The sequence below is a fragment of the Bartonella sp. AU15XJBT genome (genome assembly GCF_028618615.1).
In the GTDB taxonomy this organism is placed as follows: domain Bacteria; phylum Pseudomonadota; class Alphaproteobacteria; order Rhizobiales; family Rhizobiaceae; genus Bartonella.
This window is the reverse complement of sequence record NZ_JAQITG010000003.1, coordinates 1-57,671: the sequence shown is the minus strand read 5'-3', so window position 1 is coordinate 57,671 and position 57,671 is coordinate 1. Positions and strand designations below refer to the sequence as shown.

The following is a 57,671-nucleotide window of genomic DNA, read 5'->3' as shown; positions in this document are numbered from 1 at the left end:
CATAATAAAGAGAAGTTGATTTTTAATAAAAACCTACGCCAATTGATGAAAATAAGAAAAAGCAACAGCTTCTCTCTTTGAACTTCATCATTTTATTTTTGTAAAAACAAAGGAAGCAAGAATGCACGAATTTACCACCCTTCTTGCAAAACATGGCCACACCGTTGAAAGTCGACTGAGCACACTGTTAAGTAATCACATCCAAAATGGTGAAATTTCACGCCCTGAAAACTTAATCAAAGCCATGCGTTATGGGGTGCTGAACGGTGGGAAACGCCTGCGTCCTTTTCTTGTGATTCAAAGTGCTGCACTTTTTGATATCCCTGTAGAGCATTCTCTTGATGTTGCATGTGCCTTAGAATGTGTTCATTGTTATTCGCTCATTCACGATGATCTTCCAGCCATGGATAACGATACACTTCGACGCGGAAAACCCACTGTCCACATAGAATTTGATGAAGCAACAGCAATTCTAGCAGGCAATGCCCTCTTGACATTTGCCTTTGAAATCATTGCCCATAAAGCTGCTGCACTGTCTACAGATATAAGAATAAAATTGATCACCGCTCTTGCACAATCAGCCGGACTTGGTGGTATGCTAGGGGGACAAATGCTGGATCTTGAAGCTGAAAAAAAACCGCAAGAGAGTACTGACATCATCACACTACAACGCATGAAAACAGCAGCCTTAATAAGCTTTGCTTGCCAAGCAGGCGCCATCATTGGCAATGCCTCCCAAGAATTATTGACAAAGTTGACGGCTTTTGGGAGCTATCTTGGTTTAGCCTTTCAATTAACCGATGATCTTCTTGATGTCACCGCCAACACGCAAACCCTAGGTAAAACCGCTGGGAAAGATGAAACGGCACAAAAGGCAACTTTTGTTCGTCTTTATGGCATTGAAGAAACCCAAAAAAAGCGAGACGCGCTCATCACAAAAGCAGAAGCCCTCTTACACCCTTTTGATGATGCCAAAGCACTCCCCCTCCTACAAGTCGCGCGCTTTAGTGCGACACGCAAAAATTAACGTCATCCGCCCTTACATCCCGCCCTATTGTCCATATCGTACACCGTTCTCTTTGTTAAATATCCAAGAGATTTTTCAAAAAACATGACCATTGTATACTGTTGGTCCCATCATAAATGCCCATCATTAAATATGATCTGACAAACCTTAAGAAGGGTTTCATTAAAACAAGCGCATGAATTTATAAAACAAGTGTATTCTAGACATCCTATTTTGCATGAAGCACGCCTAAAGAACAAGAAAAAACGTCAAGAAACACGCATTCAACGCATTGATTTATAATATTAATTTGAAACAGCGCTTAATATCATAAGATTTTCTCATCACATACCCTCTCATATTGAATTCATTAAAATCTTTTGTCTGTCGTCATAAGCGAAAGCAGCGTTTGGGTAAAAGCAAAGCCGTAAAAAAGGGAGCAAAATTCCTCTTATGAACCATCTTAAGGACCAAGGGCTAGAACCCAACCAAGAACCCAACTACTAGGAACACGAATGATAGTACCGGTTTTCTCTTTCGAAAAATAGAACCGCTTTTACAAAAATACGGAATAATTTCAGTTTAATAATCATCACTATCGTCCTTTAATTTGTCAGACTTTTTATCGTATTTATTCAACGCATTGCATAAAAAAATTAAACAGAGCATGATGCTTGCGACAAAAAAATAAATCATTATTCTATAGAATATCTCCTCTCCACATTTAAAAGAGCAAGGATTCCTACCAATGCCAATTTGTAAATAGTCTGGATTCTTAAAGAAGATGCTTACAGCTGTTGTATGGTTCACGGACATAAAGACTCAACAAATAAGACTGAAGGATATCCACCACGCACGTAATACCGAATGTGTAAAATTTTAGATCTCTTCCCATCACCACGCCTCAAATGGCAGTATTTTACGGCATAATAATAAGGAGTTTTTCCAAGCCAAAAATAAATTTCTTCCCTCAAATGAAATTTTCTCATACGTCCCATAAAGATGAAGAGCATCATAATAACCGAACCGATATCCCTTGCCAAAGCTGGAAAATATGGCCATCAAAAGATAACCCGAATGTAAAAATATACAACAAGACCAAGAAAATATTACGATAATCGATTATACCATAGCCCCCAATCGCACCATAATCATTGAATATCTTTGCTCGCTCACTGTCATTTAGAAATTCCTCTTGGGTGCATCATATCCTATATCGTGTGGAGCTCTATGCAAACACGCCATAAAAACACAAATGTAATCATAAGTTACGATTCTCACTGAGCTTTTTTGCGCGTTCCTTCTAAAAAAAATACTGCCAATAAGTAAATCAATAAATAAATAGCAAAAATATAAACGAGAGAGAAAAAGCCAAATATATTGACCATAGATGCACTCATGTAAAAAAGCACCAAAAGGCTAAATCTTCCAACGGTTGACAAGAAAGACTCGTATGTAGCCCTGAAATGATCGCTAATACGATCATGGAGGATAACTTCCACACGAAGATAGGTGTACTTAATGAGATAAAAAACCATACAGACTAAAATGACAGCAATTTCTTTTCTTGGCTCAAAGAAAACCACTGTAAAAATCAGTGACGCTGAAAGAAACAGCAATAAAACAAAATTCACCCTTTCACTTAGTTTTGTAAAGAGAAAACTAGCCAGGAGCTGCGAGAGCAAAATCAGTGAAAATGTCACACCAAGATCAAAATAAGTGACATGAATATGATGATCTTTAAAGATCCACTGCCAATATTGCGAAAATATATTGAAAAAAATCAATGAAAAATAAAAGCATAAAGAGATATAAGGAACTTTAACAAAAATAGAGACCATCTCTTTAGCTTCACAAATGAGAGAATTTTTCTGAAGAGAATTTCCATGACTTGGTTTTCTCTGTCCTTTGAGGTCATCAAGAAAGAACAAACCAAAGAGTGTTGTCATCAACATTAAAAATGCCGCAATATACCATATATATTGGCTCGAATAATCAGCAAAATAGGCGCCAATTAAACTAAATATAAACATGCCAATGTAATTATATTGAGAACTTGATCCCAGCACCTTTTTAGTCGATGTCACTTTTGCTTTTGCATATTGCACAAGTAAAGCATTATAAGCCCCCGCAATCAATGTCAGAGACAAGGCATTAAAAGATTCTGCCAAAAGAAAACCGTAAAAGCTTGTAGAAACGCCCATGAGAAAGAGCCATGTGGCAGCAAAAGCCGCCGCCAAGACGATCGATATTTTATAACTTTTTCGATCAGCAAAATATCCCAGAGGAATATCGGTAACCATCATAATAAAAGCCTGAAATGACTTAATGATCCCGATATCAATAAGCGTTAAGCCTTTCTCCAGCATATAAAAGACAATAAAAGCGCCTGTTAAAATTCTTATACCGTTAAATAAAAAACCAAAGGCTAATATACTTGTCATTCATTCCCCCAATAACGCCAAAAAAGGCACCCGTATACATCATTTTAGAGCAATATAAAAGCTTACATTTTACGACAAATGGGGTAATAACCACCGTACAGATCTCCAGTCCTATCAATTTGATATCCAGAGACATGCCTGAAAATACTGGAAGAATGCCTGAAAATACTGAATGAATGAATGAATCATGTTTTTTCTATAATTGGAAATCCGTCAAATATCTCACTGCTTCAAGAACCGCCAAAGAACCAGCAACAATATTTATGATCTATCAAACTATTCATAGAGTGTTGCTTAATATTCTCAAAAAACTCAAACGCATCGATATCGATCATAGGCTTTTGATTCATAGCATGCATAACGGCGGTTTTTCTTGAGATCATAAGCGGCCCAATAGCTTTCACCGTAGCCAAAGCAGCACATAACAACAATAGATTGATTTATAAAAAATGTTCATTGTTTTGCATATCGAATGGGCAAATATTGTAGGATTCTTTCATTCTAAAGCTGTTTATGTTGCATCAAAATCTTTTACACGTCACATTTTCCACGTCACAAGCGGGGGGCCCGTGTGGAATAAAATAATCCCATAGGGAATAAAAAAAATAGTCAAAGTGTGGAGCAAAAATGCCTCTTATGAGCTCTCTCAAGTATCAAGTATTAAGGACCATATGGGAGCTGAAGTTTACCATAGCGAACGACTTGCCCTTTTATTAAACTTAAAAGATGGGACAGCTTTATAAGTTTATACACTTCACGAGAACTTTACCATTCTAGCATTCATAAACGCTATTGAGAAATGGGGAGCCTTAAGAGACCTTTCTTTAAAACAACGCAAGTTCTTTACCTCAACCTTGTGTCATTGTTTAACCTTGTCCAAAACGTTTATGAATATAATCACTCAAAAGCCCTTCGAATTCTTCTGCAATGTGATCACCACGCAAAGTTTTTACCTTTTGTCCTTCAATAAAAACAGGGGCCGCTGGAGATTCCCCTACGCCAGGCAATGAAATTCCAATATCCGCATGTTTTGATTCCCCGGGTCCATTGACGATACATCCCATCACAGCCACCTTTAAACTTTCAACCCCAGGATATTTTTCACGCCAAATGGGCATATTTTTATGTAAATCCGCTTCAATTTTTTGCGCCAATTGCTGAAAGACCGTTGAAGTTGTACGCCCACATCCAGGGCAAGCTGCAACCACGGGGAGAAATTGCCGAAACCCCATCACTTGTAAAAGTTCCTGGCCCACTTTTACTTCTCGTGTTCGATCACCACCAGGTTCAGGCGTTAATGAAATGCGTATCGTATCGCCAATCCCCTGCTGTAATAAAATGCCCAAAGCCACCGAAGAAGCCACAACCCCCTTTGTCCCCATCCCTGCTTCCGTTAAGCCCAAATGAAGGGCATAATCACAACGTTCTGCCAAGGTGGTATAGACAGCAATAAGATCTTGAACATCACTCACTTTAGCAGAAAGAATAATTTTATCCCGTCCCAACCCCAACTCTTCTGCTAAAGCCGCCGAAAGCAAAGCCGACTGCACAACAGTTTCTCGCATCACTTCAGCCACAGATAAGGGATTTTCTTGTCTCGCATTTTCATTCATAAGCTGTGTCAACAACGCGTTATCAAGCGACCCCCAATTCACGCCAATGCGAATAGGTTTATGATAGCGACAAGCAATCTCAATAATTTCTGCAAATTGACGATCTTTTTTTGCGCCAAAACCTACATTTCCAGGATTGATGCGATATTTTGCAAGTGCCTCAGCACACGCTGGATGCTCTGATAAAAGCTTATGGCCGATATAATGAAAATCCCCAACCAATGGGATAGAAAAACCTAATCTTTCCAATCGCTCCCGTATTTTTGGTACAGCTGCCGCTGCTTCATCACGATCAACAGTAATCCGAACCAATTGTGAACCCGCTTGCCAAAGAGCAGCCACTTGAGAAACGGTTGCATCAACATCAGCGGTATCTGTATTGGTCATTGACTGTACAACAACCGGGCTCTGCCCCCCAACCACCACATTACCAACCGCAACACCAACAGAGCGACGACGCTCAAGAGGTTTCGACAAAGAATAGGTCGTGCTCATCAAGTCCTCAAATTTTTAAAACCTGCACTCTCAACCATCATTTACATTGACTTCCTCCGCACCTCAAAGGACGAAAACGAAAATAACACCACCCACCAATCTTAACAGATTACTTTAAGCTTCATCTGTTACCCCCTGATGGAACTCAGCTCATAAGTGAGATTCATTTCACAAATGCCCCGGATAAGTCCCACCACTCCTGTTCACGTTCACACTTTTACACTTGGTTGCTTCAAAAAGAAACTAAAATCAGACAGAGACAAGACTGTATTTTTAAGGTGCATACCTACATCAACGTCATCAAAGCACAATACTTTACAACACAACAGATAACGCTCATCAAAGCACAATTTTAAAAAATGTTTAAAAATTCACGGGATATACCACCCAATTAAGGCAACATATTCATTTATAATAACTTCTTTTTTATAAATTTGAATGGAAAACCTAAACATCGTAAGCTTCTCTCATTTCAAATCTGTTCATCATCAATCAAAGCCATGTCCCTTACACACCACAAGCAACCATGGAGATAAAAACGAAAAAAAGTAAAAATGCTTGAAGAACTGTCTCCAAACTTTGAAACAAGGATAAGAAAATAAAACGACCAGCTTGATATCTTGATGAAATAAAGATGGGAATGCGCAACGAGCTTGATAGCCTTGACAAAGAAATTATCTTTTGCAGGAGATTGTACCTTATACCCTTACACTCCCCATCATGAAATGGACGCAAGCCATATTTAAGAAATGCCTCATTAAACCCAAACGCTTAACTTTCACCTCACCCCCAAAACACAATCCGCCCCAAGTCGCATAATCAATGCAACCTTTCAATTTTTAAGTCGTTATAGCAAAACCCCAAACACAATTCCAACGATCATGCACACAATTTAACACATGAAGGAGTCAACAAATGTGTCTATTTTCAACCAACGCTAAAAATGCTAAAATTAAAAAACGTATTGCACAATTAAAAAGAGAGCTGGTCCCCGTAAATCATTGGAGTTCTCAAAATGATAGCTTTGAAAACATTTCTGAGCTGTTTAACACATGGAAACAAAAGGGGCGTCACGCACTTTACCACCTCAACGAACATGCAACAGAATTAAAGAAAAAAGCGAAAGAAAATCCTAAAAAAACCCTCGCATTAGCTGCCGGAGTCGTTTTGGCAAGCTTCTTGCTAATCCGCAAAAATTACTAACACCAACAATCTTCCCTTTTAATGCCCGATTCAAAGCGGGCATTTTTTTCATCACTGATAAAGCACACTACTTATACGTTTTCCCCCTAACTTTACGCCCTCCATCCTTCCCAAGGCTAAATTTTCCACCCCACCAGTCTATCATTCAGCTTTTTATCTAGCGGGATAACTGTCCACACATGCGATCCACATCACCACACCTCAAAGAACAGTATTGTGAGAGACGACAGGCAAACTATACCCTAAATATTACTTCAATATTCCTCCCCGCCACTCGTCTGTAAACATCTAATTTTTTATCGAGTAATTTTCACCTACTGCCCACACACACGCCACCCCACACCCCCACGCCTTCAAAGAACGCTGTTGCAAGAAGACTATAAAGCACCTTATCAATCCCCCCCTTCTACTGCGTTATTTCAAAAGAAATAGAAGTGATTAAAGAGGCATGCCTCTTAATGTTCTAAAGAACATTATTTTACATCATGACAAATAAGTGTTTTAAGAGCTTTAAGAGATGGATCATAATAAACCAAACGAAATCTTCTAACGTAAACGCCCACTTGCTATAAGCAAATGGTATAAAAATTAAACTGAAAAAACCCAAAATTTTATCCTCCAGAATCGACCCGCTGCGAAGTATCCACATACGTAACCACAGACATCCCAGGAATAAGCTTTTCAATCCCTTCCTGACCAGGATCTAAAGCAATCCTTACTGAAATACGTTGTGCAATTTTGATAAAATTACCAATTGTCGTATCCGTTTTTAACAATGAAAACTCTGAACCTGTCGCTGGAGCAAAACGAACCACACGCCCTGTTAACTTTTTGTTGTTCAACGCATCAACAGAAAAAACAACCGGTTGTCCCACACGCATCTGAGAAAGCTGCGTTTCTTTATAATTAGCGATAATCCAAATATCATCAGAAATAACAGAGACCAATTGCGTCCCCGGCATAACATATTGCCCTACCCGCGCTCCAACCAATCCAATATAGCCTGTTCGAGGCGATAAAATCTTTGTATGATCGAGATTAAGTTTTGCCAACTCAACACTCACCTTTGCTCCCGCAACTTCTGACTGTAAACTTTGCCGTTCAAGATTTAATTGTTTTTGCAATTGTCGTTTTGTTTCCAGTGCTGCCAAGAGTTGTGAAAGAGGACGAGAAACAGAATTTGCCACATCTCCAAAGCCTAACTTTTTACTATCAGGAACAACATTGGAGAATGCTCGTGAACGCGCTAATTCTGCTTCTGCAGCATTAACTTCTCCTTGTAAAATCTGAGCTTGCAATTCAATACTGGCCAATTTTGCATTTTTTGAATCGAGAACAGCCTGTGCGCGTGCAAGCTGCTGACGAAAAAGAGAATCATCAAGCTCAAAGAGCAGCATTCCCTTTTCAACGCGTTGATAATCTTGTACATAAATCCGTGCGATCACCCCAGAGATCTGTGAACTAACCAGCGTCACATTGCCCTTAATAGAAGCATTATCCGTTATTTGAATGTTACTCACAAAAGGAGGAAGTCTCCAAGCCCACAAAATCAGCAAAACCCCCATAATACCAGAAAGGAATGCAACAATCGTAGCTTTTGACCGTAATGCTTTTATCATTTTTTACACCCCTCTTCTATGACATCACTTTTTTTCTAATGCACGCAAAGAGCATGACTTAACAACCATTGTGACAAGAAAAACAACGAATACAGCCATTGAAATATAAAAATAAAGCCGAAAAACGTCATCATAAGCAAAAATATTTGCTGTTAACTTAAATTTCTCTATCAACAGAGAAGTCGCCTGCTCACTTCCAAAGCCATGGGGAACAGAAACACCATAAGAAGGCGAAAATAAAGTATTTATCTCACCAGAAATAAGCGGATCCGTCACAACAATATTTTGTGTTAAAGACTCAAAGTTCTTATGAGCAAAATAAAACTGTAAGGTGCCAAAAAAAGCCGATCCCATCAATCCCCCTGTGACTTGCGTTAGCAAAAAAACAGCAATAAAACTCAAAACATAACGCGGGCCTCGCTCACCAGCAATCACAAACCCTTTGAAAAGAGCAGGAGGCAAAAAAAGTGCATAACTAAAACTCACCAATCCTTGGCTCAACATCATATCTTGCGGACGCGTTAAATGATTGACACGACTATCTAAATAAGCGCCAAGTGCCAAACAACCCAAAGATAACAAATAAAAATAATCCTCACGCCCCGCCCGTAAAAAAAAGACACAAACAGCCCCCCCTAACAGAGTTCCCAATGTCACCGCAAGATACATGGGCGCCATTTCACGATTGAGCAAACCAAAAAGATTAAAAAAACCGACGGGCAAATTGGACCGTTCCAACAAGAAAACATGAAAAATCAATAAAACAAAAACAGATTGAATCATTTCTTTACTGAAAATCCAACGCAGATCAATCAATGGTTTTTCTCTATTAAGCTCAATCATAATAGCAACAGCCAACGAGAAAATAGCAAGTGCGAGCCCCCAACCAATCCATGGCGCTTCATACCACCAATACAATATGCCAACAGACATAATCACAGCATTGAGCCCCAGCCCCAAAGCAATCAAACCATAGCTTATCCAATCTAACTTTTGAATAACCTTACTACGGACAACTGGTGTAAGGGGCAAAGTATAGATACAGACCAAACTAATGAGGACCAACCCCATTTCCAGAGCAGAAAGACTGGAAAAGCCACCATTTTCCAGCAAATCCGGAGAAATCAAACGGGATAAAGGTGCTGCTAAAGCCGCATTCATATAATTCAAACTCAGAGCAACAGTAAACTTCTTTGCTGGAGCAAAAGCCTCCATCATATAAAGCAGTGCAAGCGAAGCCAAAGGCGCAGCAGCAATCCCAGCAAAAAAGCGAATAATCAACGCAGAACGCAAATCGGTCACAAAGAGCTGCAACACACAAACCAAAACGAAGCCAAGGATTGATAGTTCAGCAAAAGCACGCAATCCAAACTGATAGCGGATTTTGATCAACATAATCGCCACACTTACATTGGGTGCCATATAGGCCGCAACCAACCATGTCGTCTCGGCCAAAGTTGCGTGAAAATCGCCAGTCAGATGGACAATATTAGACTGAACAATATTGGCCCCTAAGCCATAAGCCCATTGCAAAATAAGAGAAGCAAAAATATAAACAAAACATTTCGGCAAAGGTCCCGCAAAAACACGACCCGGACGAGGAAAAGGTTTTCCGACCCTTTTGGCAGACACAACCGTACTCTTTTTTCCGCTCATGTCACCTTTTCCTGTATACCTTGCTACGCCTCTATCAACACAGAACCATCAGCTGATAATTGCTGGAAAAAAGCCTCGATTTTACGATTATCCTCATCACTCGTTCCCCCCTCTAACGTCGCTTGAACCTGTAAAATCTGCTGTTCTAATACATCAAAAGAAAGATGTTCAACAGCCACAACATGCTCTACCAATAAAGAGCAGCCTGAAAAGGTAATATTTGCAACACCTCCGCAAACAGCAAATAACTTTTCTCCCGCAGCAGTGCGAACACGAACACTCCCCAACACAATGCTTGCCACCAATGGTGCATGATGTGCCATAACGGTCAAAGAACCTGAAGCTGAAGGAAGAACAACAGACACAACCCGCTCTGAAAACACAATCTTTTCAGGCGACACAAGCTCAAACAAAAAATGCTCTTCTCTATTGTTTTCCACAAAAGTCTCCACAATACCCGATAGAAGGACTCTCCGTCCTCCCTAACAACTTATCTTTTTCAAAAACTTGCCCTTTTCAATGACAAATATCCATGACAGATTTCTTCTCAATTAAGAAGCCTCTGCCATGAGACGTTTTCCTTTTTCAATGGCTTCATCAATCGAACCAACCATATAAAAAGCAGCTTCTGGCAAATCATCATAATCGCCCGCACAAAGACCTTTAAAGCCTTTGATTGTATCTTCCAAAGGAACAAGTTTTCCCGGCGAACCAGTAAAGGCTTCCGCCACATGGAAAGGTTGCGAAAGGAAACGTTCAATTTTACGCGCCCGTCCCACCAACAATTTATCATCTTCAGAAAGTTCATCCATTCCAAGAATAGCAATAATATCTTGAAGCGCTCTATAACGTTGTAAAATGGTTTGCACCTGACAAGCAACGGTATAATGCTCTTCCCCCACAATCAATGGATCCAACATACGTGAGAAAGAATCAAGCGGATCCACAGCTGGATAAATTCCCTTTTCCGCAATAGAGCGCGAAAGAACGGTCGTTGCATCCAAATGGGCAAAAGACGTTGCCGGCGCCGGATCTGTCAAGTCATCAGCCGGAACATAAATCGCCTGAACAGAAGTAATAGAGCCTGTTTTTGTACTGGTAATACGTTCTTGCAAAGCGCCCATATCCGTTGCCAAAGTAGGCTGGTACCCCACAGCAGAAGGAATACGTCCTAAAAGAGCAGACACCTCAGCCCCTGCTTGTGTGAAACGGAAAATATTATCCACAAAGAAGAGAACATCTTGTCCTTCATCACGGAAGCTTTCTGCAATGGTCAACCCTGAAAGAGCGACACGCGCACGTGCTCCTGGTGGCTCATTCATTTGCCCATAAACAAGCGCACATTTTGACCCTTCTGTTGAACCATTATTGTCTTTTGGATTCACATTCACGCGGCTTTCGATCATTTCGTAATAAAGATCATTTCCCTCACGTGTCCGTTCTCCCACACCAGCAAACACGGAATAGCCACCATGGGCCTTTGCAATATTATTTATAAGCTCCATAATGAGAACGGTTTTTCCAACACCAGCACCACCAAACAAGCCAATTTTACCCCCTTTCGAATAGGGGGCTAACAAATCCACAACCTTAATACCCGTAACAAGAATCTCTGAAACGGTCGATTGTTCAACATATTCAGGCGCTTCTTGGTGAATAGAACGTGTTTTGGTTGAAGGGATTGGTCCCACATTATCCACTGGCTCTCCAATCACATTCATAATACGTCCCAAGGTCGCTTCTCCTACAGGAACACGAATCTGTGCTCCTGTATCCACGACCTTTTGTCCGCGCATCAGACCATCGGTCGTATCCATCGCAATCGTACGCACAGTATTTTCACCCAAATGCTGTGCAACTTCTAACACCAAGCGATTTCCTAAATTCTGTGTTTCCAACGCATTGAGAATATTTGGCAATGCCCCTTCAAATTGCACATCAACAACAGCACCAATAACCTGCTTAATCTCACCAACAGCGCCTTTTGCACGCTCTTCTTTTTTCACCGGTGCATCTTTAGCAACACGACGTGCAGGCGCAGATGAAGTCTTTACATCTACTTGAGATTTCGAAGCGTCTTTTTTCACACCGGAACGAGCAGCTGGTTTCTTTTTTTCACCTTTTTCTGCTCCTTTGCTTGAGGTTACTGCTTTTGCCATCAATCCTTACCTTTTCCATTTAAAGCGCTTCAGCGCCCGCAATAATTTCGATCAATTCTGTGGTAATTTGTGCCTGACGTTGACGATTATAAGCTACCGTCAATTTATTAATCATTTCACCCGCATTGCGCGATGCATTGTCCATAGCTGTCATCTTTGCCCCCATTTCACCAGCAACATTTTCGAGTAAAGCCCGAAAGATTTGCACTGAAAGATTGCGTGGCACAAGCGCCTCTAAAAGAGAAGCGGCATCAGGTTCATACTCATAAACAATTGCCTCAGAAACAATTGATTGTGAATCTTTACTCGTCTCTGTTTGTTCCACAACATCTATTGCCTCAACAGCTGCTTTTGGAGCCCCCATTGGGATCAAGCCAAAAGCTGTTGGGCGTTGATTAATCACGGAAACAAATTCAGAATAAAACAACGTACAGACATCGAAAGCGCCTTCATTGAACAAATCAACAATGCGTTGACTAATCAACATCGCCTCTGCAAAACTAATTCGCTTTACAGCATGTAAATCAATATGATCAATCATCAAACTTTTGTAATCACGCGATAAAATATCTGCACCCTTTTTGCCCACAGTGATAATTTTTACAATTTTACCAGCAGCCAACAACGCTTTAATCTGCTCACGGGCACGACGAGCAATTTGCACATTAAAAGCACCACATAAGCCGCGCTCAGCCGTACAAACCACCAAGAGATGCACATCATCACGCCCCGTACCACGCATAAGAGCCGGTGCATCAACACCATCCACATCAGCCGCAACACTGGTTAAAATATCCGCCATCCTCTTCGCATAAGGGCGAGCTGATTGCGCCGCCTCTTGCGCACGATGCAACCTGGCTGCCGCAACCATCTGCATAGCTTTGGTAATTTTCTGTGTTGCTTTAACCGAAGCGATACGGTCTCTAAGATCCTTTAATGAGGCCATTCAAGCATTCCATCAATTCATCACGAAAAATTTTTCGCATAAGTGTTAAGAACAGTGATCAACTTATCTTTTAGCTCATCTGTTATCTGCTTTTGCTCAGCAATTGCTTGTAAAAGATCTTGATAATCACTCCGCAAAAGCACCAAAAGCCCCTGCTCAAACCGCGCAACATCAGAAACCGCTAGAGAATCAAGATAGCCATTCACACCCGCGAAAATAACCACCACTTGCTCTTCTGTTTTTAGTGGAGAAAATTGTGGCTGCTTCAAAAGCTCTGTCAAGCGTGCTCCCCGATTCAAAAGGCGCTGGGTTGATGCATCCAAATCAGAGCCAAACTGCGCAAAAGCTGCCATTTCACGATATTGTGCCAATTCACCTTTGATCGAGCCGGCAACCTGCTTCATTGCCTTAATTTGTGCTGCAGAACCAACACGCGATACAGAAAGACCAACATTCACAGCAGGACGAATACCCTGATAAAATAAATTGGTCTCCAAGAAAATTTGCCCATCTGTAATCGAAATCACATTTGTAGGAATATAAGCCGAAACATCATTTGCTTGCGTTTCAATGACTGGCAAAGCTGTCAACGACCCCGATCCATTTTCCGCATTCAACTTCGCCGCCCGTTCTAAAAGACGTGAATGCAGATAGAAAACATCTCCCGGATAAGCTTCACGCCCCGGTGGACGACGTAACAAAAGAGACATTTGACGATACGCCACGGCTTGTTTTGACAGGTCATCATAACCGATCAAAGCATGCTGCCCATTATCACGGAAATATTCGCCCATAGCGCATCCAGCAAGAGGCGCTATAAACTGCAAGGGAGCAGGATCAGAAGCGGTCGCCGCAACAATAATAGAATATTCCAGTGCTCCACGTTCTTCTAAAACTTTAACGAATTGTGCCACCGTCGAACGTTTTTGACCGATAGCCACATAAATACAATAAACTTTGTCCTGCTCTCGTCCATCCTCTTTTTCATGAAAAGGTTTCTGGTTTAAAAATGTATCGAGCAAAATCGCTGTTTTTCCAGTTTGGCGATCACCAATCACCAATTCACGCTGTCCCCGTCCAATAGGGATGAGTGCATCAATTGCTTTTAATCCGGTTGACATAGGTTCATGAACAGACTGGCGCGGAATAATCCCTGGCGCCTTCACATCAACACGACGACGCTCTGTTTCCTTAAGAGGTCCCTTACCATCTATAGGATTTCCAAGTGCATCGACCACTCGCCCTAGCAAAGCGGGACCCACGGGGACATCGACAATAGCGCCCAATCGCTTTACACAATCCCCTTCACGAATATCGCGGTCTGAGCCAAAAATAACCACACCGACATTATCAACTTCCAAATTGAGCGCCATCCCGCGCACACCATTTGGAAAAGCCACCATTTCCCCAGCTTGAACATTATCCAAACCATAAACGCGAGCGATACCATCCCCCACAGAGAGGACCCAACCAATTTCTGAAACCTCAGCCTTTTGGTCAAAGTTTTTGATTTGCTCTTTTAGAATTTTTGAAATTTCAGATGGTCTAATATCCATCAGCTGACCTCTTTTTTCAATGCAAGCTTAAGCGAAGACAATTTTGTTAGAAGAGACGTATCAATTTGAGACGTCCCAACACGAATAATTAATCCACCAAGAATTGCTGGATCCACAATGGTGTGTAGCAAAACTTTTCCCCCAACGATACCTTCCAAAGTCTCACATAATTCTTGGTTTTGTTGAGAACTTAAGGGGCGCGCAGAAACAATTTGCGCAGTAACTTGCTTACGAGCACGTGCAACGCAACGCTGAAAGGCATAGAGAATACCAAATACGGCACTAAGCCTACGGTTTGCTGCAATAACGCGTAAAAAATTACCAACAATCTGTCCTGCTTCTTTATCAGCAAATTTGATGTTTTCACAAACAGATTGCATCACCTTAATTTGCTCTTTGACTGAAAAGAATGGACTGAGCACGAAGTATTTTAAATCTTCATTTTGCTCTAAGACAAGCAAGAAATCCTCCACTGCCTTTTCAATCTTTTCAACGTTTCCTGCTTCTTGAACGCAATTAAAAAGCGCTTGCGCATAGCGTTGATCTACCAACGGCAGCGGTATGAGAGAAAATGAATCCGACACGAAATACCGCCTCTTTCCCTTGAGCGACTCTCTGATAGTTATCAGATGATAATGAAACAGACATTCTCAATCTTAAGAATCTTCTTCTTAAAACCTCGAACGAAAACCATTCGGTTTCTAGCATAGACATAGCCGACTCGCAACACCACAAATCGCTGCTTTTTAAAAATTTTAAATAAAATATTCAAAATATTTTTGAAAAGGATTTTTTTTTAGATCCCCAAGATGGCATCACGATTTTTTTATGCCTCTTTTTGACATTCTGTGAAAAAATTTCACGCTCTTTAATTTTGCTTCAAACGCTCTTGCCATCACAAAAAGCGGTTCTTCTTCAAAGATTGCTCCTCTTATCCCCACAAAAGCTTAAGCGAGAGCGAGAAGCGACTGCGACTGCGACTGCGACTGCGACTGCGACTGCGACTGCGACTGCGACTGCGACTGCGACTGCGACTGCGACTGCGACTGCGACTGCGACTGCGACTGCGACTGCGACTGCGACTGCGACTGAAAAAATCTGTTATTTCAAACGGATAATCAAGAAAATAATAATGGATATCCCCTTAAAATTAAGGAAAATGATTCTTTTGCTTGAAATGTCCACTCTTTTTAAAATATTTCACCAAAGCATATTACCCAAACATATTGCCTTGTGAAAACACTTTAAGCATACATGCATTGATTTATAAGGATAATGCATCTTTTTTCCATACCAGATGAGCCCCCAATATCGTAGGATTCTCTCATTTCAAATTCTTTTATCAAAATCATCCCCCTTGCGACCTCACAAGCAAAAGAGGAAACGATTAAAGAAAAACATCTCTGATAAACATTTTCAAGTATCAAGAGCTTCTAGACGCTTAACAATGGTACCAACTTATACCTTTATAAAATAAAGATGGAGAAGCCTTAAAGGCTTTTTCATTTATGAAAGCATTTACATTATTCACGTGCAACATCGTAAAATGAATTCAAGCATTCTGAGAAACATTTGTTAAAACAAGCATATGAAAGTAACCATAATGATAGTCTGTTTTAGGAATATTTTATTTTGAGTGTTCTGCTTTATATGAAAAACATGCCCCCATTAAAGAATGCGAACAACGAAAGCGTAAAAAATGGATCATCTCCTTTTGAGAAAGAAATTCAGCCAATTTGTTGCGTATCAACAAGAAACCACGGGGATATTCATTGGATAATTTTCCAAGCTTTTCTACCGTTGTATCATTGATAGTAAAATGCCGTTTTACAAAACTATCATCATCTCTTTGACGAATAAGAAATGATAAGAAACTAAGGGGGGTGCGAAGTGGTTGCACAATCATATTCGCAACAGTAAAAAATAGTGTTTATTACTCATTGATACAGAGCACGGTATTGTAACAAATAATTTGCTTCAAGGATAATAGAGAAGCATTTTTTACTAAAGCCGCATCACATATACCAAATAAATAAAAATACAGTTGGTTACGGAAATTTTTGCTTTGTATGAAGCACACACAAAATACGCACAACACCATTTGAAATATCATAAATCATGATATAATTTAGATGTACAACAAGCTCACGTGTATTGACAATTCACCCTCAACGACCAAGAGTTAAGAAGTTTGACAAGTTTTTCTGCCTTTTCAAATAAAAGTTGATCAAACTTTAAGGCCGCAGAAGGATTATCTTGCGATATGTATTCACATATCTTTTTGCGGTCAACATGTGCTATTTGTGTCCAAATAAGCTTCATAAAGTTGATCTATCTAGCATTTTGTGTTTCTAAGCGCCATTCTTTTGCCTCTGCTTCGATTTCTTCAGAAGATATTACATCGCCCGCATGAGCAGAATTTATTCCTCATTGAACTTGTTCCCGAAATCATAAATCATGTGCACTTTTTTCTTTTTGTTCTTTTACGATATCGCGCATATAATCCCACAACAATTGTACACCCAATCTATCGCACGCCTTTACTGCTTTGGAAAATTCATTTTTTAATACATCATCAACGCGAAAGGTAAATGTTGTCTCAGCCATTTTACGACCACTCAATGTGTTACAATGTCATTCTCATGCAACACATTTTTACTATTTCTTCAAAAGGTACTGTTAGAGTAAATATTTTATATTTATTTTGCATTTCCGTATCAACAAAATGGTCGTTTTTTGATTCTATTTTACGACTTTCAAAAACGTTCAAAGCCATGCCTTTTAAAGAATAGAGATTAGGAAGTACCTTACGTTTTTGTGACTCTCGTTCTTTGATAAGATCATGCTCCTCACAAAATATAGCTCCCCAACGGAATATACTTGCATTACATATTCACGTGCTTGGTTCATGAGGCATCTCTCAACACTCTCAAGCCCCATTTCGCGACAGCGCCCATGAATGCGAGGTCCCCCCCATGTGCCCACATCTTTACGTTTAATCAAGAGCAAACCAGTACCATCACACACTGCCTCAATGTTGCGACAACCCTTGACGCCGGATTTTTTTCATAAAAGGCATGCCTTTCTTGCACAATTTCACGCCAACAAGCTCCCCACCTGTAACGTGCAAAAAGTGAAAGCTCTTAATAAATCAATATCTTGTACTAATAAGAGAGGCGCTTCTGCAGGTCCCATAACCGAGATATTTTTTCCCCGGAGCGCGACTTAACGCAATACACATGCATAATGTTCTGCGGTTTGGCGCTGCTTAGAAGACACAATAAAAGAGGCAAGATGCCCATAGGGGACAATAATCATGCTGACGTGCTGCAATCTCCCGTATGTAAAAAATCTTCTGGTTGGCATAAAAGTAAAGCTTTTATGACCGGATAACCCAGTTGATAGGTTTGCAATAATCCTAAACTTTCCAATCCCACCCGCCCTGCTCTTCTGGTCACTTGAAAGAAAATTGATTTTTAAAAAAAGCTTTGCGGATCGATATCAATTTGAACTCGAACGGAACTGGGCATTTTGGGACTATTGCTAAGCATTGCACGAATAAACCCTTGGATATCAAAAGAGCGCTGTCCTTGCAGTAAAAGCCGAAAACGATAACGCCCCCGAACCAGAGCCAAAGGCGCTTCTGCGGGTCCCATAACCGAGATATTTTTTTTTCCCCAAAGCGCGGCTTGACGCAGGGCCCGCGCATAATGTTCTGCGACTTGGCGCTGTTGTGCCGATACAATCAAAGAAGCAAGACACCCATAAGGAGACAAATGATAATATTGGCGTGCTCAAAATCTCACGGGTGTAAAATTCTTCTGGTTGGCATGAAAGTAAAGCTTTTATGACCGGATGACCCAGTTGATAGGTTTGTAATAATCCTAAACTTTCCAATCCCACACGCCCTGCTCTTCCAGTTACTTGAGAGAGAAAATTGATTGTTAAAAAAAGCTTTGTGGATCAATATCAATTTGAACCCGGACGGAACTAGGCATTTGGGGACTATTGCTAAGCATTGCACGAATAAACCCTTGGATATCAAAAGAGCGCTGTCCTTGCAGTAAAAGCCGAAAACGATAACGCCCCCGAACCAGAGCCAAAGGCGCTTCTGCAGGTCCCATAACCGAGATATTTTTTTCCCGTGGCGCGGCTTGACGCAGGGCCCGCGCATAATGTTCTGCGGCTTGGCGCTGTTGTGCCGATACAATCAAAGAAGCAAGACGCCCATAGGGGGGTAAATGATAATATTGGCGTGCTGCAATCTCACGGGTGTAAAATTCTTCTGGTTGGCATAAAAGTAAAGCTTTTATGACCGGATGATCGGGTTGATAGGTTTGCAATAATCCTAAACTTTCCAATCCTACCCGCCCTGCTCTTCCAGTCACTTGAGAAAGCAGCTGGAAGGTACGTTCACTCGCGCGTAAATCGCCATTGGCAAGACCAAGATCAGCATCAATAACCCCCACCAGAGAAAGCTTGGGAAAATGATGTCCTTTAGCGACCAACTGTGTCCCAATAATAATGTCTACATCACCATTGGCAATGGCTTGCAATTCGCTTCGCAACTGCCCAATTCCCCCTTTGAGATCTGTTGAAAGAATCAATGATCGCGCCTGCGGAAAAAGCCCTTGTGTTTCTTCTGCAATTCTTTCCACACCCGGTCCACAAGCCACGAGATGGTCTAATGTCCCGCATTCAGGACAGGCTTCTGGAAGTGGTTGATGATAGCCACAATGATGACATTTTAATTGCCCTTGCGCACGATGTTCAACCAACCAACTTGAACAATCGGTACAATGAAAACGATGTCCGCAAACTCGGCATAAAGTTAAAGGCGCATAACCACGGCGATTAAGAAAAAGCAGCGCCTGCTCGCCTTTCTCAAGTGTTTGTTTTAAAGCCTTTTCAAGAGCAAAGGAAATAAAGCGCCCCTTTTGCACCCCTCCTTGACGCATATCAACCACCCGCAACTGTGGAAGTGCAACTTCTTTAAAACGAGAGGGTAAATACACCTTTTGATAACGCCCTTTTAAAACATTGGCTTGACTTTCAATCGACGGAGTGGCTGAGGATAAAATAACAGGAAAATGCTCAAAAGAGCCCCGTGCAACTGCCATATCACGCGCATGATAAAAAATGCGCTCTTCTTGTTTATAAGCGCTATCATGCTCTTCATCAACAACAATCAAGCCAAGCGCGTGGAAGGGAAGAAAAAGTGCCGAACGAGCCCCCGCAACGACACGCACCCGCCCTTCTGCAACTTGCCGCCAGACGCGTTCTCTACGACGCGGTGTCAAATCGGAATGCCATTCTGCTGCCGCAGCGCCAAAGCGTGCATAAAAACGATCTAAAAACTGCTGTGTTAAAGCAATTTCCGGCAATAAAATTAAAACTTGGCTACCCCCTTTGAAAGCTTGAGCAACTGCTTCAAAATAAACTTCTGTCTTTCCTGAACCCGTAACACCATCCAGCAAAAAAACTTGAAACTGAGAAGACAAAACCCCTTCCCGTAACAATGTGGCTGCCTCATTTTGTGCGCCCTGCAATTGAGGAGCGCAAAAATCAGGATCAGGCATGCCCACAAGATCAGGAGCAGGAACCTTAACCTCTTCAAAAATTCCTAGCGCTTTTAACCCTTCAACAACAGAAACAGAAGTTCCAGCCGCATGCGCAAGCCCCACACGTGTCCATATTTTCTCATTGCGCACCAATTCCAAAACCCGTAAGCGCGCTGGTGTGAGACGTTCCACATCTCCCCCACAATAGCGCAATCCCAGCATCTGTGCTTCGGGCTCTAAAGCGGCCGGTACGGATAAAACCAATCGTGCAACAAGACCAAAAGGCGTCATCGTATAACGACTCACAAACCGCAAAAATGTAATCATTTCTGCCTTTAATGGGGGACAATCAAAAACATGAAGCACAAAGCGTAATTTTTCACGCGCCACCGAAGCAGTCCGTTGCCCATTCTTTGTCTGCTCTCCCACATCTACAACAAAACCGCAAAGCTCACGCCCCATAACAGGAACACGAACAAAAGAACCAAGTTCCACCTCCATAGAAGACGGAACTTTATAACTATAAGCATGCGCAACAGGAAGAGGAACCAATACAGAGACAACCTTTTCCTCTATCATGTTTGAATTCATCTTTTTAACCAATCTACAATTCCCCCTTATCTAAGATCATCTTATCTACGATCCTCTTGAAAACCAACAGATCTATACTTTATCTTTAAACACCCTTATAAAACGCATTGCGGATAAAATTCATTACGAGATTCAATCACTCTCCCTTTACGACAATACTTTTCTTTCAAAAATTCTTTTTCATACGCATTCCATTTCTAAAACACCAACAATGAACACAAGGTCATCCTCTATAACAAAAAACAGCGCCATTCTTCTGTGCAAATAAAGTTCATCACGATTAAGCTCTCAACATTATATCGTAGATGTGCCCCTCAACAAAGCTATCCCATAGTATGACTTCATGCTCAAGATACATACTTTTATTGTCTTTCCACCTCACATCTCAAATTATTATTAATATATTGATTTATAAAGATAAATTATTTTTTCTCTCATAATAAAAACGCTCAACATGAGAATTTTTTCGTTATAAATAAATTGAAAAACTTCACGCGTAAAACGCAAGCCTTCTTCAATGGTGTTTTACGACACAAAAATCCATTCACTGACACGCGACAAGAAAAACTAAATGTAAACCCTTGAGAAAAGGAAACGTCAAAATTCTCAGATATCAAGAGCAATCACCAACCAAAAACGAACAAAGGGTGTGATAATACTCGCCTATTGCCATAACTATAAAGCTATCGCTCTGCAAAGATGCCGATAGGCAAAAATGCCAAGATACAAAAATGTTCGTGCACAATGAATCCTATGCCTTATTACGAGCAACGCCATGAAAGAGGCATGAAAACAACACGAAATCTTTCTTTACAGAAAGTGGATGCATGATGAATAGCATGGCATTCTTTTTCATTAACACCATGACATTCCCATTTTCTAAAGAGATCTTCATTCTTGCTCTTGCTTTTGCCATCAACAATAGCGCATAACAAAAAACAGGATAAAATGTGAAAAGCTTTGAATAAAAAAGCTAACAAGAAGAGGTTAGAGATGAAGTTTTTTGTGGACAGCGCCAATATTGAAGAAATACGAGAGTTACAGAATTTAAGCCTTGTTGATGGTGTGACCACCAATCCCTCTCTGATCCTAAAATCAGGACGCAATATTCTTGAAGTGACAAAAGAAATTTGTTCTCTCGTAAGGGGACCTGTTTCTGCTGAAGTTGCAGCAACAGAATTTGAAGACATGATGAAAGAAGCAGCTGTTTTAGCAAAGGTTGCTGACAATATTTGCATCAAGCTTCCTTTAACACTTGATGGATTAAAAGCTTGTAAAGCCCTTACAGCAGAAGGATTAAAAACAAATCTCACACTTTGTTTTTCTGCCAATCAAGCCTTACTTGCTGCCAAAGCAGGTGCGACATTCGTTTCGCCTTTTATCGGGAGACTCGATGATTGCGGAATAAATGGCAGTGAACTACTTCATGAAATTCGCACAATTTATGATAACTATAACTTTGAAACGCAAATCTTGGCAGCATCAATCCGCACCGTTAATCATGTCAAAGAAGCAGCCCTCAGCGGTGCTGATGTTGCAACAGTTCCACCAGCAATCTTAAAAGCCCTCATCACACATCCCCTCACTGATAAAGGGTTGCAAATATTTCTCAACGACTGGAAAAAAACCGGACAAAATATTGGCTAGTGGCTAAGAATTTTATGAGAAAGATCTTTTGAAAGTAACAAAAAAATCTGTTCAGCGAGCTCTTCTGCTACACGTTTTTTTGCATCTTCTTCTGCTTGCATCGTTGCATATTCTTGACGAAGCCGCTCAAAAGATGCATTCATGATTGCTGTTCCTTTTGCAACAGGGATATTTTTCATATCCTGCAAGGTATAGGAAGCTTTGCTCATAACAGTTCCAACAGAAGGGCGTCCTTTTCTCTTTTTCTCAAGATCAACCTCTATCTGCATCGATTCTCTTGTAAGGACGGATACCTGCAATGCCAATCGATAAGCCGGTAGAGAAGGCTTACCACCCTTTCCATACAAAAGGAACAGCAGATGATTGCGCACCATTTGTCCAAAACGATCCGAAGGCTCTTCCACAACAATAGAGGCAAGCTTTTGCGCAAGCCCCAAAGAAGCTTGCTGAGAAGAGTCCCCATAAACAGCAGAATTCATTGCACTTAAACTCTGCGACTCTTGACGGTAAAGCGGTTCAACTTTGCACCCACACAACAATGTGAAGACACCCGCTAAAACGACAAGCAGAAAACTTTTAAAGAACGACATTCACAATCCTTTGTGGAACAATAATAATTTTTTTCATAGGTTTTTCAACCAGCTGTGCCTGGACGAAATCTAAAGCCAAAACCGCTTCTTTAATCATCGCCTCACTCGCTGTTGCAGCAACAGTCACCTCACCGCGTTTTTTACCATTAATTTGTACTGGCAAAGTATAGCTTTCTTCAACGATTAATGCGGAATCATATACAGGCCAAGCAAGTTCAGACATTAAAGTTTTCCCCCCTAAAGCAGCATGGCATTCTTCCGCTAAATGCGGCATGATAGGTGCAATCATGGCAAGAAAAAAATCCATGGCCTGACGTAAAGCCGCTTTCATTTCATCCTCAACATCTGCTACCTTATTGAGCAAAGGTGCCATAATATTCAAGAATTCATAAAGGCGTGCAATAGCGCGATTAAAAGCGAATTTTTCTAAATCATCTTCTACAGCGTGGAGCATGCGATGCGCTGCCTTTGACAATTCTAAAGCCGCCCCCTGATGCCCTGCCCGGGGCGCCACATCCTTTAAAACAGCAGCACTCAAAGCCACATGGCGCCAAACACGCTGGACAAAGCGATGTGCACCTTCAACACCCGATTCTGTCCAGATAACATCTCGCTCAGGAGGAGAATCTGACAACACAAACCAGCGTACCGTATCAGCGCCGTAAGATGCAATAATATCATCCGGATCAACGACATTCTTTTTTGATTTTGACATTTTCTCAATCAAACCAATCGTCACTTCGCTTTGATCGGTTAATTTATAAGCACACCGCTTTCCATCTTTTTCAACAATCGAAATCTCTGCTGGAGAAACCCACCCTTGATCATCTCGATAGGTTTCATGCACCACCATCCCTTGGGTAAAAAGCCCCTTAAAAGGTTCATCCACACTCACATGACCGACCAATTTCATAGCACGCATAAAAAAGCGCGCATAAAGAAGATGCAAAATGGCATGCTCAATTCCACCAATATATTGTTGCACAGGCAACCATTCAGCGGTTGCTTGTTTTTCAACAGGTTCTGATGCAAAAGGAGCTGTAAAGCGCGCATAATACCAAGAAGAGTCAACAAATGTGTCCATGGTATCCGTTTCACGTTTGGCAGGTTGACCACAGATCGGGCAAGCAACATTCTGCCACATTTCATGCCGCGCAAGAGGATTGCCCGGTTGATCAAAAGTAACATCATCCGGCAATACAACCGGCAAATCGGCCCGTGGTACAGGCACAACGCCACAAGATGTACAATGGATCATAGGAATGGGGCATCCCCAATAACGTTGACGCGAAATTCCCCAATCACGCAATCGAAATTGCACCGTTTTTTTCCCTTGCGGCTGCCCATGAAGCACTTGTTGTTCAAGCCTTTTGGCGGCTTCTTCAAAGGCTTGTTGGGGTGTCAAGCCGTCCAAAAAGCTGGAATTGATCATCACCCCATCACCCGTATAAGGCATTTCAGCAAGAACAAAATCTTCTACCTTAGTTTCCCTTGGCAAAACCACTGGTTTTATCGGAAGATCATATTTACGCGCAAAATCGAAATCTCTCTGATCATGAGCTGGACAACCAAAAATAGCTCCCGTACCATAGTCCATCAGCACAAAATTAGCGATATAAACGGGAATATGCACTGTTTCATCAAAAGGATGCACCGCCACAAGAGGGGTGAGAACCCCTTGTTTTTCAGCTGTTTCAAGTGCTGCTGTTGTCGTTCCACCACACCGACAATTTTCGATAAAAGCCGCTAAGGCTTTGTCTTTTTTTGCAAGAGATTGTGCAATGGGATGATCAACAGACAGAGCCAAAAAGGAAGCACCAAACAGTGTATCAGGACGCGTTGAGTAACAAACAACCTCATCAAATGCCTCACAAGCATCATCAGCACCACCTGCATCATCAGCTGTTGACTTTAAAGCCCAACGAATCAGCAAACCTTGGGATTTCCCGATCCAATTTTTTTGCATCGTGCGAACTTTTTCCGGCCATTGATCCAGTTCTTCAAGCCCCGCCAAGAGATCTTCACTAAAATCGCTAATTTTGAAAAACCACTGGGTCAACTCACGTTGCTCAACCAACGCGCCTGAACGCCAACCCCGTCCATCAACAACCTGCTCATTGGCCAAAACAGTGTGGTCAACCGGGTCCCAATTGACCTTCGCCACTTTACGCGCCACCAACCCCTTTTGATAGAAGTCAAGGAAAAGCATTTGTTGGCGGTGGTAATAGTCCACATCACACGTTGCAAACTCACGCGCCCAATCGAGTGAGAGTCCTAATTGCTTTAATTGCCCACGCATAACCGCAATATTTTCATAGGTCCAAGTTTTAGGATGCACTTTACTTTGCAAAGCAGCATTTTCAGCCGGCATACCAAACGCGTCCCAGCCCATAGGATGAAGCACGTTAAAGCCCTTTGCACGTTTATAGCGTGCTACAACATCTCCCATGGCATAATTGCGCACATGCCCCATGTGAATGCGACCTGATGGATAAGGGAACATCTCTAAAACATAATATTTTTCGCGACCATCTCCTTGGACAGTCTGAAAAATTTTCTTTTCATCCCAAATTTCTTGCCATTTTTTTTCTCTCGCACGTGGATTATAGCGCTCGCCTATCTTATAATGTTCAATCGTCATTCCCATTATACTCTTTTAATTTATACTTTTTAATAAAACTGAACCAAAAACTTGTTTTATTATGCTTGACCATGGATTAATCTCATCGTCAACATTTTCGTGAAATATTTCCCTAAGTATTTTATAAAAACACCAACCCTTGAATAAAACTTGAACAAAATTTAAACAAACACGATAAAGCACAAAAACATGAATACACACACGCCCCCTCATAGCCCCTCCCCCCCACATAACTCTTCTATTGAAGCATTACACAACCTTCAAAAAGACATTGCGGCACTCTGCCAAGAGCTACAACGCCCCAGGGAAGAAGTTGAACTTATCGCTGTTTCAAAAACTGTTTCCATAGAGGATATACGTCCTCTTTTACAAGCAGGTCAATCTCTGTTTGCAGAAAACCGCGTACAAGAGGCGGCACAAAAATGGCTCGGGTTACGTCAACAATTTAAAAATATTAAACTTCACCTCATCGGTCCCTTACAATCCAATAAAGCCGCTGAAGCTGTAAAGATTTTTGATATCATTCAAACGGTTGATCGTGAAAAAATAGCCAAAATTTTGGCAGAAGAAATGCAAAAACAAAAAAGGCATATCCCCTGCTATGTTCAGGTCAATATTGGCTTAGAACCGCAAAAAAGTGGTATAGCACCGCAAGAAGTAATCCCTTTTGTTTCTCAATGCAAAAACAACTATGGACTTGATATCATTGGTCTTATGGCCATCCCCCCTGTGGACGAAAACCCTGGACCCTATTTCGCTCTATTAGCAAAGCTAGCAAAACAAGTGGAACTTCCAAAGCTTTCCATGGGCATGTCCAATGATTTTAAAACAGCTCTGCAATTTGGTTCGAATGTCCTTCGCATTGGCTCTGCTTTATTTGGCAAACGCCCCGTGTAAAACCTCATGTAAATACATTCCCCCAAGATACATTCCCCCAACCCATTGAAAACTCTATGATACAAGCCAAAAGCAACAGAAATGAAAAAAAACCCTCACTATCAATAAAAAGTGCAACTCTAGCAGAAAAAATGCCCGTCCCTCTTTCACCCTATGAGCAAAATGAACAAAAAAGCTTGGGAATGTTGGTTATAATTTATAGAAAATAGCGACAAAGATATCTCTGAAATTAGTAGTTTTGTAAATATATTCGAGAGAATATACCAAATATCTATGGACAAAATAATTTTCAGAGATATCTGCTATATAAAATATTATAATCAGGATCTTTTTATAATGAATATTCTTTATAAAATTGCAAGATTGCTCTTAATACTCATTGTATTTATCCCTATATATGCTACTTTTGTTAAAACATTCGGTGGTTGGAGTTGGAAACAATCCATAATGACAGGATTATTTGTGTGAATTCTATTTTTTATTTCTGATAGTTTGTGTAGATACTTTGGTTTATATTAATAGTTATCGGATGAGTTCCGATTACACTGAATAAAATAGCGATGGTGCTATTTAATGAGAAATTATCATTTATAATGTCAGATTTTACTTATAAAATTATTGGATCATTGGCGGTAGCAGTTTTTTTGGTTTAGTACATCTTTTTTATTATAAATTTTTTTCTTATAGTTGGAAAGATTCTCTAAAAAACGCATTATTAATAAGCATTATGTTCTTTTTTGTTAGTATTTTATTAAACTATATTGGTTTATCTCAACTTTTGAGAAATATTTTATAATGAACATTCGTTATGAAATCATAAGGCTGTTTTGCATTCTCATTGTATTCATCCCTATATATGCTATTGGTTTTAAAAAAATTGGTGGTTACAGTTGGAAAGTAGCTATAAAATCAACATTATATACAGTAATTCTGTTCATTGTTTTTGATATTTTGCGTAGATACTTTGGTTTATATTAATTTTATTGAATTTATTATTTAAAAATTTATTCCTTAAAAATGAGTGAATACAAAAAATATTCGAATTGATCACCTGTGAAGTACTCTTCATCTGCCTCTTATATGATATTTAATATCTTTATGCTTTTATAAAAAGCTCTGTACGACAATAGGCTCTGCCGTATTTAGATATCCTAAAAGCATAGAATCCCCTCTTTAATATCACCACATCAGATTTTAAAAATTGACTATTCCAATCTTTGTCATTTAGTCTACCCTCATAATGAAAAGCTTACGGGGAAGTTTTGCCTAAAAATACAGTGGGCTGATTTTCCCTAAGATAAATCAAAAGAGGGAAACATGACTGAAAAAATTTATCCGATATCAGAAGAGATCAAAAAAAATACTTTGCTCGATGAGGAAACTTATCAAAAATGGTATCGAGAAAGCATCAATGATCCAGAAAGCTTCTGGGCAAAACATGGTCAATGTATTGAATGGTTTAAACCTTTTACAAAAGTAAAAAACACTTCTTTTAATGAAGATGTATCAATTCAATGGTACGAAGATGGGATAACAAATGTAGCCTATAATTGCATTGATCGTCATCTGAAAACCCATGGCGATCAAATTGCGCTCATTTGGGAAGGGGATAATCCTTATCATGATAAAAAAATAACCTATAACGAACTTTATGAACATGTTTGTCGTTTTGCCAATCTTTTAAAAAACCACGGTGTCAAAAAAGGCGATAAAGTAACCATTTATCTTCCTATGATTCCCGAAGCAGCCTATGCCATGCTCGCTTGTGCCCGCATTGGTGCTGTTCATTCGGTTATTTTTGCAGGCTTTTCTGCTGAAGCCATAGCAGGACGCATTGTTGACTGTGAATCGACCTTCATTATTACTGCTGATCACGGCTTGCGGGGTGGCAAACGAATTAACTTAAAAGACAATGTTGACCATGCTATTGAAATAGCCGCCCGCCAAAATGTGCGTGTCGATCAAGTTATGGTTATACGGCGGACTTGCGGACCAATTGATTGGATAGATGGGCGTGATTTTTGGTACCACGAAGAAATCACTCATGCAAAAACAGACTGTCCAGCAGAACCAATGAATGCTGAAGATCCGCTTTTTATTCTTTATACTTCAGGCTCAACCGGCAAACCCAAAGGTGTTTTGCATACCACAGGGGGCTATCTTGTTTATGCCGCAATAACCCACAAATATGTTTTTGATTATCACCCTGGTGAAATTTACTGGTGTACAGCTGATATTGGTTGGATTACGGGGCATTCTTACTTGGTTTATGGTCCTTTATGCAACAAAGCCACCACTTTAATGTTTGAAGGCACGCCAACCTTTCCTGATAAGGGAAGATTTTGGGAAATTGTCGACAAACACCAAGTCAATACGCTCTATACAGCACCAACCGCTATCCGCGCCTTAATGGGGGCAGGAAATTCATTTGTTGAACACTCAAAAAGAACATCCTTACGTCTTTTAGGAACCGTAGGTGAACCCATTAATCCAGAAGCATGGGAATGGTTTTATCACACAATTGGAAATGACCGTTGTCCGATTCTCGATACATGGTGGCAAACAGAAACAGGGGGACACATGATCACCCCCCTCCCCGGTGCAATACCTCTCAAAGCAGGCTCCGCTACACGTCCTTTCTTTGGGGTTCAACCCCAAATCGTTGACGAGCAAGGAAATATTCTGGAAGGGGAAGCAGAAGGCAATCTTTGTATTATTGACTCATGGCCAGGACAAATGCGCACGCTCTATAAGGATCATGAGCGCTTTATCGAAACCTATTTTTCCACCTATAAAGGGAAATATTTTACAGGCGATGGCTGTAGACGCGATAGTGATGGCTATTATTGGATTACAGGGCGCGTTGATGACATTCTCAATGTTTCAGGGCACAGACTAGGAACAGCAGAAATTGAATCAGCCCTTGTTTTGCACCCTGCTGTTTCTGAAGCTGCTGTTGTTGGTTACCCTCACCCCATTAAAGGACAGGGGGTCTACAGTTTTGTCACCCTCATGGAAGGAACAGCGCCAAGTGAAGAATTGCAAAAAGACCTTATCAAGCATGTCAGAAAGGAAATAGGCTCCATTGCTATATTGGATAAAATTCAGTTTGCTCCGCAGCTTCCCAAAACGCGATCAGGAAAAATTATGAGACGTATTTTACGAAAAATCGCTGAAAATAATTTCGATAATTTAGGAGATATTTCAACCCTTGCCGAACCACAAGTTGTTGAAGATCTAATTGCCAACCGACAAAATTAAAAACACCATGGTTTAACGCACAATATCACCGGTAGGCTTTAGCCCTTTGCTAAAATAATCCCAGCATTCTTGCTAAAGCCGCCGGTAAAAATCCAAGCCAACACCACTATTTTGTTTGCAACCCAAAATATTGCACCACTCTTATAGCATAATCCTTCATAAGAGATAATTTGCACTTTAGATGTTTTATCCACACACACATTTCAAACCGCAAACGAATGCTATAAAAGGCTTGCCATGGTTTTACTGTCGGTAAAACTTTTTTATCAATTTATCAAATTGTAAGATGATAAATTATTCTTATAAATCAATCTATTTTGGCAAAAAAACAACAAAAAAACTTTCAAAACCTTTGAAAACAAATCGTTTTTTTCATAACCCATCCAAAAACAAACAAAGATTAAAATTATAAAAGATGCGTTTTAATACACATTAAAGCAAAAAATACACAAACCCCATCAACCACAAAACGAGAAAGATCAAGATTAAGTCGAAAAACAAGCATAGCAGTTCTTATGTTTCTGCTAGAAACACCTTGGAATTCCTGCTAAAATCATAAATAAAGGTAAAATAAAGAAATATAAGAGATATTTTACAAACAATATTTCTAAAGCACAGATTAAGAAATATTGCGCGTTGTGAAGTATGAACAAGATTGAAAACAATAGGAGCAAAATTCCTGAGAGTAATACACTATAAAAACAGAAGTGGTAACGAAAAGTGATTCATTTTGAAAATGTCGGTCTGCGCTATGGAATGGGCCCAGAGGTCCTTCGCGATATTAGCTTTCATATTCCTGCTGGCTCATTTCAATTTCTCACCGGGGCCTCTGGGGCGGGTAAAACATCATTGATGCGTCTGATGTTTTTGGCACTCAAACCCACCCGCGGTCATATTGATCTATTTGGAACAGATACAGCGTTGCTCAAACGACAAGAGCTCCCTGCGCTACGACAACGTATCGGTGTAGTTTTTCAAGATTTTCGTCTTCTTGACCACATGACCACTTATGAAAATGTTTCCTTGCCCTTACGCATTAAGGGACAAGAAGAAGCAACCTATCGCAGTGAAGTAGAAGATCTTCTCTGTTGGGTAGGTCTTGGCGATCATATTCATGTTTTACCACCAGTTCTTTCCGGTGGGGAAAAACAAAGAGTCGCCATTGCGCGTGCGCTTATTGATCAACCCGAAATTCTGCTTGCGGATGAACCAACAGGAAATGTCGATCCGCCCTTGGCAAAACGCCTGCTGCGTTTGTTTATTGAATTAAACCGTTTTGGAACAGCTGTTATCATTGCCACTCATGATATCGCCTTAATGGAACAAGTTGCAGCACGGCGTATGCTCCTCCATAACGGACGGATGACGATTCATGAATAAATTTTTCCCCGTTTTTACCAGCAATAAAAAAAACACAACAGCGATTATTCCCAGTGGCAATATTTCTGGAAAAGCGCTAGTAGCCGTGATTGCTATTATGACATTTCTCTCAAGCCTCACCTTAATTGGTGTTGATTTAGTCCAGCGTTCTGCCAAAAATTGGAGCAATCAAATTAGCTATGAAGCAACAATACAAATACGCCCCGTTGACAATGTTGATATCAACAAAGCACTTCATGAGGCAGTAACATTGGTTAAAACCTTCTCTGGTGTACAAGATGCAAAAATTGTTGACCAAAAAGCCACTGAAAAGTTACTGGAGCCATGGCTTGGAACAGGTTTTAATGTCAATGAACTCCCTCTTCCCCGTCTTATCATTGTCACCTTGAAGGAAGATGAAACAATCAATTTTGCTGCCATCAATCATGCCATTAAAACTCAAATTCCAGGCGGTCAATTTGATGATCACCGTGTTTGGATCCATCGTTTTGCAACCATGGCATATACCACGGTTTTTATTGGTTTTTCAATTTTAGCCTTGGTTCTAGGCTCTCTTATCCTCACCATCATTTTTGCCACCCGCAATGCATTGGCAGAAAATGCCTATATTATTAATGTGTTATATTTTCTTGGCACTGAAACCCTTTTCATTGCGCGTCAATTTGATTGGCATTTTTTTAAAACTGCGCTGCGCGGTGCTTTGTATGGTGGTCTCACAAGCATCTTTCTGTTTTCAGCCTTTTGTTTCTGGACGAATTATAACCTAGGAAGAGCAGAAGCCAGCCAAGTAACGGCTTTATTAGGACATATTTCCATAAGTTCCATTCCTTATGGAAAAATCATTCTCCTTATTATTTTTGTTTCTTTTCTCACCACCCTTACCAACCGCATGACTATTTTAGCGCAACTGAAAAAAATCGATCAATGTGAAAACGGTTTATTTTAATTTTATGACTCACAACAGCCCCAACTCATTGACGCAAAACAATTTAGACCGCTCTGTTCCAAAACGGCTCCACTATAGTTGGTCTCCCCGCTGCTTATTTCGCTATTTTCCCCCCACAACACTGACTCTTGTAGTCATTGTTTTCATTTTTTGGGGTGGTTTTATTATTTTTTCTGAAAAAACCGAACGACTTATCCCCCCAACGCCTCTTCCCAAGGCCGATGCTATCATTGTGCTTACAGGCGGAGAACACCGAATAGAGACAGGACTTCATCTCTTACAAAAGGGGCTTGGTTCACGACTCCTCATCAGTGGCGTAAATACCTCAACCAATCTAAAGAGTTTCATGCATAACATGCATATTAGCCCACAGCTTATCTCCTGTTGTATTGACATTGGGCATCAAGCGATTAACACTAGAGGAAATGCCCAAGAAAGTGCCGCTTGGATAAAAAAGCATCACTATAAAACCCTTTATATCGTCACCCATGATTACCACATATGGCGCTCGATGCGTGAACTTAAATATCTCATGCCTGATATCCATTTCATTGCTTATCCTGTGAAAAAGAGCAAAGCTGAAAGCACAATACAACAGATCAAACAAACCCGTATTCTGATATTCCAATATATTAAAACACTGCAAGTCTATATCAGAACCGTCTTCTGACCTTTCCTCTTATGACTTTAAACTTTTCCTCTTCTAACTGCTTCATACCGTTCTCTCCATACTTTTCCACACGAGTTACCGCTATAAAAGATCGACAGAACTTCCCTTCATGTCAAGAAATACACCCCAATACACGTGTCATTGTCTTGCATGTTCACCCAAAGACATCTCTTACAGCCCAAACTTGATCTCACGACACAGATCTACCGATGACATCCCAACGGTATTAGACAGCTCTCGTAAATAGAGCTCCCCAGACAGCTATAAGATCTCCAGACGTGTCATAAAAATCTCTTTATATTACCATCTTTACGCTTCCATAAAAAATGCAAATCACCCCATCTTAATATTTTGCCATCCCCCAATATGACGATAGCTCTTAAAAACCACTTTGGATGATGAGCAAGGGGCATGCGTTACGCCTTTAACAGTATTCATAGACCAACCTCATATGACATGCAAGGCAGTCATTTTAAAGGCTTAAAAGTGAGAAAATTGATGATTCTTAGAGTTCTCATTCAAGAGAGCGAACGTTAAATGATCATTATAAATCAATAGATTACTAACAATCTCTTCATTCTATAACGCATCTTCATAAGAGCATTTTAGATCACAGATACAATAAGCTCAAAACGCACACCACCACAAACATCCCACGCTCTTCATAGCAATCTTTTTTTAAAATCATTTTCTTCTCTCAAATCACTTTTTGTTTGGTTTCCTCCCCACATCTCAAAGGACACTTTAACCCCCACAAATCTGTAAACAATAACATCCAGCTTTTTATCTAACGCGTTCCACCGGCTCACTTCTGATTACCCTCACTCAAAAGATAGATTTCATGAGAGTTATGAGTTCCTTCCAACCGCTCAAAGAACGAAAATGCCGATCAACAACGGTTTGTAAAAAAATCCACTTTCTCTGGACAAGCTCCTCTGGACTTCCCCATTTATATGCTCCACGCCTACAAGGCTCGACAAGCAAACCCTGCCCCAAAATATTTACCCCTGTCGCTAAAGCTCATGTATCAAAATTTTAGCGACCTTATTGCGTAGGATATTTTATTACCTACCAACGATTCATAAAGATAAGTGTTTTTCATCTCAAATAAGAGTCTCGGATATTGCAGACTCTCTCATTTTAAATCTATGTCTATTGAAATCACTTGCTTGCACATCACAAGCAGGGCTGGCGTATCAATAAAAACCATAAAGAAAGAACGAGAAATGCCTTTTATGAAGAGTTTTAAATCTACACCATTCTAATACCAAGGACTGCAACATTGGGGGGCAGTGTATGATGGTTCCAGTTTGCTCTTGGGTCAAGCGTAAAGATGGTAGTGTGCTATAAAATTTCATGAGTCTAATGATATGTTCCACTTAACCAATGAGGCATTTTCTAGGAGAGAACAGCGGATAATCAAACTTTTTCCAGATCATATTTTTCTTCAAAAACGCTCTATCATAACAACAAACATGTCTTAAATTGATGAGCACTTAATCACGCGAGAGTGCAACAACCGGGTCAAGCCGTGAAGCTTGTCGCGCTGGCGAAAAACCAAAACATATTCCAATGAGAGTGGAAAAAGTAAGGGATAGGAGGATTGAATCTATTGTATAAACAAGGTGGATAGGCGCCTTAAAGAGTAAAAATAACCCCCCAATAGAGAATCCAAAGAGGATTCCTAAACCGCCCCCAATGACACAAACCAAAATTGCTTCAATAAGAAATTGCTGCAAAATATCACTTTGGCGTGCCCCAACAGCCATACGCACCCCAATTTCATTAATCCGCTCAGAAACCGTGACCAACATAATATTCATCACCCCAATCCCCCCTACAATGAGTGAAATCGCTGCAATTGAAGACACTAAAAGCGTTAAAATATGTGTACTCTCCATAATACGTTCACGGAAAAATTCAGAATTTCGAATGAAAAAATCTTCCCCACCATGGCGCATAATGAGAAAACGCTTCACCATAGTCTCGGCGAGATGTGAATCAACCTCATCGGCAATTTTAACCATAATGGCACGAACCTGCGTTGTTCCAAGAAAACGCGTTTGCACGGTTGTATAGGGCAAATAAATCTGCAACGTATTTGAACTACCTCCATTATTTTGCGGATCTACCACCCCAATGATACGTGCGGGAACATTGCCTAGATGAACAATTTTCCCTATTGGACTCCCATGACTATGAGGAAAAAGCACCGCAAGCGCTTCTTTTTCAATGACGAGATCAACAGCTCGTTCATGTACACTTTTTTGATCAAACAACTGCCCTTGAACAGCCTTGAGCCCTTGTGTTTGGAAAAATTGTTCTCCCACCCCGGTAATCATAGCATTAACTTCAACGGAACCAAAACGAACCGTAGAACTTGCTGAAATCTGAGGTGTTACACCAGAAACATAGGGAAGATTAGAAAGGGCTTCCGCATCTGCTTCCACCAAACTCGTTATCTTTTCTGCTTGTGGATCAGAAAAACTTTTCCCCGGGAAGATTGTCAAGGTATTGGAACCCAAGCTTTTAAAATTTTCTAGTATTTTTTCTCGCGTACCATTTCCCAAAGCAACCATGGCAATAATCGCCCCAATACCAATAATCACCCCGAGCATTGTTAAAAAAGTGCGCATCCGGTGTGCATTCATAGCCAACAAAGCCATGATAAATGCTTCACGAAAACGTTCAACAAAAGAACGAAAAAAACCTAGTGTTTTTTGATCTTTCAGATTTTGCTTTTCCTGAACATAAGGTGCAGCCTTTGTTTTTTTACCCTTTGACACATTATCTGCAATAATTTCCCCATCACTGATTTCGATAATACGATCGGCTCTTTTAGCCACCTGCATATCATGCGTTACGATAATAATAGTGCGCCCTTCTTGATGAAGCTCATCCAAAATACGCAAGACTTCTTGACCACTGTGTTTATCTAAAGCACCGGTTGGCTCATCGGCAAGAATAACCTCCGCATTATTCATCAATGCTCGCGCAATAGATACCCGTTGCTGCTGCCCCCCTGAAAGCTGATTAGGACGATGATTGATTCGCTCTCCCATCCCTAAGCGTATTAACAAGTCCTGAGCACGTTTTTTTCTTATATCTGGTGCATAGCCTGCATAAATAGCTGGAATTTCAACATTGCCAAGTGCGGTTAATTCATTCAACAAGTGATAGCGCTGAAAAATAAAGCCAAAATGATTGCGTCGTAAAGCGGACAATTCATCAGCAGAAAGAGAAGCTATTTCTTTTCCAGAAATCCAATAACGACCAGAACTTGGTCGATCAAGACAGCCTAGAATATTCATCAATGTGGACTTTCCAGAACCAGAAGCCCCCACAATTGCCACCATTTCACCACGCTTAATGGTCAAATTGATATCCTTTAAGACAGTGACAAATGTTTCACCCGCAGGAAATGTGCGCACAATATTTTCTAAAACGAAAACAGCATCTGCTTTTTCTGCTTTCATGACTTAATTCTCATCTTCACTGTGTTCATCAGGGATTTCTGGCATCACACCATCGCGCGAATCGGTAATAACCACATCCCCCTCATCAAGCCCTGAAACAATCTCTGCCATCACTTTATTATTAAGCCCTACGGTCACTTGTTTTGCCACCACTTTATTTTCCCCCACCAACAGTGAAACCCATGCTTTGCCCTCTTTTGTTTCATCACGCAAAGCATCACTTGGAACCAGCAAAACATTCTGAGCACGTCCTAAAATAATATGCACTTGAGCAGTCATATAAGTTCGCAAAAAGTTGTCTTTATTATCAACATGCACAACCCCATTATAATAAATCGCCGACGAGACAAGAGAACTAGAACCTCCCATACCAGGGTTAATACTCACATCAGCACGAATGGATTCAGGAGCCGGATCAACCCTTTCTAGCGTTCCCTCATAACGACGATTTGAATTGCCTAATACCGTAAAATAAAGAGGTTGTCCGGCGCGAACTTTAAGAATGTCAGCTTCCGAAATTTGTGCTTTGACTGTCATCTTTGACAAATCGCCTAAAATAACAATTGTAGGCGCAGACTGAACAGCATTAACATTCTGACCTTCTTCAACAACTGTTGCCAAAACCGTTCCCGCTGAAGGAGCAGTTATCCGCGTATAACTGAGATTAACCTCTGCACTCTCCACATCAATTTGGGCTTGTACAATCTGTTGACGCAATTGAGCAATTTGTGCTTCGCGTATTTTCACCTGTGTCACTGCATCATCAAGATTAGCTTTTGAAATTGCATGCGATTCGATCATTTTTTTCTGCCGCGCTAAATTTTTCTGTGCAAGAGAAAGATAAGCTTCTTGTTCCACTAAATTTGCATGATAATGAGATAAGGCTGCTTTTTTTCTTTTCAGATCATTTTCTTGGTCTGTAGGATCAATTTCTGCCAAGAGATCTCCCTCTTTGACAACACTGCCCGGAAAAACGCGCATGGAAATCACCCGCCCCGTAGCACGCGCTCCAACCGCTACCAACCGATAAGGACGCACAAGCCCAGAAGCTAAAACACTTTCCTCAATATCACCACGCTTTACCACAGCGGTCATATACGTTGGTGTGGGTGTTCCAAAAAAAACAGAGCGTAACCACAAAAAAATGATAATAATGAAGAGAGAAAGAAGAAAGAACGAAAGCTTTTTGCGTTTTGTAATGAAATTTTTGATGAAACTTTTTTTCATTGCCCTACCTTTGCAAGTGAATGGGAAACACCATCAACAACTTCCGGACGTGACACATCAACGACACCATCCCATCCACCCCCTAATGCTTTCATCAGAGCAATATATTGGGTAGCTAAAGCAATGCGGCTATCTTTAAGTGCCATTTGCGCAGAATAATAGGAACGATCAGCATTTAATAATTCAAGAAAACTGGTATTGCCATTTTCAAAAAGGCTTCGTGAAAGTTGTAAAGAATGCAGGAAAGCTTTATTTGCAACAACAAGTTTTTCAAGGCGCTGATGTTCCTTTGTTAATCTCACGAGTGCATTTTCAACATCTTCTAAAGCGCCCAATACAGCCGCCCGATAAGTAATAAAAGCCTGATCACGCTGTGCCCGTGCCATCGCCACAGAGGCAACAATCTGTCCTCCATTAAAGAAGGGGAAACGAAGACTAGGGCCAAAAGACCAGCCAATGGTTGAACTTTTCCATAATTGATCTATTGTGGTTGCTGCTGTTGAAATATTCCCTGTTAAAGTGAGAGATGGATAACGTTCTGCCTCACGCTGACCAATGCGTGCTGTTGCTTGTGCATATTGGCGCTCTGCACGTCGTAAATCTGGACGTGATAACAAAATATCTGCCGGAATTCCTGCTGGTATTGGCCATTGTGGTTGCGGAATTTTCACGTGTTTGGCATTTTTTTGCAAAAGATCCTTTAAAGCCGTAGGCACATGACCGGTTAAGACGGAAAGGCGATGCATACTCATGGCCACATTTGCTTCCATCTGAGAGATATCGGCTTCTGTATTAGCCATTTGCGCTTTTGCATTTGAAACATCAAGCTCAGAAATATCACCTGCTGTTAATTTTGCTTGCATCAATTCATATGTTCTGCGTTGTGTCGCAGCGATTTGCCGCACAATCAACAACTTTTGTTGCCAACCACGCATTTGAACATAATTTGTTGCCACCTCTCCTAACAATATGACCATGGTAGCACGCATATCTTCCACGGTTGCTTCAAGACCATACTGTGCGGCTTCAACGCCTCGCTTATGCCCTCCAAAAAAATCAAGCTCCCAACTCGCATCAAGTCCACTACGATATTGGTTCAATGTATCAGATTGTTTAGATCCGCTACGGGTTCCTGAAATTGTATTTGACGCATTTGGCAACAAAGATCCCACCACTTGCCCTAAACTCGCACGCGCCTCACGAACCCGGGCTTTGGCAACGGCCACATCATTATTTCCAGAAATTGCCTGATCCATTAATGCATTTAAAACTGGATCATTTAAACACCGCCACCATCCTGCAAGGGAAATTGAACGCTGAGACGTCTGTTCAGACTGCTGTCCCCATCGAGATGGAACAGAAAAAGATGTCTTATGATAATTTGGCCCCACCATACATCCAGACAAAAGAAAACAAAGCAAGACACTAGAAAATAATCTGCGAGAAGTGCCCCTTTTGAGATTTTTGATATCCATCTAGTCTCCCGCATTCTTTCAGAATCATTATGTAATATTAATACTTTATTTACCTGTTATTTCAAAATTAACGTGAAAAATCAAATACAGTTTGCACAGGAATATGATCTGAAGGACGTTCCCATCCGCGCGCATCACGAAAAGTCGAAAGATCGGCCACAAAAGGAGCTAAATCTGAAGAAGACCAAACATGATCAAGCCGCCGCCCATAATCCGTAAAGGCCCAATCGCGAGCACGATAACTCCACCATGTATAAAGTTTAGTAGGAACAGGGATATGCAACCGCATGAGATCAACCCATCCGCCCTGACAACACAAATCTTGTAAACGCTCGGTTTCAATGGGTGTATGGCTTACAACCTTCAACAATTGCTGATGAGACCAAACATCTTCTGCTAAAGGAGCAATATTCAAATCACCCAGCAAAAGAGAAGACATCCCCTTTTCCTGATCGGCGCGAAAAAAAGACATTTCTTCCAAAAAATCAAGCTTATGACGAAATTTTTCATTCACATGAGCGTCAGGAATATCGCCCCCAGCAGGAACATAAAAATTATGAATCCGCATCAATTTACCATGAGCTTCCACAATCACTGAGATATAGCGACAATCTTGGTTTTGACAAAAGAAACGCTTATTCACCTTTTTAAAAGGCAAACGAGAAACAATCGCCACCCCATTATACGATTTTTGTCCATTCAGTGCGATATGCTTATATCCTGCTGCTTCAAAAGCCTCCACGGGAAATAAAGCATCGGGACATTTTGTTTCCTGTAGGCATAAAACATCGGCAGGAAAGAATTTCAAATACTGAAAAACCTGTGCAAGGCGCAAACGAATAGAGTTAATATTCCAAGTCGCAATACGAAAGAACATCTGTTTCAATCCCAATGACGTGACACTGTTGCTTCATTTTTTTGAGGGAAGTGTAAACATGCCCTGAACAAAACGAACGCCTGTTCGTACATTCATAATCTGCACAGTCGTTTCCAAGTTTTGTTGGTCAACAATTGTCCACTGCCGCAAAGCAAAGCTTTTAGAATCAAAAACCATTCTTATTTGCCCCGCCCCAATCGTTTTATCACGCAGAACAATCGTTACTGCCCCTGGATCTTCGCGAAATGCCAACAAACGCCCAGACGATACGTCAATTTTATCATCCAACAAAAACTTCATTGGCGTTTGTGAAAGTTGTGAAAAGTTCCAAGTATTTAAAGCCCTATTGTTAATGCCCACGAATTGACCATCTGCAATGATTTGTAAAGGCATTTTCTTGTAAATAAAGCGAATTTTCCCTGGACGCTCAAGATAAAATGTTCCTTGAGACATTTTCCCCTTTGGACTAAATTGAATAAAGTCACCTGTCATTGTTTTGATTGCCGCAAAGTGGTTGGCAACATTTTGCGCTTTTGCCACCTTATTGGATACTTGCGAAAAAGCAGGAAAAGTTAAACACCAAAAGACAATAATCCCCACAAACCCAAAGACTCTTCTTTGTGGTAAAAAAGACGTTTTCATAAAAAATGCTCCCAAACAATATCGAATTGACTTTATCATTTATAATTAAGCCATCAATGATGAATAAATACCCTGCTTTATAAGATAAAGATATTGTTTGAAAAAATTATCAAAAGATTTTTCAAAAGCGTTCTTCTTCGGCAGGAACTAAAATTTCTCGTTTGCCTGCATGATTTGCTGAACGAACGATGCCTTCTTCTTCCATCCTCTCAATCAATGTCGCGGCACGATCATAACCAATACCTAAACGGCGTTGAATATAAGAGGTTGAAGCCTTACCATCACGAAGCACAACTGCAACAGCTTGGCTATAAGGCTCATCTGCTAAAGAAAAAGCCAAAGAAACATCCTTCTTTATTTCTTGCAATCTCTTACGGTATCGTTTCCAAACAATCAGTCTGCTTTTAAATTTCAGAAAGCATCCCAATTTTCTACTTTTTTTGCCAATTTTCTAAACGCACAATATATTCTTTCCCGCCCCTAATCTTTGAAGCAATATGCATGATAGTTAATACACCAACGGATTAAATATATTGTTCACGAACCTGAAAGTTCTTTTAAGGAGTAAAAACGTTTTTTTAACTTCCTCCCCACCAAAAAGAATAAAAATTTTCAACCTATCCGGTCTGTAAATAGTTTGGAGTTTAGCAGGTTTTACTTGGCTTTCCACCCCATATAATTCATCTTCCATAAGGCTCGACAGACAAGCCTTACCCTAAAAGCAGACCACAAACCATATAGCGCAACTGATTTGTTCGTGAGATCAAATTATGAGAACAGCAAAAACACTGAAATATCAAGCCTTGCATGCCTTTATATCTCCACGCTCCCAATGACCCTATTTTACATCAAAAAATTGATTTATAATGATAAATCATCATTTTTAACTGAAATCATAGCACCAAATACAGTAAGATCCTCTCATCACATACTCTCTCATATTGAATCAATTCCAATCATTTGCTTGCACATTACAAACAAGGTTAGCGTGTGAATAAAGTTATATAAGATAAAGAAAAAACCTTATGAAGAGTCTCAAGCGCCAAGGCGCTATCGCAATATTGAGAGCTCGTATATGATGATGCGGGCTTTCTACAGTGCAATAGAACCAACACCTGCTTTTACAAAATATGATTAAAAAAACGATTATAAAGATTTTTCAAAAGCGTTCTTCTTCGGCAGGAACTAAAATTTCTCGTTTGCCTGCATGATTTGCTGGACTAATGATACCTTCTTCTTCCATCCTCTCAATCAATGTTGCAGCACGGTTATAACCAATACCTAAACGGCGTTGAATATAAGAGGTTGAAGCCTTACGATCACGAAGAACAATAGCAACAGCTTGACTATAGGGATCATCTGCTGAAGGAGAAGCCGAAGAAACATCCGTATCATCCTCTTCAACGTCTTGGGTAATTATTTCCAAATAATCAGGACGTGCTTGCGCTTTGAGATGTGCAACAACCTGCTCCACTTCATCATCCGCAACAAAAGGTCCATGCACACGCTGAATACGCCCTCCTCCCATCATAAAGAGCATATCTCCTTGTCCCAATAATTGCTCGGCGCCCTGTTCGCCTAGAATCGTTCGACTATCGATTTTTGAACTCACGGAAAAAGAAATGCGTGTAGGAAAATTGGCTTTAATCGTCCCAGTAATAACATCGACAGAAGGACGCTGTGTCGCCATAATCACATGGATACCGGCGGCACGTGCCATTTGTGCTAAACGTTGAACCGCGCCTTCAATATCTTTACCAGCGACCATCATCAAATCAGCCATTTCATCAATAATGACAACAATATAGGGCATAGGACTAAAATCAAGTGTTTCTGTCTCATAAAGAGGCTCACCAGTATCGTGATCAAAGCCCACTTGAATTGTGCGCACCATTGTCTCTCCTTGACCTTCCGACTCCTTGAGACGTGCATTAAACCCATCGATATTGCGAACGCCAAGTTTTGACATTTTACTGTAGCGCTCTTCCATTTCACGAACAGCCCATTTAAGTGCAGTCACTGCTTTTTTAGGATCTGTCACCACGGGTGTTAATAAATGGGGAATGCCATCATAAACCGAAAGTTCAAGCATTTTCGGATCCACCATAATAAGGCGACATTGTTCAGGCGTCATACGATAAAGCAATGATAAAATCATTGTATTAATAGCAACAGACTTTCCCGATCCTGTTGTACCGGCAACCAAAAGATGCGGCATTTTTGCTAAATCCGCAATAACAGCTTCCCCCCCGATTGTTTTGCCCAAAGCAAGCCCTAGCTTTGCTTTGCTTTCAACAAATTCCTGTGCTTGCACAATCTCTCTTAAATAAACCATCTCACGCTTTGCGTTGGGCAATTCTATTCCAATCACATTGCGCCCTGGAACCACAGCAACACGCGCAGAAATCGCACGCATCGAGCGCGCAATATCATCTGCCAGACTAATAATACGAGAAGACTTAATGCCAGCAGCCGGTTCAAATTCATATAAAGTGACCACGGGTCCAGGACAAGCAGCTATAATTTTTCCTTTGACCCCAAAATCTAACAAAACCCCTTCAAGTTCCTGAGAATTTTCTTTTAAAGCAGCAGGAGAAAGTTTTGCATCCCGAACCGCGGGTGGTGGAACCGATAGGTAATCCAAAAGTGGAAGAACAAAACCACCATTTGAAGAAACTGTTAAAGACTTTCGGCTTTTAACAGAAGAAGCATGGGCTTTATTTTGACTTTCCTCACACTGTTCTTTTTCGCCCAAAAACGTTGGTTCAATCCGATCAAATGACTTGCCTTGCCCTTTACTCTGAGAACGCCTTTTGCAACAGAAAAAACGAAAAAAACGCGCTTGTAAAAAATAAAAAAGATGTAAAAGAGCACCAAAAGTTGTCGCAAAAAAACCATGCTTCTCACGATCATCCTCTGCGGCATATTCCACATCTTCTTCCATCTCAAAGACCGGATCAACAATTTGGTTTTTTGGAATGTTTTTTTCTTTTCTTTTCTTCGTTTGACGCCGCCATATCACATTGCCAGAAAAAGCAGCAATGAAAAAACCTAAAAGGATAAAAACAACACTGAAAAGCACCATATAAAATGGAGAAAGAAAAAGAGGAAAAATTGAAGAAGCAACACTTAAAGCTTTATCTCCTAAAACCCCTCCCAATCCCATTGGCAATGGCCAATAAGTAACAGAAGCAACAGGCGTCATAAGGGCAAAAGCCATTAAAAAACAAATCGTTGATACCACCCACAAAAAAAAGCGCAAAGTCAAATTGTAGATATTCTTTTGTGCCAACAAAAGAAAAGACCAAAATAATGGCGGCAACAAAACAGCAAGACCTGCTAAGCCAAAAAACTGCATAATAAAATCTGAAAAAATCGCTCCCAGCCATCCCATAAGGTTTGTAACCTCATTTGTACTTGCATGGGTTAAAGAGGGGTCAGCAACATTCCACGTCGCCAAAGCAAACACACAAAAAATAATAAAGCCCAAAAGCCCAAGGCCAATGAAAACGCCTATCTGGCGCAAAAACATCTCAACAAGCGGAAAACCTTGAGAATCTCGCGCTTCTAATGAATCATAAGGAGAAGAACTTCGGTGCATCCATCAATTCCAAATACAAAACTTTCATATTTAAAGAGCTATAACCTCCTCCCTCTCCTAAAAAAGGACGAAGCTTACACCCAGTGCCGATCTGTAAACAGTCATCTGTCAACAATCTAACTTCTTAATCTAACGCGTTATACTTTCTTCCCACTTCATATTGTTCATACCACCACCCTAAGGAACAATCCTTCATAAAGCACGAAAAAAGCCTACCTTGAATATTTATTACACGAACAACAAAAAAACACCTCACATGTAAAGTTTTACATAGGTTGTACAATTTACCACCAACCCTATCACCCTCCTAAACAGAAGGCTATCTACACCATGGTAACATCAAAATATTAATACCGTTTTAACCATCACGAATAAACACAACTTTTATCTATCATCCTCAATGTCCCCCTTTAGGACAAGCATATTAAAGAACATTCATGCAAATTAAAAAATACACTCCCATCTTTGACTAATTTTAGTTTTCTTTTCTATCAACCAAGTGTAAAAAGAGTTGAAGAGGACATTCAAAAAAGGCTGATCCGATAAATTTGTAAAGTGAGTCACACAACTAAAGCAAAAGAGCTCTAAAACACTCATCTGTCATCAGATTGACACCCACATCCAAAGAGAAGCCTCATCTTTGTAAAGCAGGGAGAAAAGTAAAAATTAAAATATTGTAGATAATTTGAAAAAAATATTCTTTATTAACAGCGAGCAAACTTTAAACAATGGAAGAAGCCCCGTAAATAATGGAAGAAGCATTGTGTATTCTAATCACCATAAAGATGTAAAAACCAATAAAGAAATAAAATCCGATAAAATCAAACAATGTGATCTTCTCATTGCAGGGGGAGCGGCTGTCGGTTTAACACTGGCAATAGCACTCAAGCAAACAGCCCCTAATCTGAAAATAAAAATCGTTGATGCTGCTCCACAAGGAGATATTCCTGCTTCTAACATACGAACCATTGCCCTTGCTGCTGCTTCTGTTCGTATGTTAAAACAATTGCAATGTTGGGACTCTATCAAACTCTATGCGCAACCCATTCACTCCATGATCATCACAGATACAAGCACAAGTGATCCTGTCAAACCAACTCTTTTAACATTCGAAGGCGACATTACCCCCGGTGAACCCTTTGCGACTATGGTAGAACATAGAGAACTCATCAACACTTTAAAAAAACGTGTCAAAGATCTCGATATCCCTGTTATGGCAAATACGCGTGTCATTGATTTTCATCAAGACAACCAACACACAACTGTCACTTTAAATAATGAAGAGGTCTGGCAAACAAAATTGCTTATTGCAGCCGACGGAGCCCATTCGAAATTACGCCAAAAAGCGGGTCTTAAAAACTTTTCTCATGCCTATAAACAAACAGCAATCATCTGCACAGTTGAACATGAAAAACCCCATAATGGTCAAGCAATTCAACATTTTTTACCTGCCGGCCCTTTCGCTCTTCTCCCTCTCAAAGGTAACCAATCCGCTATTGTATGGAATGAAGACCATAAAACTGCGCAATATTATCTCAAAGCTGATGCCCTTATTTTTGAAACAGAACTCGAAAGACGCATTGGTCATCGATTAGGAAAACTCTCTTGGAATGGTGAACGTCAAGCTTTTCCCCTAAACCTTTCTTTAACACGTCAATGTATTAAGCCCCGTTTTGCCCTCATTGGAGATGCTGCCCATACCATCCACCCCCTTGCAGGACAAGGACTCAATTTAGGTTTACGTGATAGCGCGGCCCTCGCTGAAGTGATTATTGAAACAGCACGACTAGGTCTTGACATTGGCTCCCTCAGCGCTTTAGAGCGCTATCAAAGCTGGAGACGTTTTGAAATTGTCCGTATGGCTTTAAGCAATGATTGGCTTAATAAACTCTTTTCTAACGATAGCCTTCTCTTACGGATGCTTCGCGATACCGGTCTTGGAATCGTCAATCAAGCGCCAAAAATAAAAAAATATTTCATTCAAGAAGCTGCTGGACTTACCCCAAATGCTCCCCGTCTCTTACACGGTTTCCCGCTTTAAGCAAAAAATTCATACCCTTTCACTTTTTACAACCTTTGGCTTCTTTCTTCCCCCTCAAAGAACAAAAACTCCCTTTCAATCCGCACTGTAAACAGTCCGGATTCTTATCACGTAGCTTTCCCTTGACTTCCCCTCCCCGTATTTCACTTAACGATAAGGCAAGCCAAGCAAGCTATACTTTAAGAATATTCACACACACTGAAAAAATATATCACGAAAGCAATCTTATCACACTTCAAATAACGCTATTTCACGGCATAACAAAATACACAAGACTTTCTTTATCAAACCAGCTTTGACTTACAATGAATACTTCATCGTTCTCTTGTTAAATGAGAGAGCTGAAGATCATAAAAATACCCTCATTTCCAATCTCTCTCCTGTTGAAGCCATCAAAATCACCCTTTACATGCCACAAATGAGACTAGCATATAGATAAAAAATGATTGAAGATAAGGAATCAAAGCCTCTCATGCCACCTCCCTTGCACCAAGGACTATCGCGAAACATTGAACATTAGCAAAGTGTATAATGGCGCAGACTTTTATACTTTATTATTGAAATAAAAATGATGGTGCAGAATAGATTTGATATGATAATAGGGATTTTTACATTGTATTGTTTTAGCAGCGCCATAAAATAGGCTTAGTGGCATTGGAAAATATTTTTTAAAAAGCATGTAAATTGGCACACAAGTATACTCCGTTTAGGGTATTCTGTTTCTCAAACAAGTCTTTTAATTTATATGAATATGCCACAATTAAAAAAAATCTCATATATAGCAAAGTATTCCGTACTCTACACCATCACACACAATTGCAAACGTGTATATTACCCTCTACCCTGACCATACAAAAAAACAAACGAAAGTAAAAAATAATCCAATCTTTTTATTTTCAATGCACCTTTTATTCATAAAGGCCCATAAATGAATTTTAATCACAGACACTTCAAAACGTGTCACAAAATCCTATTAAAACCCTCACCCGCCATAGAAAATTTTCATTTTCCATACGCTCACTCATCTCAATCGTACGAACGATAAATAAAGCGAATAACTCACATATATAATCTTACAGAAAAAAGACTCAACAAATTCCATAACATCAAAGTCTTATTCTACAGAACAGTATTGCAAAAATATAAGAATATTAATTTATCAACATATTGATTAATAAATTTATTATTTTACATATTAGGTTAGAATCAAACAACAAATCAATTTATAATGATAATTTATCGTTACTCAGAATCCTGAATACCGTAAGATCTCTCATTTCAAATCCCTCTCCTATTGAAGCAATAAAAAGCACGCCTCTTGCACGTCACAAACGAGTGGGCCATATGGGTAAAACTGTTGAAGAAAGGACTAAAAATGCCTCTTATGAACCGTCTCAATTACCAAGGACTGTCACAACATTGGGGCTGGCAAATATAAAAATAGTATTGCTCCTGATACAATAAATTCTTCTGATTTCAACCCTTTTTGTAAAGAATCAGTAAACCACTTAGTTGCACAGACTAAAAAGAGCAACGCTGAGTAAAACTATAAAAAAGAAGTAAAACGTCCCCCTCTCTCAAAATGCCAAAAGCAGTTATAACACTTTAAGCTAGCAAGCATAATAATGATGCCAGCTTATGACAACAATACCTTTTGCATTTAGATACATTTGTCCATACTTTCTAGCATTTTATCTGGCACCTTAATAGATTAATACATCTATTCAGTATTTTTATAAAATCAAATTAGCAAAAAGAGCCTACTTCTTGCACTCACATCTCTTGATATTCCCTTACCTTATAAATATCGCACATGTGTTATGTTACTTCGAGTTCATCAAGTGTATACCCATTCTCCAACCACTCTTTAATCCACTTCGGTCTCCGTCCACGCCCATTCCATAATTCCCATTGGTTATTGGGGTTCCTATAATGACGCTCTTTGCTCACAAGATCAGCGATATCAATTCCATGGGTATTAGCAATTTCAAGAATTTTTCGTCGTGCATTTTGCTTTTCCTTTGCTTGCCGTTTTTTCAATTCCACATCAATTTGTGTACGCATCTCTTGTAGTTCATCAAAATTCATATTTTTGAGATCATTCACCTTAATTACTCCCCTTGCAAAAAAGAATTGCCCTTTGCCATATTTTAAACACAATTATAGACAATTTTCGTCTATTTATTATCAAAATTAAAATTACGATACATATATCACTTTGACGGAGATGTGTTTTGTACCACAAAGAACTATTTATTTGTGTCCCAGCTTCCACCACTGCATCCTTTTTCAGTTTAGTTGCTGAAATTAAAAAGTGCAGTGCACAAATGCCATCACACCTCCCTGACTCTTATGAATCAGTAGTCAAAAGTAAATATAAATTACCACTCTATAAACTATGGCAATATGCAACAAAGAACAAGCCCTCTCCCTATAATGATGGTATCGTTCATTATAACAATAAGAGATACTCTCAAATACAACGGATTTTCACTTCGTATAAATGTTCTTTAAATTTTTTTTTGCAACGAGAAAACTATATAGAACAAGCAACTTCAAGAGGTTCCCAAAGATCATTATTGTTTAAAAGTCGCATTTTTTTCCGTCATCCCAATAATATTGGTTGGCATAATCTGCTCTATTTTATACCACACATCGATCTTATTTCTTGGATATTCATATGTATTAGAGATCTTCTTAGAAAAGAAGAAAATAATAAATACAAGGAATCTTCTAAGCGAAACAATTCCGTATTTCAAATTTATAAAATCAAGAAACAGCGACAAAAAGCACCAAACAGAATTGGCATTTATATAAACAAAATTCTTCATAATAAGGTGTATTGCTAATGATTTTTCTAGATTTCACAATGTTTGCTGCTGCATACATGCCCAATACCCCCAATCCTGTATTTTCTACTCTCATCGAACAAAGAGCACGGGATAACGTTCATATAACAGATAAGAATGATAAATTATTCCGTCAATTATCTCTGCTTAAAGAAGAAACCGCAATAATTAAGCAGTTTAAACAAAATAGACATAATTTTGACGCAATCTTTAAGCAAATTGATGTTGAAAATATGAAATGGCTTTCTTTTTTTGGGTCATTTGACTTTTGCAGAAATCTTGCAGCTGTACAAAACACTTTGACTTACTGCTATGAACAAAAAACATCAAAGTATATCTTTGAAAAGGCGACATTGCAGTCTGTGCTAAGTTTTTACAGCACAGAAAATTTAAGCAGTGGTACCGATACACAGACGATTACTTCATATATCGGAGAAGGAGCTGTTGCACGAAGAGATAAAGATTTGCAAGAGCCTGTAAGGCTTAAAAAAGAAGAACCAAAACAGGCAACTAAAGTAGATTCTCTTCCTCTTTCTTTATGGGGATTAGAGGATGCGTTTACACATAAAGAAAGTAGCAGCCGTGATGCTTTTGCCACGGGAGATTCTTCTTCACCGACAAAGCAGCTAAATTGATGACTGATATTTTCACGAATGGAAACTAGAATTTTGATAGGATGGTATAATGAAAGCTAGATAAGAAAATATTAAAGCTCTAATTAGTAAGATTGGATAAAATCTCTTCTAATTGAGGGCAAAAAAATGAAAATGATAGAACAAAACAGCGTTGACATAGCATTTAGTCAGAGAGCAGCACGTGAAATTACAGTTGTGATGCGCTCAGAAAGAGAATGGTATTTTACGTTTGTTGCCGATGATCCAATCACCGGAAAACCCAATAAATATACATTACTTACACAAAGAGGAAAACTAAGAACTTGGGCTGATCCAAAATATCTCTTTAAATTTCTTCATGAAAGAGGGGTTATTTGTGGGAGTTTTAATCTTAATCAGGATAAAGAACATGAAACAATTAAATATTCTTCACACAACAGCTCGTAATAAAATTGCTGCGTTTTCTGCAGCTTTAACTGTGTTTTTTATGGGTAATTCTGCTTATGCCCAAGCCCAAGTGAAAACTTTAAAAAATGCAGAGACAGCTCTAAAGGGTTTACAAGACGATATTCAGAAAATTATCCCTATCGCTGCTGCTATTATACTTTTGTGTTTAGCAATTGGTTATGCAGGACGCTATATCGGAAAAGACACATTTGTGCGGTGGGCAATCGGTGTTGTCATCGCTGGTTCTGCAGCCCAACTTGTTTCACTGCTATTTAAAACAACGTAATAACGGCATTAATTATAAATAATAAATACAATATGTTGATACATACCAAAATGTTATCTAGAATTTTAATTAAGAGTAAAAAATGCAAAAATTAATTAGTCTTCAATCGAAAAGTAGCAACAAAATCGCCGTAATTTCTGCAGCTATAACTGCGTTCTTTATGGATAATTCTACTTATGCTGCAGCGGCAACTTTGAAACATGCAGAGGGCGCTCTAACAAAGTTACAGACAGACTTAAAAGTAATTATTCCTATCGCTGCTGCTATTATACTTCTGTGCTTAGCAATTGGTTATGCAGGACGCTATATCGGAAAGGATACATTTGTACGGTGGGCAATCGGTGTTGTCATCGCTGGTTCTGCAACCCAACTTGTTACACTGCTATTTACAACACCGTAATAAGGGCATTAATTACAAATAATAAAATACAATATGTTTATTCATACAAAAATGTTATCTAGAATTTTAATTAAGAGTAAAAAATGCAAAAATTAATTAGTTTTCAATCGAAAAGTAACAACAAAATCACCGCAATTTCTGCAGCTATAACTGCGTTCTTTATGACACATCCTGTGTGCGCTCAAGCTCAAACAGCTAAAGTTTTAACAAATGCAGAGACAGCTCTAAAGGGTTTACAAGGCGATATTCAGAAAATTATCCCTATCGCTGCTGCTATTATACTGTTGTGCTTAGCAATTGGTTATGCAGGGCGCTATATCGAAAAGGACACTTTTGTACGGTGGGCAATCGGTGTTGTCATCGCTGGTTCTGCAGCCCAACTTGTTACACTGCTATTTAAAACAGCGTAATAACGGCATTAATTATAAATAATAAATACAATATGTTGATACATACCAAAATGTTATCTAGAATTTTAATTAAGAGTAAAAAATGCAGAAATTAATTAGTCTTCAATCGAAAAGTAACAACAAAATCACCGCAATTTCTGCAGCTATAACTGCGTTCTTTATGGATAATTCTGCTTATGCTGCAGCGACAACTTTGAAACATGCAGAGGATGCTCTAGGAAAGTTACAGGCAGACATTCAAGCAATTATCCCTATCGCTGCTGCTATTATACTTTTGTGTTTAGCAATTGGTTATGCAGGACGCTATATCGGAAAAGATACATTTGTACGGTGGGCAATCGGTGTTGTCATCGCTGGTTCTGCAGCCCAACTTGTTTCACTGCTATTTAAAACAACGTAATAACGGCATTAATTATAAATAATAAATACAATATGTTGATACATACAAAAATGTTATTTAGAATTTTAATTAAGAGTAAAACATGCAAAAATTAATTAGTCTTCAATCAAAAAGTAACAACAAAATCGCCGTAATTTCTGCAGCTATAACTGCGTTCTTTATGGATAATTCTACTTATGCTGCTGCAGCGGCAACTTTGAAACATGCAGAGGATGCTCTAACAAAGTTACAGAAAGACATTCAAGCAATTATTCCTATCGCTGCTGCTATTATACTTCTGTGCTTAGCAATTGGTTATGCAGGGCGCTATATCGGAAAAGACACTTTTGTGCGGTGGGCAATCGGTGTTGTCATCGCTGGTTCTGCAGCCCAACTTGTTTCACTGCTATTTACAACACCGTAATAAGGGCGTTAATTACAAATAATAAATACAATATGTTTATTCATACGAAATTGTTATCTAGAATTTTAATTAAGAGTAAAACATGCAAAAATTAATTAGTCTTCAATCGAAAAGTAACAACAAAATCACCGCAATTTCTGCAGCTATAACTGCGTTCTTTATGGATAATTCTGCTTATGCCAAAGCGAGCGTTTTAACAAATGCAGAGAGCGCTTTAACAAGTTTACAAGAGGATATTCAGAAAATTATTCCTATCGCTGCTGCTATTATACTGTTGTGCTTAGCAATTGGTTATGCAGGGCGCTATATCGAAAAGGACACTTTTGTACGGTGGGCAATCGGTGTTGTCATCGCTGGTTCTGCAGCCCAACTTGTTACACTGCTATTTAAGCCATAACGGCATTAATTATAAATAATAAAATACAATATGTTTATTCATACGAAATTGTTATCCAAAATTTTAATTAAGAGTAAAAAATGCAAAAATTAATTAGTCTTCAATCGAAAAGTAACAACAAAATCGCTACAATTTCTGCAGTTATAACTACATTCTTTATGAATCATTCTGCTTATGCCCAAGCCCAAGCAACCGTTTTAACAAATGCATCGAAAGCTCTAACAGATTTACAGACAGATATTAAAATAATTATCCCTATCGCTGCTGCTATTATACTTCTGTGTTTAGCAATTGGTTATGCAGGGCGCTATATCGGAAAAGACACTTTTGTGCGGTGGGCAATCGGTGTTGTCATCGCTGGTTCTGCAACCCAACTTGTTACACTGCTATTTAAAACAACGTAATAATGACATTAATTACAAATAGATAAATACAATATGTTTATTCATACGAGATTGTTATCTAGAATTTTAATTAAGAGTAAAAAATGCAAAAATTAATTAGTCTTCAATCGAAAAGTAACAACAAAATCGCTACAGTTTCTGCAACATTAACTGTGTTTTTTGTGAGTAATTCTGTATGTGCTCAAAACGCAAGCGTTTTAACAAATGCATCAACAGCTCTAACAAATTTACAGGCAGACATTAAAGCAATTATTCCTATCGCTGCTGCTATTATACTTTTGTGTTTAGCAATTGGTTATGCAGGACGCTACATCGGAAAGGATACATTTGTACGGTGGGCAATCGGTGTTGTCATCGCTGGTTCTGCAGCCCAACTTGTTACACTGCTATTTAAGCCATAACGGCATTAATTACAAATAATAAGACACGATACGTTTATAAGGTGAGCAATTGACATTATTTTATTATTGCGGGCTCTACAACCTAACCTTCTTTAATGTTATTGAAAGGTAATCTATAAGTTAGTATAATACGTAATGGTTTTAATATCCGTCGATTATAAAACTGTACCAGTAATAATGTAGCCATACTGAAAAAAGGAATATTATTTATAGCAACTTTAATTAAAAGGGGATAAAAGATATGAAAAAATCAAATACGCTTCGAGTAGAAACATGCAACAAGATTAATGTTATTGTTATCACTTCAATGATGTACTTAATATCTCAATCTGCATATGCTCAAACGGAAACAAAGAGCTTAGATGTTTTCATAGGGATGCAATATGGATTAAGTATACTTATTCCTATCGTTGCTGCCATCATTCTTTTATTACTTTTGCTTATTTATATATTCCGCATCATTGCAAAAGCGACATTTAGGCGATGGGCATTCAGCGTTATTATTGCTGGTGCAGCTTTCTATATTAGCCACATATTATTTCACCTCCAGTGACAAGAGCACTTCATGAAATCACAAGAAAACAAAGAATTCCCCCTATTCAAAGGAGCAACACGTGTTCCAACGATTTGGGGTGTACCCATGATGCCATTCATTGTTATGGTTATGGGGGTCGCTGTTATTGCCATGACAATAAGTATCTTTTTGTGGATTATAGCTCCACCATTATGGTTCATTATGGTGCAAATAACTAAAAACGATGATAAGGCATTTCGTATCTGGTGGTTATGGATCGATACTAAATTTCGCAATCGCAATAAAGGTTTTTGGGGCGCATCAAGTTATAGTCCCTCTGACTATAGTAAAAGGAGATAAACATGACAGCTGTTGAAAGCAGCAAACGTCTCGCATCAGAGACACCCGTAAGCCTGTTTCTTCCCTATTCACATCATATTACAGATACGATTATCTCTACTAAGAATGCGGAATATTTGTCAATTTGGAAAATTGACGGACGTTCGCATCAAAGCGCTTCAGAAGAAGATATTTTTCAATGGACAAAAGAGCTTAACAATACTCTACGGGGTATTGCATCGGCTAATTTATCATTTTGGACACATATCGTGCGCCGCCGTGTTTATGAATATCCTGATTCAGCATTTGATCAAATGTTTTGCTATCAGCTTGATGAAAAATATCGGCAAAGCTTTTCTGGTTATAATTTGATGGTCAATGATCTGTATTTGACCGTCGTTTTCCAACCGATAGCGGATAAAATTATGTCGTTCTTTTCTAAACATGAGCGAGAAACGTTTGATCAAAAAAAGATGCGACAAGACTCATGTATCAAAGAACTCAATGACGTCAATCGTACTTTAGGTCAATCCTTAAAGCGTTATGGTGCAGAACTTCTTGGTTCTTATGAAAAAAATGGACATGTCTATTCTTCTGCACTTGAATTCCTGGGAATGCTTATCAATGGCGAATATCGCCCTATGCCAATTTGCTATGACCGTTTTGCTGACTACATGTCTATCAATCGACCATTTTTTTCAAAATGGGGTGCTCTTGGTGAGCTGCGCACAACCAGTGGAATACGTCGATTTGGAATGTTGGAAATTAAAGAATACGACGCAACGACCAAACCAGGACAACTGAATGTTTTGCTGGAAAGTGAATTCGAGTTCATATTGACCCAGAGCTTTTCGGTTCTCTCTCGACATGCTGCTAAAGACTATTTGCAGCGGCATCAGCGTAATCTTATTGATGCACGTGATGTAGCAACAAGCCAAATTGCACAAATTGATGAAGCACTAAATCAGCTTATCAGTGGACATTTTGTTATGGGGGAACATCATTGTACATTGACCATATATGGTGATACAATTCAACAAGTCCGCGACTATATGGCCAAAGCAAGTGCAGCATTATTAGATGTTGCGGTATTACCAAAACCTGTAGATTTAGCGATAGAAGCTGGCTATTGGGCACAACTTCCTGGCAATTGGAAGTGGAGGCCCCGCCCCGCCCCAATTACATCACTGAACTTTTTATCATTTTCATCTTTGCATAATTTTATGTCAGGAAAACCCACTGGCAATCCATGGGGACCAGCGGTCACCATTCTTAAAACAACCAGTAAAACACCGCTTTATTTTAATTTTCACGCCTCCAAACTTGAAGAGGATTCGACTGACAAGCGATTGCTGGGTAATACCGCGCTTATCGGACAATCTGGATCTGGTAAAACTGTACTGCTCGGCTTTTTGTTAGCACAAGCACAAAAATTTAAGCCGACAACTGTTGTTTTTGATAAAGATCGTGGTATGGAAATTGCCATTCGAGCGATGGGTGGAAGATATTTAACATTCAAGGCAGGTAGATCAAGTGGTTTTAATCCATTTCAACTTCCTCCCACACAAGACAATTTGATTTTTCTAAAACAATTTGTTAAAAAATTGGCAGAAGCAGGTGGCGAAGTTACACATCACGACGAGGAAGAAATTAACAAAGCTGTTACATCTGTTATGAGCAGTAACATTGACCCATCACTGCGTCGTTTATCTTTTCTGGTGCAATTTTTACCAAATCCACATTTAAGTGATTATAATGCACCCCCATCTGTTCACGCTCGCTTACTCAAATGGTGTGAAGGTGGTGATTATGGATGGTTATTCGATAATCCTCATGATGCTCTTGATCTTTCAACACATCAAATTTACGGCTTTGATATCACAGAATTCTTAGATAACCCAGAAACGCGTACTCCAGTGATGATGTATCTGCTTTACCGTACAGAAGGTATGATTAGCGGCCAGCGATTTATGTATATCTTTGATGAGTTTTGGAAACCATTGCAAGACCCATATTTTGAAGATTTAGCAAAGAATAAACAAAAGACTATTCGTAAACAAAATGGTATTTTCGTTTATGCAACACAAGAGCCTAGCGATGCTTTGGATAGTAATATTGCCAAAACACTCATTCAGCAATGCGCAACCTACATTTTTCTAGCCAACCCCAAAGCGAATTATGAAGATTACACAAAAGGTTTTAAACTAACAGACACCGAATTTGAACTCGTTAAAGGACTTGGTGAATTTAGTCGCCAGTTCCTCATTAAGCAGGGTGATCAATCTGCGCTTGCAGAGCTGAATCTGGGTAAATTCCATGTAACAAATGACGGAAAAACCATCGAGCATGACTTTAGTGATGAGCTCTTGGTATTATCAGGGACGCCGGATAACGCAGAATTAGCCGAAAGCATTATCGCAGAAGTTGGTGATGATCCGGCAATATGGTTACCAATTTTTTTACAGCACGCAAAAAATGACAGGAGGGAAACATGAAAAAACAGGTCATTTCAATAACAGTAGCAGTAACCTTAGGGCTTTCAAATCCAGCAATGGCTTGGGTTTGGGGCGCAGGAGCAGCGGATTTAGAAGCAACAGTTCCAACAACTTGGCCTAGTTTTTGGGGCTCATCTTCGAGCACACCAACGCCTAAACAACCTCCACAACAAAAAAAAATAAGCCTTAAAGAAATCCTCGAGGTCGTAAAGAAACAACTTGAGGAATTAAAAAAGATACATGAATCTATAACGGGAAACCAAAAATTCGACACTAAAAAACTTAAAAATTCACAAACAGATCAGAGCAGTTTTTTTCTCAAAAATCCCGAGACGCTCTACAATAGAAATAAACCTTCTGCTCTATCTACATCACTTGAAAATATTTTAAAAGAAGAGGAAATTCCTGCCTCTATCCATGAATCTAGTAGTTTCATCAACAAACGGATCCAATATGCAGCCATCACTGATAAAGCCGTAAGTTTAAAGACTTTTCAAGAAGCAAACAATCGTTTTCAGCAAATTGAAGAACTATTAAACGAAATCAAGACAACAAAAGATCTAAAAAGTATTGCCGATTTACAAGCACATATAATTGGGATGCTCGCTAAGCTACAAAATGAAGTAGCGAAACTACAAATGGTCGCACATTTACGCAACGCTGAATATACACTTATCAAACAGCAGAAGGATAAGCATAACATAAAAATTTTGAATAGTAAAAACACAAAAATGCCTACCATAAGATTTATTAGATAAAGCTTTTTATAATAACATTTTGTATATTATTTTTTCTGTATGCTCGTAAAAAGCAAAAGTTAATGCATAATACTTAGTTCTCTCTCATAGACTGAAAAGGTCTACGAAATCTAAATGCATCCTAAAAAAATTCAACGAAAAATGCTTAGAGAAATCATATAAAAAATTGAAAATTTGTTAAAGAGGAATGCCATGAACTTTACTGTATTCACGCAACTTTTCAATAAAATTGATCAGATAACACAAACATATGTCACGGATATTTCCTCAAAAGCAATTGTTACAATCACACCCTTTGTATCAATCGGCCTCACAATCGCTTTCATCATCTATG

Annotated in this window: 44 protein-coding genes and 4 pseudogenes; 24 read left to right on the top strand and 24 right to left on the bottom strand. The window is 39.6% G+C overall.

From position 1 onward, the window contains the following. The first annotated feature begins 121 nt into the window (after positions 1-121). Entirely contained in the window at positions 122-1,027 is a 906-nt protein-coding gene (locus tag PVV57_RS02355) for a polyprenyl synthetase family protein (protein WP_273718711.1), read from the top strand. Between the two features lie 1,256 nt (positions 1,028-2,283). On the opposite strand, the gene PVV57_RS02350 is transcribed toward PVV57_RS02355, so the two are convergent. Together PVV57_RS02350 and ispG are read right to left on the bottom strand one after the other, a co-directional pair. Beyond that, complete coding sequence (locus PVV57_RS02350; protein ID WP_273783366.1) at positions 2,284-3,450, bottom strand: MFS transporter; 1,167 nt, start codon at positions 3,448-3,450, stop codon at positions 2,284-2,286. 866 nt (positions 3,451-4,316) lie between these two features. Then, the gene (gene ispG, locus PVV57_RS02345; RefSeq protein WP_273718708.1) at positions 4,317-5,558 is read right to left on the bottom strand and encodes a flavodoxin-dependent (E)-4-hydroxy-3-methylbut-2-enyl-diphosphate synthase; all 1,242 of its coding nucleotides are present in this window, start codon (positions 5,556-5,558) and stop codon (positions 4,317-4,319) included. 915 nt (positions 5,559-6,473) lie between these two features. Here ispG and PVV57_RS02340 point away from each other — a divergent pair. Further along, a complete protein-coding gene (locus tag PVV57_RS02340; protein ID WP_273718707.1) occupies positions 6,474-6,761 on the top strand; it encodes a hypothetical protein in 288 nt (95 codons plus the stop codon). Between the two features lie 611 nt (positions 6,762-7,372). Here PVV57_RS02340 and PVV57_RS02335 read toward each other — a convergent pair. The 11 genes and pseudogenes from PVV57_RS02335 to PVV57_RS02280 form a co-directional block, all read right to left on the bottom strand. Then, on the bottom strand, positions 7,373-8,380 hold the full coding sequence (locus tag PVV57_RS02335) for an HlyD family secretion protein (RefSeq protein WP_273718706.1): 1,008 nt from the start codon (positions 8,378-8,380) through the stop codon (positions 7,373-7,375). A 24-nt stretch (positions 8,381-8,404) separates the two neighbouring features. Then, positions 8,405-10,036 (bottom strand): MFS transporter, encoded by a 1,632-nt coding sequence (locus tag PVV57_RS02330; protein ID WP_273783364.1) that lies wholly within the window; start codon positions 10,034-10,036, stop codon positions 8,405-8,407. A 23-nt stretch (positions 10,037-10,059) separates the two neighbouring features. Continuing rightward, positions 10,060-10,476 carry an ATP synthase F1 subunit epsilon gene (atpC, locus tag PVV57_RS02325; RefSeq protein ID WP_273718704.1) on the bottom strand — a complete coding sequence of 139 codons (417 nt, stop codon included), beginning with the start codon at positions 10,474-10,476 and terminating at the stop codon, positions 10,060-10,062. 111 nt (positions 10,477-10,587) lie between these two features. Then, on the bottom strand, positions 10,588-12,195 hold the full coding sequence (gene atpD / locus PVV57_RS02320) for a F0F1 ATP synthase subunit beta (protein ID WP_273783362.1): 1,608 nt from the start codon (positions 12,193-12,195) through the stop codon (positions 10,588-10,590). A 19-nt stretch (positions 12,196-12,214) separates the two neighbouring features. Then, positions 12,215-13,141: a F0F1 ATP synthase subunit gamma gene (locus PVV57_RS02315; RefSeq protein ID WP_273758164.1), complete on the bottom strand. Its 927-nt coding sequence runs from the start codon at positions 13,139-13,141 to the stop codon at positions 12,215-12,217. A 20-nt stretch (positions 13,142-13,161) separates the two neighbouring features. Further along, positions 13,162-14,697, bottom strand: coding sequence for a F0F1 ATP synthase subunit alpha (gene atpA / locus PVV57_RS02310; protein WP_273758163.1), 1,536 nt, complete (start codon positions 14,695-14,697; stop codon positions 13,162-13,164). After that, entirely contained in the window at positions 14,697-15,281 is a 585-nt protein-coding gene (gene atpH, locus PVV57_RS02305; protein ID WP_273783361.1) for an ATP synthase F1 subunit delta, read from the bottom strand. Before atpH ends, atpA begins: the two co-directional genes overlap by 1 nt. A 1,043-nt stretch (positions 15,282-16,324) precedes the next feature. After that, positions 16,325-16,597 (bottom strand): hypothetical protein, encoded by a 273-nt coding sequence (locus PVV57_RS10485; protein ID WP_273718695.1) that lies wholly within the window; start codon positions 16,595-16,597, stop codon positions 16,325-16,327. A gap of 418 nt (positions 16,598-17,015) precedes the next feature. Further along, positions 17,016-17,304 (bottom strand): annotated as a pseudogene (locus PVV57_RS10425) (hypothetical protein). 869 nt (positions 17,305-18,173) lie between these two features. Then, positions 18,174-18,642, bottom strand: a pseudogene (locus PVV57_RS02285) (primosomal protein N'); the annotation flags it as partial. Next, a complete protein-coding gene (locus PVV57_RS02280; RefSeq protein ID WP_273718786.1) occupies positions 18,642-20,849 on the bottom strand; it encodes a primosomal protein N' in 2,208 nt (735 codons plus the stop codon). The gene PVV57_RS02280 and the pseudogene PVV57_RS02285, both read right to left, overlap by 1 nt. Before the next feature lie 993 nt (positions 20,850-21,842). Here PVV57_RS02280 and fsa point away from each other — a divergent pair. Continuing rightward, positions 21,843-22,496, top strand: a complete 654-nt coding sequence (gene fsa, locus PVV57_RS02275; protein ID WP_273718690.1) for a fructose-6-phosphate aldolase — start codon at positions 21,843-21,845, stop codon at positions 22,494-22,496. Here the strand turns inward: fsa and PVV57_RS02270 are convergent. Then, positions 22,493-23,086 carry an LPS assembly lipoprotein LptE gene (locus PVV57_RS02270; protein WP_273718688.1) on the bottom strand — a complete coding sequence of 198 codons (594 nt, stop codon included), beginning with the start codon at positions 23,084-23,086 and terminating at the stop codon, positions 22,493-22,495. The genes fsa and PVV57_RS02270 overlap by 4 nt on opposite strands. Further along, positions 23,073-25,727 (bottom strand): leucine--tRNA ligase, encoded by a 2,655-nt coding sequence (leuS, locus tag PVV57_RS02265; protein ID WP_273718687.1) that lies wholly within the window; start codon positions 25,725-25,727, stop codon positions 23,073-23,075. The genes PVV57_RS02270 and leuS overlap by 14 nt, the downstream gene beginning before the upstream one ends. 189 nt (positions 25,728-25,916) lie before the next feature. Here leuS and PVV57_RS02260 point away from each other — a divergent pair, with 189 nt between their 5' ends. Together PVV57_RS02260 and acs are read left to right on the top strand one after the other, a co-directional pair. Then, on the top strand, positions 25,917-26,624 hold the full coding sequence (locus PVV57_RS02260) for a YggS family pyridoxal phosphate-dependent enzyme (protein WP_273718686.1): 708 nt from the start codon (positions 25,917-25,919) through the stop codon (positions 26,622-26,624). A gap of 1,317 nt (positions 26,625-27,941) precedes the next feature. Further along, the gene (acs, locus tag PVV57_RS02255) at positions 27,942-29,885 is read left to right on the top strand and encodes an acetate--CoA ligase (RefSeq protein ID WP_273783359.1); all 1,944 of its coding nucleotides are present in this window, start codon (positions 27,942-27,944) and stop codon (positions 29,883-29,885) included. Positions 29,886-29,923: 38 nt separating this feature from the next. Here acs and PVV57_RS02250 read toward each other — a convergent pair whose 3' ends face one another. Then, positions 29,924-30,079: a hypothetical protein gene (locus PVV57_RS02250; protein WP_273760950.1), complete on the bottom strand. Its 156-nt coding sequence runs from the start codon at positions 30,077-30,079 to the stop codon at positions 29,924-29,926. Between the two features lie 526 nt (positions 30,080-30,605). Here PVV57_RS02250 and ftsE point away from each other — a divergent pair. Genes ftsE through PVV57_RS02235 form a run of 3 tightly spaced genes read left to right on the top strand, consistent with a single transcriptional unit; the run spans position 30,606 to position 32,881 of the window. Further along, positions 30,606-31,265 carry a cell division ATP-binding protein FtsE gene (ftsE, locus tag PVV57_RS02245; RefSeq protein WP_012232498.1) on the top strand — a complete coding sequence of 220 codons (660 nt, stop codon included), beginning with the start codon at positions 30,606-30,608 and terminating at the stop codon, positions 31,263-31,265. After that, the gene (locus tag PVV57_RS02240) at positions 31,258-32,211 is read left to right on the top strand and encodes an ABC transporter permease (RefSeq protein WP_273718683.1); all 954 of its coding nucleotides are present in this window, start codon (positions 31,258-31,260) and stop codon (positions 32,209-32,211) included. The genes ftsE and PVV57_RS02240 overlap by 8 nt, the downstream gene beginning before the upstream one ends. A 4-nt stretch (positions 32,212-32,215) precedes the next feature. After that, entirely contained in the window at positions 32,216-32,881 is a 666-nt protein-coding gene (locus PVV57_RS02235; RefSeq protein ID WP_273718682.1) for a YdcF family protein, read from the top strand. Positions 32,882-34,377: 1,496 nt separating this feature from the next. Here PVV57_RS02235 and PVV57_RS02230 read toward each other — a convergent pair. The 7 genes and pseudogenes from PVV57_RS02230 to PVV57_RS02200 form a co-directional block, all read right to left on the bottom strand. Continuing rightward, a complete protein-coding gene (locus PVV57_RS02230) occupies positions 34,378-36,357 on the bottom strand; it encodes a MacB family efflux pump subunit (RefSeq protein ID WP_273718681.1) in 1,980 nt (659 codons plus the stop codon). A gap of 3 nt (positions 36,358-36,360) precedes the next feature. Beyond that, on the bottom strand, positions 36,361-37,584 hold the full coding sequence (locus PVV57_RS02225; protein WP_273783358.1) for an efflux RND transporter periplasmic adaptor subunit: 1,224 nt from the start codon (positions 37,582-37,584) through the stop codon (positions 36,361-36,363). After that, positions 37,581-39,059 (bottom strand): efflux transporter outer membrane subunit, encoded by a 1,479-nt coding sequence (locus tag PVV57_RS02220; protein WP_273718679.1) that lies wholly within the window; start codon positions 39,057-39,059, stop codon positions 37,581-37,583. Before PVV57_RS02220 ends, PVV57_RS02225 begins: the two co-directional genes overlap by 4 nt. A gap of 67 nt (positions 39,060-39,126) precedes the next feature. Further along, a complete protein-coding gene (locus PVV57_RS02215) occupies positions 39,127-39,936 on the bottom strand; it encodes an exodeoxyribonuclease III (RefSeq protein WP_273718678.1) in 810 nt (269 codons plus the stop codon). Between the two features lie 33 nt (positions 39,937-39,969). After that, on the bottom strand, positions 39,970-40,578 hold the full coding sequence (locus PVV57_RS02210; protein WP_273718677.1) for an outer membrane lipoprotein carrier protein LolA: 609 nt from the start codon (positions 40,576-40,578) through the stop codon (positions 39,970-39,972). A 121-nt stretch (positions 40,579-40,699) separates the two neighbouring features. Then, positions 40,700-40,930 (bottom strand): annotated as a pseudogene (locus PVV57_RS02205) (DNA translocase FtsK); the annotation flags it as partial. An 807-nt stretch (positions 40,931-41,737) separates the two neighbouring features. Continuing rightward, positions 41,738-44,179 carry a DNA translocase FtsK gene (locus tag PVV57_RS02200; RefSeq protein ID WP_273783356.1) on the bottom strand — a complete coding sequence of 814 codons (2,442 nt, stop codon included), beginning with the start codon at positions 44,177-44,179 and terminating at the stop codon, positions 41,738-41,740. Positions 44,180-44,942: 763 nt separating this feature from the next. Between PVV57_RS02200 and PVV57_RS02195 the strand changes: the two genes are divergently transcribed. Further along, positions 44,943-46,220: a ubiquinone biosynthesis hydroxylase gene (locus tag PVV57_RS02195; RefSeq protein WP_273718675.1), complete on the top strand. Its 1,278-nt coding sequence runs from the start codon at positions 44,943-44,945 to the stop codon at positions 46,218-46,220. A gap of 1,818 nt (positions 46,221-48,038) precedes the next feature. Here the strand turns inward: PVV57_RS02195 and PVV57_RS02190 are convergent. Then, complete coding sequence (locus PVV57_RS02190) at positions 48,039-48,326, bottom strand: H-NS family nucleoid-associated regulatory protein (RefSeq protein ID WP_142416710.1); 288 nt, start codon at positions 48,324-48,326, stop codon at positions 48,039-48,041. A gap of 742 nt (positions 48,327-49,068) precedes the next feature. Between PVV57_RS02190 and PVV57_RS02185 the strand changes: the two genes are divergently transcribed. The 15 genes and pseudogenes from PVV57_RS02185 to PVV57_RS02115 all read left to right on the top strand — a co-directional run. After that, entirely contained in the window at positions 49,069-49,704 is a 636-nt protein-coding gene (locus PVV57_RS02185) for a TrwN protein (RefSeq protein ID WP_273718674.1), read from the top strand. A 126-nt stretch (positions 49,705-49,830) separates the two neighbouring features. Next, positions 49,831-50,130 carry a KorA family transcriptional regulator gene (gene korA, locus PVV57_RS02180; RefSeq protein WP_241436072.1) on the top strand — a complete coding sequence of 100 codons (300 nt, stop codon included), beginning with the start codon at positions 49,831-49,833 and terminating at the stop codon, positions 50,128-50,130. Further along, entirely contained in the window at positions 50,093-50,416 is a 324-nt protein-coding gene (gene trwL, locus PVV57_RS02175; protein ID WP_273718673.1) for a VirB2 family type IV secretion system major pilin TrwL, read from the top strand. The genes korA and trwL (PVV57_RS02175) overlap by 38 nt, the downstream gene beginning before the upstream one ends. Before the next feature lie 82 nt (positions 50,417-50,498). Further along, the gene (trwL, locus tag PVV57_RS02170; RefSeq protein ID WP_273718672.1) at positions 50,499-50,816 is read left to right on the top strand and encodes a VirB2 family type IV secretion system major pilin TrwL; all 318 of its coding nucleotides are present in this window, start codon (positions 50,499-50,501) and stop codon (positions 50,814-50,816) included. A gap of 83 nt (positions 50,817-50,899) precedes the next feature. Beyond that, a complete protein-coding gene (gene trwL / locus PVV57_RS02165) occupies positions 50,900-51,226 on the top strand; it encodes a VirB2 family type IV secretion system major pilin TrwL (protein ID WP_273718671.1) in 327 nt (108 codons plus the stop codon). An 82-nt stretch (positions 51,227-51,308) separates the two neighbouring features. Continuing rightward, the gene (gene trwL / locus PVV57_RS02160) at positions 51,309-51,626 is read left to right on the top strand and encodes a VirB2 family type IV secretion system major pilin TrwL (RefSeq protein ID WP_273718669.1); all 318 of its coding nucleotides are present in this window, start codon (positions 51,309-51,311) and stop codon (positions 51,624-51,626) included. An 82-nt stretch (positions 51,627-51,708) separates the two neighbouring features. Next, positions 51,709-52,029: a VirB2 family type IV secretion system major pilin TrwL gene (gene trwL / locus PVV57_RS02155; protein WP_273718667.1), complete on the top strand. Its 321-nt coding sequence runs from the start codon at positions 51,709-51,711 to the stop codon at positions 52,027-52,029. Positions 52,030-52,111: 82 nt separating this feature from the next. Next, the gene (gene trwL / locus PVV57_RS02150; protein WP_273718665.1) at positions 52,112-52,426 is read left to right on the top strand and encodes a VirB2 family type IV secretion system major pilin TrwL; all 315 of its coding nucleotides are present in this window, start codon (positions 52,112-52,114) and stop codon (positions 52,424-52,426) included. Between the two features lie 80 nt (positions 52,427-52,506). Next, entirely contained in the window at positions 52,507-52,830 is a 324-nt protein-coding gene (gene trwL / locus PVV57_RS02145; RefSeq protein ID WP_273718663.1) for a VirB2 family type IV secretion system major pilin TrwL, read from the top strand. Between the two features lie 83 nt (positions 52,831-52,913). Then, positions 52,914-53,231: a VirB2 family type IV secretion system major pilin TrwL gene (gene trwL, locus PVV57_RS02140; RefSeq protein ID WP_273718662.1), complete on the top strand. Its 318-nt coding sequence runs from the start codon at positions 52,914-52,916 to the stop codon at positions 53,229-53,231. 241 nt (positions 53,232-53,472) lie between these two features. Further along, entirely contained in the window at positions 53,473-53,784 is a 312-nt protein-coding gene (locus PVV57_RS02135; protein WP_273718659.1) for a conjugal transfer protein, read from the top strand. Positions 53,785-53,796: 12 nt separating this feature from the next. After that, entirely contained in the window at positions 53,797-54,105 is a 309-nt protein-coding gene (locus PVV57_RS02130) for a type IV secretion system protein VirB3 (RefSeq protein WP_273718658.1), read from the top strand. Positions 54,106-54,107: 2 nt separating this feature from the next. After that, positions 54,108-56,579 carry a VirB4 family type IV secretion/conjugal transfer ATPase gene (locus PVV57_RS02125; RefSeq protein ID WP_273718657.1) on the top strand — a complete coding sequence of 824 codons (2,472 nt, stop codon included), beginning with the start codon at positions 54,108-54,110 and terminating at the stop codon, positions 56,577-56,579. Then, the gene (locus PVV57_RS02120) at positions 56,576-57,337 is read left to right on the top strand and encodes a type IV secretion system protein (RefSeq protein ID WP_273718654.1); all 762 of its coding nucleotides are present in this window, start codon (positions 56,576-56,578) and stop codon (positions 57,335-57,337) included. The genes PVV57_RS02125 and PVV57_RS02120 overlap by 4 nt, the downstream gene beginning before the upstream one ends. Positions 57,338-57,529: 192 nt before the next feature. Next, positions 57,530-57,671, top strand: a pseudogene (locus tag PVV57_RS02115) (trwi protein); the annotation flags it as partial.

What these genes read in the sequence shown, in the direction of transcription:
- PVV57_RS02355 (WP_273718711.1), top strand. Translation starts at nt 122, where the DNA reads ATGCACGAATTTACCACCCTTCTTGCAAAACATGGCCACACCGTTGAA.
- PVV57_RS02350 (WP_273783366.1), bottom strand. Translation starts at nt 3,450, where the DNA reads ATGACAAGTATATTAGCCTTTGGTTTTTTATTTAACGGTATAAGAATT.
- ispG (WP_273718708.1), bottom strand. Translation starts at nt 5,558, where the DNA reads ATGAGCACGACCTATTCTTTGTCGAAACCTCTTGAGCGTCGTCGCTCT.
- PVV57_RS02340 (WP_273718707.1), top strand. Translation starts at nt 6,474, where the DNA reads ATGTGTCTATTTTCAACCAACGCTAAAAATGCTAAAATTAAAAAACGT.
- PVV57_RS02335 (WP_273718706.1), bottom strand. Translation starts at nt 8,380, where the DNA reads ATGATAAAAGCATTACGGTCAAAAGCTACGATTGTTGCATTCCTTTCT.
- PVV57_RS02330 (WP_273783364.1), bottom strand. Translation starts at nt 10,036, where the DNA reads ATGAGCGGAAAAAAGAGTACGGTTGTGTCTGCCAAAAGGGTCGGAAAA.
- atpD (WP_273783362.1), bottom strand. Translation starts at nt 12,195, where the DNA reads ATGGCAAAAGCAGTAACCTCAAGCAAAGGAGCAGAAAAAGGTGAAAAA.
- PVV57_RS02315 (WP_273758164.1), bottom strand. Translation starts at nt 13,141, where the DNA reads ATGGCCTCATTAAAGGATCTTAGAGACCGTATCGCTTCGGTTAAAGCA.
- atpA (WP_273758163.1), bottom strand. Translation starts at nt 14,697, where the DNA reads ATGGATATTAGACCATCTGAAATTTCAAAAATTCTAAAAGAGCAAATC.
- PVV57_RS02280 (WP_273718786.1), bottom strand. Translation starts at nt 20,849, where the DNA reads ATGAATTCAAACATGATAGAGGAAAAGGTTGTCTCTGTATTGGTTCCT.
- fsa (WP_273718690.1), top strand. Translation starts at nt 21,843, where the DNA reads ATGAAGTTTTTTGTGGACAGCGCCAATATTGAAGAAATACGAGAGTTA.
- PVV57_RS02270 (WP_273718688.1), bottom strand. Translation starts at nt 23,086, where the DNA reads ATGTCGTTCTTTAAAAGTTTTCTGCTTGTCGTTTTAGCGGGTGTCTTC.
- leuS (WP_273718687.1), bottom strand. Translation starts at nt 25,727, where the DNA reads ATGACGATTGAACATTATAAGATAGGCGAGCGCTATAATCCACGTGCG.
- PVV57_RS02260 (WP_273718686.1), top strand. Translation starts at nt 25,917, where the DNA reads ATGAATACACACACGCCCCCTCATAGCCCCTCCCCCCCACATAACTCT.
- acs (WP_273783359.1), top strand. Translation starts at nt 27,942, where the DNA reads ATGACTGAAAAAATTTATCCGATATCAGAAGAGATCAAAAAAAATACT.
- PVV57_RS02240 (WP_273718683.1), top strand. Translation starts at nt 31,258, where the DNA reads ATGAATAAATTTTTCCCCGTTTTTACCAGCAATAAAAAAAACACAACA.
- PVV57_RS02235 (WP_273718682.1), top strand. Translation starts at nt 32,216, where the DNA reads ATGACTCACAACAGCCCCAACTCATTGACGCAAAACAATTTAGACCGC.
- PVV57_RS02230 (WP_273718681.1), bottom strand. Translation starts at nt 36,357, where the DNA reads ATGAAAGCAGAAAAAGCAGATGCTGTTTTCGTTTTAGAAAATATTGTG.
- PVV57_RS02225 (WP_273783358.1), bottom strand. Translation starts at nt 37,584, where the DNA reads ATGAAAAAAAGTTTCATCAAAAATTTCATTACAAAACGCAAAAAGCTT.
- PVV57_RS02220 (WP_273718679.1), bottom strand. Translation starts at nt 39,059, where the DNA reads ATGGATATCAAAAATCTCAAAAGGGGCACTTCTCGCAGATTATTTTCT.
- PVV57_RS02215 (WP_273718678.1), bottom strand. Translation starts at nt 39,936, where the DNA reads ATGTTCTTTCGTATTGCGACTTGGAATATTAACTCTATTCGTTTGCGC.
- PVV57_RS02210 (WP_273718677.1), bottom strand. Translation starts at nt 40,578, where the DNA reads ATGAAAACGTCTTTTTTACCACAAAGAAGAGTCTTTGGGTTTGTGGGG.
- PVV57_RS02200 (WP_273783356.1), bottom strand. Translation starts at nt 44,179, where the DNA reads ATGCACCGAAGTTCTTCTCCTTATGATTCATTAGAAGCGCGAGATTCT.
- PVV57_RS02185 (WP_273718674.1), top strand. Translation starts at nt 49,069, where the DNA reads ATGATTTTTCTAGATTTCACAATGTTTGCTGCTGCATACATGCCCAAT.
- korA (WP_241436072.1), top strand. Translation starts at nt 49,831, where the DNA reads ATGAAAATGATAGAACAAAACAGCGTTGACATAGCATTTAGTCAGAGA.
- trwL (WP_273718673.1), top strand. Translation starts at nt 50,093, where the DNA reads ATGAAACAATTAAATATTCTTCACACAACAGCTCGTAATAAAATTGCT.
- trwL (WP_273718672.1), top strand. Translation starts at nt 50,499, where the DNA reads ATGCAAAAATTAATTAGTCTTCAATCGAAAAGTAGCAACAAAATCGCC.
- trwL (WP_273718671.1), top strand. Translation starts at nt 50,900, where the DNA reads ATGCAAAAATTAATTAGTTTTCAATCGAAAAGTAACAACAAAATCACC.
- trwL (WP_273718669.1), top strand. Translation starts at nt 51,309, where the DNA reads ATGCAGAAATTAATTAGTCTTCAATCGAAAAGTAACAACAAAATCACC.
- trwL (WP_273718667.1), top strand. Translation starts at nt 51,709, where the DNA reads ATGCAAAAATTAATTAGTCTTCAATCAAAAAGTAACAACAAAATCGCC.
- trwL (WP_273718665.1), top strand. Translation starts at nt 52,112, where the DNA reads ATGCAAAAATTAATTAGTCTTCAATCGAAAAGTAACAACAAAATCACC.
- trwL (WP_273718663.1), top strand. Translation starts at nt 52,507, where the DNA reads ATGCAAAAATTAATTAGTCTTCAATCGAAAAGTAACAACAAAATCGCT.
- trwL (WP_273718662.1), top strand. Translation starts at nt 52,914, where the DNA reads ATGCAAAAATTAATTAGTCTTCAATCGAAAAGTAACAACAAAATCGCT.
- PVV57_RS02135 (WP_273718659.1), top strand. Translation starts at nt 53,473, where the DNA reads ATGAAAAAATCAAATACGCTTCGAGTAGAAACATGCAACAAGATTAAT.
- PVV57_RS02130 (WP_273718658.1), top strand. Translation starts at nt 53,797, where the DNA reads ATGAAATCACAAGAAAACAAAGAATTCCCCCTATTCAAAGGAGCAACA.
- PVV57_RS02125 (WP_273718657.1), top strand. Translation starts at nt 54,108, where the DNA reads ATGACAGCTGTTGAAAGCAGCAAACGTCTCGCATCAGAGACACCCGTA.
- PVV57_RS02120 (WP_273718654.1), top strand. Translation starts at nt 56,576, where the DNA reads ATGAAAAAACAGGTCATTTCAATAACAGTAGCAGTAACCTTAGGGCTT.